Raw genomic sequence first — 57,671 nt, 5'->3', positions numbered from 1 at the left:
CCCTGGTTAGTTTGGGATCGGTAGCGCGCTTGTACGAATTGAAGGAGTTCTTTCCGCTGAGACTGCCGGAGCAGGTGAACGAGTTCATATTGAGTTACGTCCCGTTCATCTTAGGGACTTTCATGACAACTGTGGCTGCATTGGCAGGCCTGATCGTGGGAATAAACTGGCTTCTCGGCGGCTTGAGAGAAATGGCGCGCCTTCGCGTATCACTTCGCTGGGCAGGCGATTTCTATCGGCCGGAGAGCGTTTCCTTGGGATTGAAAGAGGGAAAGCTTCGATCTTACGAGAAAGCCCCGTCTCTGATCTTCCTGTTGCTTGGAAAGGTATGGTCCAATGCACGGTTCATTTCGGATATTCCCGGCGAAATAGTGCGATGGAACATACGCTTCGTTTGGAAGGCCATAGCCATCGCAATCGTGATTCATTTCCTGTTCAAACTGCTGGAGTACCTGCCGCCGTATCTGGCCGGTATGGGGCTCGGCGCGGGGTACGTGATTCCGTCACCTTTGCCTTTTTACAACCTTCTGCTTGTAGTCTGTCTTCTTCGCTTTGGGATTGCCTTAAGTCTCGTGCCCCTGAAGAAACCCAGAATGGGGCGGGAGATGGATTCCATGATCGTGGAAGGCAAAGGCCATCCGTCCGTATTTTTCGCCATATTGGAAGAGGGGTCGAAGATTTTTGCCCACAAAGGTTTTGCCAACCGGATATCTCGGTCCCGTCCGGTGGTGTGTGAGGACGGAGAAACGTTGATTGGCACGCTCATAGAAGGTTTCCCCGAGCATGTAAGAACCTCGTCTCGACTGGCAGCAATTCTCAGTCTGGCACTGGGCTCAGTGATGGTGTTAGTCGGTTTCCTTCAGATCATACTGATGCAGTATCCCAGTTTTTCGGTGGGGTACGAGGATTTCTTTCGGCTTTACCTGCTCAGCCTGATCGTAGACATCTTGTTGAACGTCTCCATAATTCTGCTTGGCAAGAGCTTCCTGGATCAAGCCCGTTCGTTAATGGCGGTGTACAGGTTCAGGTCGAGCCTTGTTTATGTTGAAGCCAAGGGAGACTTCGAGCGCAAGTTAATTCCGGACCTCAAAGGGATTGTGTCCGCCGAAAGGATGTTCAATCCGTTGAGCCAGAGTGCGTTTAATGTGCGCTATTTTTCTGCGGAGGCCATCTCGGAATCTATCACCCCTGAAGGGGTGCGGGAGTTGGTGGGGCTGGAAACGTCGGGACGCCTGGCCAAGGATGTGGGAAGGCTCAAGTATCTGCCGTTCCAGGTGAATTTTGTAGAAAGGTATCCTTCTTCATGGAAAACCGATGAGGAGGAAGGGTCGGAGGCAGACGAACAGGTGGTGCAGGTGGCGGGTGATCCAGCCGTACACATTGAGGAGACCGACCCTCCAAGCGCGATGGTTTCTTCAGGTAACTTTAGATGATCCTGGAGGGCATGCTCTGTTTATCGCTTGCTGGGTTGATTCCCAGCGCCTTTAACGAGGGGAACTCGCGGTCTGGGACTGTAAGCAGCACGGCCGAAAAGATCGCCTTGGTCTCCGTACAGCGATGCTCCTCGCCATGTCCGAGTCCAAGGGCCCGGCAAGAGTTGCGCAAGGTGGCAACGATGGTCCGTTGCCTGGGTGGGAACCCCGATTATGCCGGCATACTTGTTTCGGCCGGGAAAGAGTTCGACATCGACCCCATTTTGCTGACCGCGGTAACTCATGTGGAATCAAGCTTCAGGCCGAAGGCTGCTTCCGGCAAAGGCGCTCGGGGCCTGATGCAACTTCGTCCCGTGGTGCTCAATGTTTTAGGGGTTACTGATCCATGGGACCCGCACCAAAATATAATGGCCGGCGCGTCCTATTTGCGCACCTGTTTCGAACGATACTCATCGGAGCCCGAGAGCACCTTTTTGGCGCTCGCCGCGTACAACATAGGCCCAGGGCCCGTGCAAAAGCTGACTCGTTCGGATGCTGCTGAAAGGTTTGTAAAAAAGGTACTGTCCGTATACAATCGTTTCACTGACAGCCCTATTCCGGTCCGGCAAAAGGGCTCAAAAACGGCTGAAGCCAAGAAAGGGTTAGCCAGGTCTGAAAAGCAGCAATAGGCGAGTTGAATCGGACGCGGAACCGCCTCGGCCGAATAGATCTTTGGAAGAAGGGGTCGCCGGCCAGTTTTGTCGCGGTATGAATAGAGGAGAACGAGAAACGACATCCGGATGCGTTAATGTAGGCCGGTTAAACATGCCAGCCGATCAAGCAGGCTCCGGGATGAGGTGAGCAGATGAAATCATTGGTCTTGAAGATCACCCTGGTTGTGATCGGCATTTTCATCTTTGCTACAGCAATCCCTATATTCGGTGAGGACTATCTTGTCATCAAGAAGAAAGGCGGTCCAACCCAAAAGGTGCCGCTGAAGTTCTCGCCCGACCAGATAGAATCTTTCCAAGTGGAATCAGGAGAACCGTCCCCTCGGGAGAAAGCCAGGCCGTCGGCGCCTGCTGCGGAAGAGGAGGTCGACGAAGCGGCCGAGGATGAAGGGAAGCCTCTGGAGATAAGTCCCGGCAAGCCTTCCACCGGCCCTATGATCCTCAAGAAAGGGCCTGAGACCGCTCCACCGACGCCTCCCCGGCCAGGGCCCAGACAGCCTATTTCCGAAGCTGTGCCGAGCCAGGAACGAGGGCCGGTCTCCAGAGAAAGGGTCGCTCCAGCTCCCAGTAGACCCGCGCCCGGTTTGATAGCCGCCGAAATCCCCGGCGGCAAAGGTACCTTCTCTGTCAATGTATACAAACTCCCGGAAAATATCCAAGCGCTGCCGGATTACACCGCGTTTCGACCGAAGCAGGCCGTCACAGCGGACCGGATCAACTTAGATGCGGCCACCGGGGACAACGAACCGGCAAACCTCCCTGAGAATACTGAGGGCCTGGGGATGCGTTTTATGGGCATGTTCCTGGTCTCCGGGGAAGGCATATTCAAGTGGCGCCTTGATTCCAAAGACGGCGCCAGAATGCATATCGACGACAAGACGCTTATTGAAAACGATGGAGTCCACGCTCCTTCTTCCAAGACCGCGTTTACCCATCTGGCAGAAGGTGTCCACACAATCATCGTGGACAGTTTCAATTCCAAGGGACCCCCTGTGCTGAAGCTCTTCGTGACTCAGCCCCTTGGCAAGGAGCAGGTCTTTTCAATAGGAAGCGGACTGGCCGGATGGCAAGAGCCGGCCAAACCTTATGACGTATTGTGGGGACAGGTTTACTTCGTGCCCAAGGGTAACTACCCGGAAGGACCTGATTTTAGCAAACTCAGCCCCGTGGGGAGGCTGATCGCTTCAGAGTTGAACATACGCGGAGGGGAAGGCTTCCCCGGCCTACCCGACCGAAAGGACATGGTAGGATTGCATTACCAGGGCTTCTTCAATGTGGAGGGCGCGGGAATTTTCGCTTTCAGGCTGCTCGCCGATCACTATGCCAAGTTGACGATAGGGAAATCCACTGTTGCGGAGGTTACCGGGGGGACCAAGGCCGATCCGCAAGGGAAGCTTGGTTGGGCTTTTCTTCAGCAAGGGAGCTTCCCCATTACCGTGGACTATTTCCACCCGAGCGGCGAGCCGCTCCTGGAACTTTACGTAACCCAACCCGAAAAAGAGGAGCAGTTCTTTTCTCCCTCTACACCTATTGCCGGCGTCACCGCGGAGACCGGTAAAATGGCCCTTATCCCCGCTTTTGTGTACTTTATGAAGCCGGGAACAAAGAAAATCCCTAATTACAACAAGCTCTCCCCATCGGGCATGTTTTTCACCAAGGCCGTTGATTATCCGCTGGACCGGGGATCGAAGGAGTTCCCCGGCGTCCCCAAACGAGAGGACTGGCTGGGGTTGAGATTCTACGTGAAATTCTCCCTGAACCAGCAAGAGGCCGGAGCGTACAAATTCCGTGTGGTTTGCAAGGACGCGGCACGTCTCATAATAGGAAAGAAGATCGTAGTCAACGCTGAGGGGCCGGCCAAGGTTCAGGATCAGTCAGGAACCATAGACCTCCAAGCAGGCAGCCACGAGTTGTTCCTGGATTATCTGCAAACCACGGGACAAAACGGAGTGCAGCTTTATATAACTCCCCCAGGCGGACAGGAGAAGATATTCGCATTTCAGTAAGAAGCTGAACCCGACCGTCAGAGGACAGTCGATCGGTTGCCGAAGGGCAGGCCATAGCGCCTGTCCTTTGCTGTTTCAGATCACACGGTGTTTGGACGCTGTTGGAGGTCTCTTGTGTGATGGAGCAACGGAGTCTATAATTGAGAGAAGTTGTTGGCGTCCCAGGTGGAGCCCTGTCCGGGCGATACAGGCATGATTTGAAGCAGTGAGCGCCAGTTGGGCCCGGGATGTCAAGAAGCATTCGGTTACGCAAGGGAGTTTGGGAGCGCCGGGCAGGGAGGGACTGTGGGACCGGCAATCAGTGCCGGTTCGTGCTCACGTCATCCGCGTCACCGACCGATTACGCTGTCGGTATTATCCTGCTTGCCAAGATGATAGGTTCATGATATTATTAGCCTAATTCTTCAGTGGGCTAATTAGGAGAGTTCAAGCCAGTGAAATTCCGCGACCACGTTACTATGTGCTGGCAACTGGTTTTGCGAAACCGCAGACGTTACAAGGCGGTACTGGCCGCCATTGCCTTCGGCACTGCGGGGTTCATAATCGTCCGAACGATGGGCGATTCAGTAGAAAGAAGAGTTGCGGAGAACCTCGAGCTTCTTGGCGAGGCCACGGTAATGAGGGCCCATTGGGATAACAACGACAACTACCATCCCGGCAAGTACTATATGCGGGACGTGGCCAAGCTCAGAAGAATACCCAATGTCATGGCTGTAGCGCCGGTTGTGTCTTTGTCCCAGGTGGAGGCCTACGTCCATTCGAACCAGTGGATGCCGGGCCTATTTGGTGTCGATCACTCCTATTGGCGCACTCAATCCGCGACCCTGGACAGCGGTCGTCTAATTGGTCCTTCGGACGTGGTGGGCCGAAAAACGGTTTGCGTGCTGGGTCGGGATGTCGTCAAGTATCTATTTGATTCCAAGGATCCCGTGGGGCACGCGGTTAAGGTGGGCAGCGCCAGCTTTGAGGTCGTGGGCGTACTTGGCGGAATACAGCACACAGAGGTCGGCCGTTCCGTTTTTGTTCCGATCACGACAGCGCAGAGTCTTTTTGAGGGTCTCGACTGGATACCCGAAATCTATGTCAGGGCTGACGACTGGAACACTGTGGAAGCGGTCCAGTCGCAGGTCGTGGATGTGCTCCAAGGGTCCCATAGGGGATACGAAAAAGGAGTTCGGGTAGAGCATTACCCGGAACGCATCAAGAAGGTCACCACCTCGATACTCCTCGTAAAATTCTTTATTTATGCAGCGCTTGGGGTTGCCTTCCTTTTGGGAAAAGTCGGTCTCACAAGTGTCATGCTGGCCGCGGTTCAGGACAGAACCCGAGAAATAGGCCTGAGGAAAGCGCTGGGCGCGAGGGAAGAAATAGTTATGCTCCAATTTCTCACCGAGTCGGTCTTTATTAGCGGGCTGGCGGGTGTGATCGGCGTGGGGATAGGGTTAATTTCAGTCGAGTTGCTTAGGGGATATCTGGACGTGGAAGTTTCCCTTTACGTAATGTCGAGCAGTATATTGCTGGATCTTGCGGTCACTGTGGCAATTGGAATTATCGCCGGCCTATATCCATCCATTCAGGCCAGCCGCCTCGATGTAGTCACAGCCATGCGGTTCGAATAACACCAATTCGCTTTTAGGGAAGCGGGCATGGCGGGCATCCCGCGTGCCGCGTGCCGCGGGACCGGTATCATATTATTGTAGGGCCGGCGTCCCTGCCGGCCCCCGTCGACATTACCGTTTGATCGCTGGTTGGTATCAGTCACGACTGTTCGGGCGAGAAAAAATGCGATTCACTTCCCGATATTGACGACCCATCGGTACGGATCAGGCTTCGTGCCGGTTTGCATTCCGGTAATTTCTTCAAACAGTCTCGCTGCAACTTCCCCGGTTTTCCCGTCCGCCACCTTGTAATCCGTGCCCTGGAACATGAAATGGCTTACGGGCGAGACCACGGCCGCGGTGCCGGAACCGAAGATCTCTTTCAGGCTGCCATTCTCAGCGGCACGAACCACTTCTTCTATGGACACAGCGCGTTCGGTTACCTTCAGGCCCCAGTCTCCCGCCAATCGTATGACGGAATCCCTGGTAACGCCCGGAAGGATAGTGCCTTCCAGCGCGGGCGTCAGAATTTCGCCGTTGATACGGAAGAAGATGTTCATGGTTCCGACCTCCTCTATAGAGGTCTTGTCCTGGCCGTTCAGCCAGAGAACCTGCGTGAAGCCGGCCTTGTGGGCCTCTTCGGCAGCCAGCAGAGAGGCCGCGTAGTTGCCCGCGGTCTTAGCTTCGCCTATTCCGCCCTTGCACGCCCTGACATACTTGTCGGTCACCATGATTTTTACAGGCGCAAACCCTTCAGGATAGTACGCCCCGACCGGTGACATGATTATGTAGAAAAGATACCGGTTGGAAGGCCTTACTCCCAGGTAGGGGTCCGTGGCGATTATAGTAGGTCTGATATAAAGAGAAGTCCCCGGCGATCTCGGGATCCAGTCGCGGTCCAGACGGACGAGCTGAGACATCTGATCCATAAAGAGCTTCGGGTTCACCGTGGGAATACACAGACGTTCGCAGGACCTGTTGAATCGGGCTATGTTCATGTCCGGCCTAAAAAGAAAGATGTCTTCCGCGCTCGGGCCGGCGAAAGCCTTAAGTCCCTCGAAAACCTGCTGCCCGTAATGGAGCATCATGGTTGCCGGGTGCAGGACCAAGTCCTCAAACGGCTTCATCTCTGGCTCTTTCCAGCCTCCCGATTCGGCGGAAAACTGCATGCACAGCATGTGGTCCGTAAAGATCTGTCCAAATCCAAGCTTGTCCTCGTCATAGGTTTGCGAAGCTGTTCGACTGCGCGGTACCGTTCCCATAGACCCTCCATTTATATTTGTGGGTAAACGTACTGTGGTCGGGAGTTTCGGAGCCAGATTCGCCCCGCGCTCGCGATGGGCCCGGAGGTCAGGATCGGGCTGAGATAATCCGATTAGAAACGAATACCAAAGCGAAGGAATTCCGTCAAGTTTGAGGCTCAATGTGTGGGAGATTCATGCAAGAAGACAAGACTGCCGACGGTGTTCGTTGTCGACATGTGATGCATGAGCGAGAAGGTCACGGGCATGGAAGCGACTCAGATTGCCCGGTCTTGGAGCCGGCGTTGGCGGAAAAGCAGGAGCACGAATCCCCCGGCGGCGATGAGAAATCCGGTAAAGAAAAGTTTCCAGTTGAAAGAATCAGGCGCCCCCCCGTTCATGATGTTTCGATAATCCTCGCAGAATGAGACTATGACCGTAATTCCCCCAAGAACGAGAACGACCCAATCTCGCCAGAAGGTTACCAGCGGGCCTCGGCGCGCCTCAAACCAAAGAACAGTCAACCCACTGGCAATCAGGGCCATTGAAATAATCACCGGCGCCAGCACGGGTGCCACCCACGGAACAGGGATCAAGAAAAGCAAGTCCCAGGTCATCAATCCCGGCGGCCAGTCAATGAAGACTTTCAGCCAGACGTAATAAAATATGTCCCAGACCCCGAATGCTATCATGAAATGGGCCCAGGCTTCTCGGCGATTCGATCCTGCAGTGAGGCCGATTGCCGCAAGCATGACCAGCGTCGCGAACTCTCGCCCGACCTCGATGGCCAAGCGCCCCACATGTTCGGGACCCATAGATTGGATTTGCTCGAAGGTCAAGATGGGAAAACGAAAACCCCCTTGATACAAGGGGTAATAGATGGCGCGTAAGTACTCAACCACGGCCGATTCAACAAAGGCGAACGCCACGGCCCACAAAATGACCGACGGAGCCTTTCTCACTTCCCGACCTACCAATTAAGAAAACGGCTTACCAATAATCATCCAGGCCGGTGGCCTGCTCAATAAATCTTGTTCTCGTGTATGCCGCGCATTCGGTGCACGAGAAGTCGGACCAGCGACTCTTCAGAGCCATATCAAGACAATTGCCGTAGTGGTCGCAGTCCACTTTTCTGTAAGGTCTGTCGGATTCACGATTTCCCTTCACCACGATAGGACAAGGTTCCATCTCCTAACACAACCTCCCGCATGTCTTCAAGGATTCAGATGCATCAGAGTTCAACGCAGCCTTATCTGAAGATCTTCCATCCGCGTTCCGGTAATAACCCCCGGAATGCTCCCGACTCTCTCAAGGATGGGAAGATGCCTTGAAAAAGGCTCAGGGACGCCAGACTGTGATTATCCATGCAGCAGCTTCGAGTCGGCGACTGCAAGGGTTCCGGCAACACCTAACGCCCACGTAGAATCCCAAATCCTTTGAAACCCAGGCGACATACCAATCCCCTCCCCTTGGAATACGTTTGTTTAAACCAGTCCCATTCCTTTGTCAAGTCCTTCGCCCTGCCCAACTCTCTACAGTGGCTGCGAAACGCTTGGGCAGACAGTCCGCGCTGGACACGCCGACCGGCGATTGCTAGAATACATCTTTCCGAATGATCGCTGAAAGCTGGTTTTGTGGCGATGCGCGATCATATGGGTAACCTCCAGAGCAGGTCTATTCGCAAAAACCTCATACCTCTTTAGGAAATGGGGTAAGCGTGGCGACCTTATCCTCTTTCTTGGAGGGCAACGGGAGGGGAAGCTTGATTACCGGCTCTGTTTCCGCCGACTCCTAAATGACCTCTTTCGGTGCGAACCGGTATGACGGGTAGGGTACCGCAATGATCATCGTGGCATATATATCTCGTGGGGGGGTCCCTGTCGCTGATATCACTTACAGGGCGGGCCTTCACGTAGAAGTTCGGGTGGCTAAAGAATTTCAGAAGGAAAACGTCCGCTTTGAACTCAAACACTCTGAAAACAACGAATTGAAAGGAACTTGGGAAGAGGCTCTCGATTGGTACTTCAATGAAGGAACCTTCAATTCCAAAGACAACTTGTTTCCCGGCGAAATGCGCCGTGTGGGAAGCGCGAGGGAACACAAGACCCTTTTCAGGCACGCGGTGCACTGCTTGCTGAAGGATCTTGAACCCCACGGATATGACGTGAGCGTGGAATTCCCGTGAATGGTACGGCCGTTGCCGGAAATTTGGTTGGTGGCTCGATCCGGTAATCACCCCGAAGCGGCACCCTAAAAAGCCAGCCTTTGGTAATGGTAAAAGAGGTGAGGCAGGGCAGGCATTACAGCTGGTTGCAAAACCTCGATGGGACAAGACGATGTTGTGTTATTTAGTAGGGGCGGTTCGTGAACCGCCCTGATAGGGCGCTTCTCGAAGCGCCCCTACCGCATCAGAACGGCCTACGGAGGGTTTGCAGCCAGTTGTAGGCAATTGCTCTATGCCGGTGCGCTGTCAAACAATGAATAATCTGTTGAACCAGACACGGACCTGGCAAAGCCCATGTACCTGGCACCCCTGGGCCGATATTGATTGACGGTTGGGTGCCACTAACCTGGGTACCAGGTCAGTGCTGCTTTCCTGCGAAGTCATCTTCACCGTTTGAAAGCGGCGCACTATTAGGCCTGAAAAGAATAAGGGGGAAACCCTTTGAAGAATTTCCCCCGAGAAGTGGTCTGACAGATCTTAATTCGCTAGCCTGCAAATCGCCCTCTAATGGGTCTGCGGCGCGCTCGGCGTCTCACCCCAATGGGCCCGCCAGAAAGAGATTCCCCTGGCCTCTCTGAACTTTCAGGCGAATGAGCTTGCTCTTTTTTGATTCTTTTACGGCCTTATTGAAGGCTTCGATGTCGGAAACCGTCTTTCCGTCAATCTCAAGGATCACATCGCCGCTTTTTAGCCCCATCTGGCTACCAGCGCCGTCGGCCTCCAGGTCCTTGACTCGAACGCCCTGGCCTTCCTTGATGCCCAGCTTTTCAGCCATTGCGGCAGGCACTTTCTCGATCTCGATGCCGAGTTCGTTGGACGTCTCTCCACCTGTAGAAGGACCTGTTGCCGACGCAACGGCTTTTTCCGTGCGTTCAGCTATCTTGACATTCACATCCAAAGTTTTCTTGTCGCGAAAGATGGTTAGCTTGGCAGCGGAGCCCGGCTTTTCTTTGCCCACGAGGTTTTTCAGATTGGCCGCGCCTGTGACCGGCTCACCGTTAAACTTGATGATAATGTCGCCGTCTTTTATTCCTGCCTTCTCGGCTGGGCTACCCGGCACTACCTGGGATACGAGGGCCCCCTCGGCGTCGGTTCTCCCAAAGGACTTGGCCAGGGTTTCCGTAACGTCTTGGATGTTAACCCCCAGAAGGCCGCGCCGAACTTTGCCGGTCTTCATCAAGTCATCCATAATAAGCTTCGCAGCGTTCGAGGGGATCGCGAACCCGATTCCCTGATAGCCTCCGCTGCGGGTCGCTATGGCCGTGTTAATTCCTATTACGTCTCCTTCGATGTTGACCAATGGGCCGCCGGAGTTGCCGGGGTTAATGGCCGCGTCGGTCTGAATGAAATCCTCGTACCCTATAATCCCTACATTGGAGCGCCCGGTCGCGCTGATAATCCCTGATGTAACCGTGCGGTTAAGCCCAAAGGGATTTCCAACCGCCATAACGATCTCGCCGACGCGCAGTTTCGAGGAATCACCCATTTTCGCGATAGGGAGCCCGTTGGCCTCGATCTTGATGACGGCAATGTCGCTCTCCGGATCTGTTCCGATGACCTTTGCCTTGAACGAACGCTTGTCCGAAAGATTCACAGTGATTTCATCGGCATCCTTCACCACATGGGAGTTGGTGAGTATGTGTCCGTCAGCAGATACGATGACCCCCGAACCCATTCCTTGAGGCGGTCGGCCGCCCCCGTCAAACCTGGGGTCCTTCTTGAAGCGCTTGAAGAATTCTTCGAACATATCTCTGGAAGGGTGGTTTTTGAAGAAGGGTTCCAGGTCTCCGCCTGCCGGTCCGCTGGCAAGCTTCTTACTCGAGGTTATATTGACAACCGCTGGGGTGACTTTTTCAGCGACCTGGACGAACGCTTCATCAAGCTGTTTGAGAGCTGCCGGAGCCGCGGCCCTGGCCGAAATGGGTGACATCGCTGCAATCAGAATGATTGCGAGAAACGCTGCCGCCGATATTGTCATTGCCCTGGAATGGCCGTTGATCATGTATGTTTCTCCTTCTAGACAAAAGAAATGTTACTCCATATGACCCGCATCCCGAAATTTGGTTCTCGGAAGGTTTTGACATCACTCGAACCGGTTGATACGCTGGACCCCCTACAAGCAATGGGAGTTCGCTCCAGTAAGACCCGCAGCATACCCCTGAAACGAAGTCGGGCTTGCCGTGCACAGTGAACGTGGTATACCGACGGCCGCGACAAAGTCACTTTTTCGTCGGCCCCTGGGTATAACACACCCCGTGGACGAAGTGAAGCATCACTTACAGACCTGGCAATAACTATCTGCAAATACATGGATGAGGATGGATTATGGACTCTACCCTCGAGTACTTCGACTATCAAGCCCCCCTGTATGACGTGTATCAAAGCCGCTGCGTCCCAAAGTACGAGGAGATGGTCACGGTGGCTACCGAGTTCCTGACCTACGCGCATGCTCAATCCCCGGCCGTCAAGATACTGGATGTCGGATGTGGGACGGGAAACACTACTCGCGCGCTTGCAAAACTCTTCCCCAAGGCCCGTTTCGCATGCGTGGACGGGTCGAAAAAGATGATCGGCATTTCCCGAGAAAAACTCGCAGATCTGCCTGTGGAATTCCACCATTTCGATATTGAAACGGGCGGTTGGGACCGAACGTGGAGCGCTCAGACCTTTGACGCGGTAATATCAGTGCTGGTGCTGGAGCATCTTCCGTTCCAGGCCTATCGCCGATTCCTTGACGATGTTCAAAAGGTGATGAAACCTGGAGCCTGGTTGGTAGCTGTAGAAGGTTACGGGGGCGCGATTAATCAGCGAGTGTATTTTGAGAAGATGGCGCGGCTGGAACAGGAAGCGGTCGCCGCCGGCGTGCTCACCAGGGACCAGCTCGACGAAATGAAGCAGATAAGCGCTGAAAAAGAATCCCACTTCTACTCAGAGCCGGAAGAGAAAAGAATCTGGTGGCTCGAATCGGGCCTCACGGAGGTCTGCATCATATGGCAATACTACTGTGTTGCTGCGATGGTAGGGCGCAAGCCGACCTAGTGACCGTAACAAACTGAAGCCGGCCAAAAACGAAGACACGGAGCTAGAAGCGTCGTTTTGCGCAACTAATCGGTTTTTGGCGGGCTTCACCCGCTAAGCCAGGGTTCTTTCACCGCGGAGGGAGGAGAGAACGCAGAGAAGAGCTACTGCGCGAACGGCCGTTCGCTCCGTACCTCTTCTCTGCGGGAAAATATAGTGATTCTCAAAAGTTTTTTCCGAATAGAGTCGCACTGCTGGACAAGCCAGCAGTGGCACCCACGAGTCAGTTCGCCATAACTTTCGAGAAGTGCTATAGAATCGAGGTCCTCTCCACACGAAGTTACGGTTAGTAGATTATCAGCTTCTTGGGGCACACCCACCGGATACCATTCCACCAGCAATTGTACGGTCTGTATGTGTAGGAGCGGTATGAATAGGGATAAGACCTATACAGGTAGGGCTTAGCATAAAAGCCGCTATGGAATCTGGCCCCATAAAATCGTCCGCCACGAAAGCCTCTCCAGTGCACATTCGTCACCGGCGCCTGAATGGCTGAGCCGTGAGGATTGACTACGGTATCTGTCTGTAACACTGCTGAGGTTGCCGCGGAAGGTGAATTTCCGGATGTCTGCTGGGCGTAAACAGAGCTGAAGAGCAATGCCACTGCTGCCACTGTGATGAAGCCGACGACTGCAAACATTCTCGTATATCTCATGCTAGGTCTCCTTCCGGCCAACGATCTGGTTTGAATCAAATCTGCCTTGTACGCCTCCTGATAGTTAGACGCAAAATATTGGGGTCTTGTTAAATAATTTAATGCCTCTTCCCGGGAATCTGCTCTACCTGGGATGGCCAAACTCGGGTGGCAGTCTTATGTATAAATTAAAAGGGGACCTGGCGCGGTCACTTCTGCCGGTGCATAGGGCGATCGATTTAGCCGATAGCCAGGCTATTGGGATTTCTTAATTAGTGACAAAGCGGAATTGGAAAGGAGACCGAAATGTCAGCAGAAGACAACAAGAAGCTGGTTCACAGTTTCTTTGAGAAGGCCTATATTCAGCACGACTTGGACGCAGCCGCGGAACTGATTACCCGTGATTACTGTTTGCATGATCCCACGCGACCGGATTTTGCCGGAGGGGTTGACGCGTTCAAGCGCGCTCAAAAACTCTACCTGGATGCAATAAGTGCCCACGACCTCAAGATCAACGAACAGATTGCCGAGGGTGACAGGGTGGTTACTCGTTGGACAGTCACAGGGACTCAACGGGCAGATCTGCCGGGAATCCCGAATAGAGGGTGCAGCTTCAAGGTGGGTGGGATCACCATAAGCCGCGTCTCCGACGGCCACATCGCCGAAGAGTGGCAAGACTGGGACGATGCGGGCTTGAGACGGCAACTGTGCGCGTGTTAGGCACAAACGCGGCGCCGGCGGGTTAGACGCGGGGCGCATTGTTCTGAATACGGCTTCACAAGGAGATTTTAATTGGCGGAACGATGGTCTGGCCATGTTCGAGCCGCCAGAGGGTGTGGTGTTGCCTGATCCTCGAGCGGCGGCCGATCTCAAAGAATCATCGCGTAGGTATGGAAGATGGCGGGAGATCGTCGGGTGTGTTCCACAGCGGTGCGACCGGCACCGGCACCATCGGATACGACATATTGTACAACGGCATTGGGTAATGATACGCGCCGAAGGGCGTCGCTCCCATGTACACATAGTGGGGTGAAGGGACCACATAATGGAGTGCTCCATTCGCTGCGATTATCCCTTCAGGACCGACCACGATCTGCGCCATGGCCGATGACGTCAATAATCCGGTCAGTATAAGAGCGACCAACACCTTTTTCATAACGAGTTCCTTCATTTCAATTGCCCGCTGCCATCTGTCTTCGACACGATAGTAGCATCTCCTTGAATGTCCTTGCAATCTTATTCTCACGTCTTCCGGAAGGCCGCGGGTCTCAGAAAAAATCCTGGCCAACTGAGGCACATTTTTTCGCTTGACTAGAATTATATTCTAAAATATGATTCTAATATGAAGACAAGAAATTCCAGGCATGCAAAGACGCCCTCCCGGCGCCAGGAGATTATCCGGGGTGCTCTTGCCTGCTTCACCGAACTGGGGTTCGCACGAACCAGCATGGCGGAAATTCAACGCCGCTCCAACGCGAGCACTGGCAGCATCTACCACCATTTCAAAAGCAAGGAACAATTGGCTGCTGAGGTCTACCTCGAAGGGATTAGGGACTACCAGGAAGGTTTCCTGGCTGTGCTGGAAAAGCAGCCCAGTGCCCGAAACGGGATTTTTGCCGTGATCCGCTATCATCTGCAATGGGTTAGCGAGCATCCGGATTGGACGCGCTACCTGTTCCAGAAGGCCCACGCGACGTTCATGGCCTCCGCCACGGACGTGTTTGCAGCGTTGAATGCTGAATTCATGAGGCGCTGTGCAAGGTGGCTTGGTGCGCAAGTGTTGGCAGGAACGGTCCGCCGATTGCCGCCCGACATGTACGTGGCGATACTCCTGGGGCCGCTCATGGAGTATACCCGGCTGTACCTGGCCGGCCAAACGTGCACACCGCTGGATCATGCCATGCAAGAGCTGGCTTCAGCCGCCTGGAAGTGTCTGGAAGTTGAACCGGACAAGAAATGAATCTGCCGTACGCAACGGCAACAAACCATTTGTTTCTTTGGAAAGGAGGAAACCATGCATGCTGTAAGCCTTAAGTATACGAATCGTCCGCGACTGCTCCCCTTATATGGACGGGCGCTGTTTGCGCGACGTGGCAGTCTATCGCCAGAACAGGCATTGCCCGCGATGCATTCGGAGTTGCGGAGCTTCAAGATAGACAGACGGCATCTGAAACGGTTCACGGACGCGTGCGGTCTGGCTCCAGCCGATACTATGCCTCTTGTCTACCCGCTTGTGTTCGTGTTCCCCCTGCACGTGAGCATTGTTTGTCACGGCCAATTCCCGTTGCTCTATGTTCGCATGATGCAGGTTCGCAATCACGTCATCCAGCATCGACCGATCAATCTACAGGAGACTATGGACGTCTCATGCATGATAGTCGGTCAGCGGGTTGTGGCGAAGGGGCTGGAAATGGATATGTACAGCGGTTTAGAGGCGGGCGGAGACCATGTGTGGGAGAGCATTCACACTTATTTCTTCCCCGGCGACTTCGGTGAGCCGGATCCGCCGTCACCACTCGCTCAGTTGCCTCCTTTGTCGGAAGACAACGTTGACAAGACATGGACCATGCCCAATGGAGGCGGCTTCTGTTTCGGACTCATGGCGGGCGACTACAACCCTATCCACTATTTTTCACCTTATGCCCGACGGATGGGGTTTCGCCGGGATTTCGCTCACGCTCAGTTGAGCGTGGCTCTTTGCCTCCGACATCTACCCCCAGTCCAGGCAGACGAACCTGTTCGCCTCGATGTGGCCTTCAAGGGACCGGTATATTATGGGAGCAAAGTGACCATGAAGTACTCCGATTGTGAAAAGGGCCATCGCTTCGATCTGTACTGCGAAGATAACGCGAGGCCGCCCATTAGCGGTTCCCTCAGTTCAGCGAAACCGGATTTCGGTTTGATATTTCATGATTTCTATTCATGGGTCTGTAAATAGTTCACGCTGGAATTCTGTGAATGCTGGGGACACCGGGGGCATAGGCGTTAACTTAAGGTTCTAATCTCTTTCGTCCCAGAGGGACGAGACGAGAGTAGCCCGGCGATTCATCGCCGGGAAAGCCGACGAAAGCAACCCTTAGTCCCGGCAGGGACGACCGATCACCAAGGTTCGCTGCCATTGGCTCAGCCGTCCCTCCGGGACTGAGAAATCCTTTGATTTGCCGAGTAACCGGCGATAAATCGCCGGCCTACTATCGTGTGTTCCTCTGGAACACTGGTGAAGACCAGCCCTTAAGTTAAGTGAGGGGAGTGAGGGGTCAAGTCGGCTCTTGGCTCATGTTACGTGTCCATTCATCAGTCGATCAGGATAGTCTCGAAGTCCGTGACCTGCGGAGTGCATTGCGGCCTCAGCATTTCTCGCTGGAAGGACTTCGAGGCCTTTCAACTGTCTAAAATAACTAGTCATCTTGATTGCGATTGGTCAAGTACGCAAATGCCGGATGAGCCCATGTTACCCTGCCTTTCTATGCGGTGAGTCTCTGAGATAAGCCAATGGGTGACCCCACGATGAACTCATCAACCCCACAGGAACAAAATGCCCAGGATTCCAACCCAAGCAACCAAAACGAGTCCGGTAGCGACAACGGAAGCAATCGCAACGGACCGACCGAGGGCGCGTCCGCGCCACCAAAGCACGACGTAGCATATGAGGAACGCAAGCGACCAGACCAGTAACGGAATCGCGACAAAGATGTCCTTGCAACCACCGCCCAAATTGAGATGACCTTCCATGACCAGCCACGCAAACAAAAGCGTGAACAGCAAGGGCGAGACAGCCACCAGAAATCTTTGGATGAAACGCATAAGCGGCTTATGGCTCCGTAGAATTATCCTTTGGTTTAGGGGAGTTGGTCACCGACCCTATTTCGGTCGTTGGACCGATAAATCAACAGGCCTTTTCCTTGTACCTCCTTAACAATATAACCCCAAAAACGGATGTAATTGCAATGGTCCTTGTTGTCGCCCAGGGCAAACACGGCGCCTTTCGCGGGAAAAATCGAACAGCACTCCTATTTACCTCCCCTAAGTGGCTAAAAGGTTACGGAGATCCGGGAATTCTCCTTGACATGCTTTTCTGATTCGGCAATGCTTTGTAGAGTAAGAGGAACTATTCCATTAATTTTTTTCTGAAAATATGCGGTTGAGTTCGGCGTCCTTGCGGGGGGCATGAGTCAGGGGCCTATGTTCCAGCGGCATGGAGGACATACCACAGGTGCTGGTGCGCTTGCTGAAAGATCCCTCTCACACTCGGACACTCACTTCCGGAATTGCAGTTCTGCAAAGGCATAGCATTGGTGAGACACGTTGCCTTAGGTCAAGTTTTCGTAGGTGCAGCTGAAGCCGGATAGCCTTCGGTCTAGTTGCACATAAAAATCAATTGAATCACGACCAGCAGAATAGGGGGGAATGTCATGAGCAACGTCGATAAACTGTTCCCTGAGAATTTTCACGCTCTATACGACGCAGGTTATCGGGTTTCAAAGGGTACCCGGCCGGCAGCGGTGGCCCCCGCGACCACTGCGGGCCATGAACGCCTATCCACTGATGTCCCGGACCTGCAAGTGGATTACGATGAGGCAACGCAGCTTCCCGTACGAATCGTGCGTCGAGAACCTGCCGGGCGTTTGTCGACGCAGCCTGCCGATACCGCAGAAGAGGCGGTTACCGAGTTCGTCAAAAACCGCGGAGATCTATGGGAACTGACACCTGAGGATACCGCGACGGTCGAGGTGGTCTCGGTCAGCCGGCAAGGTCTGAGCACCGTCCGTTTGATTCAACGTATTGAGGGGAAAGAAGTTTTTAGCTCGGAACTGAGTGCTGTCGTCAGCCCGTCCAATGAAGTGATTTCGTTGACCGGAAGACTCTTTCCCGGAACCGCCGCGGCGCGGACGAGTGCCCGGGCATCCGTCGCGACAAGCGAAGGAGAAGCGATTGCAAAGGCTGCGTTGGATATTACAGGCGTAGTCTATGAACCGACTGATTTCTCACGTGCTGATGCTCAGGCAGATTCCGGTCCTTATCGCTTCTACGGCTTTATGCCTAAAGAGAATGAAACTCGACCACAATTCGACCGGCTGGTGCGGCTCAAGGAAGTTATGTTTCCACTCGGGCAAGCGGTTTTTGTTCCCGGGTATTACATGGAAATTTGGATTAAGGGCTGCCCTGCCTTCAGTTATGTCATTGATTCGGTGGACACGCCGGATGTCCTTTTCCGGAAGAGATTGACTTCCGATATTGCATTCAAATATCGCGTTCACAATACCGGCGACGCTGTTTTTCGACCCGAAGACGGCCCAGCCCCTGGGACTCCTCATCCAACGGGCGTTCCGGACGGTTTTCAGGCCCCACCCGTCCCGGAAAAACTTGTCGAAATCGAAAGCTTGCTCTCGGGCCGTCCCTGGCTACCCCCGGACGCAGACATCACAAGGGGCAATAATTGCGTGGTATATGCAGACCTGAAAGCGCCCAATCATTTCGGCGCGGGCGATGTATTTGCACAGGCCAACGGACCCAGGACTTTCGATTACTCATATGATCACACTAAGCCGGCCGGCGACCCCAACAATCTCCAAAGCAGCCTGGTTGGAATGTTTTTCCACGTGAACTGGCTTCATGACCGTTGGTACGAGGCCGGTTTTGACGAGGCTTCGGGTAACGCGCAGCAGGACAAGTTTGGACTCGGAATCGGCGGTGATCCCATTCTGGCCGAAGGGAACGACTATAGCGGCCACGACAATGCGAATATGGCAACTCCTGCAGAAGGGTCCAGTCCCTTGATGCAGATGTTTGAGTTTCGGAACTGCGCCCCTGAATTTCCTAGTCGCACAAGCAACCATGAAGCACTCATCACATTTCACGAGATGGGGCATTACATCACTGGTCGTCTCGTAGGCAATGCAAACGGACTGTGGAACCCACAGGGTAGGGCTATGGGGGAAGGTTGGGGCGATTTCTTTGCAATCTGCATGACATCCCAGGCTACCGACAACTTCGCGACGGGCGTTTTCGCAGCCGGAGGCTGGACCGATGTGAGACCGAATTTTAGAGAGAACTACTATTTCTCCATTAGACGTTATCCCTATTCGGTAGATATGACAAAGAATCCTCTGACATTTAAGCATATTAGCAACAACGTCATTCTCCCGAGTGGACCGCCACGAAATCCTCGCGTTCCGAATGTAAACAGCGAGGCGCACAACGCTGGTGAGGTCTGGTGCTCGGTCCTCTGGGAGGTGTTCGTCAATCTGGTTGCCAAGCATGGGCACGCAGAAGCCGAAAAGCGCATGCTCAAATATGTAGTTGGAGGCCTGAAGCAGACGCCATCCATGCCTACGTTCACCCAGGCGCGTGATGGAATTATCACCGCGGTTTCCGCCCTTCAACCCGAGGAGTTACCAGAGGTATGGGCAGGTTTTGCGAAACGTGGTATGGGCGTCAATGCCGTTTCACCTCCTTCTTCGTCCACGAGTCTCGTAGGAGTGGTTGAAAGCTTCGATACCCCGTAAGCCGTTCTGACCGGCCATAGGATTATGTCTTTGCGGAGGCAGGGCCGCCAAGAATGGTTTTTTCATCCCAGCGGCCGGCATGACCACGTGTCAACAGGACCGGGAGGACCCCAATCCCAGCCTCCCCCGTTTGCTAACCACAATCGCAATTCATTTTTTTCTTGACATGAGATTGGTCGTCAATCTATAAGATAACCATGCAACTTTATACCGCCAAAGACGTTGAACGATGCTATCCTTGGATTTCGGCTGGAACCACTAACTACCGAGTGAAGAGTGGGGCTATCCCCTTGACTCACCCTTCGACCGGGACGGGTATCCCGAACATGTTCACTTTGCCGGAGCTTGTTCATTGCGCTGTGATTGACGAACTGGCAAGTCTCGGAGTCTTCGGGAATCTGCATACAACCGTGATTCACTATCGAGAGCCCAAAGGAACAAACGAAAAGGGCGAACCGATTACCATGGCATGGGACGGGAGCAAAAATCCTCACTACGTGGACATGAACTTTTACGAACGATTAGATTACCGCGTCATAGTGGAGGTCGAGCTTAGGCACGATGGACTTTACGGGAGCAACCTTCCCAGAGAACTGATTCTCTACCGCACAGATGAGCATGGAATGCTTCAGCACAAAGAAGGACATGGGCGATTCTATAACGTCACCTATTCCTCTGAAGTGGTGCATGAAAAGACATATATTGACATGCGGCTTGAATACTGGCTCGCTCCAAGGAAGGCAAAGTTCAACCGGTTGCACATGGCCAAGGCGTTCATCCGCGTCAGGCAGCTTTACGATCTAGCCGCCGAGACACTTGGATTCCCTAAGTAGGCTTTTTTTTTACGTCCCAAAGATCGACAGTCGATGTAATGATTGACCATCAATGAACGAGAACGGAGCGAAAGAAAGTCTGAAACTTCGTGAGGTTATCAACGAAATAAGTGACAGGTCGTCAAGAACAGACTCGGCCTTCTCGTTCGGCGTGGAACAGCCATGCCGGTCAGGAAGGACAGCCTCAAACAGCCGAGGGAACACATGCCTGGAGCAGTGATCACGCCATGTGAATATGCCCGCCGACGACATCAGAAACTCGCGAAGTGGCGCAACCGGTGGACAGTTCTGATTTTCGCAGTCGGATCAACTGTCGTTCTGTTTCTAATTCAGGCAATTCTACTGTTCCTCCGCGAGGCTTGGCTGCCGGGGTCAATCTGGACCTTGGCCACTGTCGTTAGCGGCGTCGGCACCTCGTGGGTCCTTGCCCGCCGGTCTGAGGCTGTCAAGGAAGAGGAAGAAGCGTACAGGGATGTTAGCGAGAAGTGTCAAGACGAGAAGACTGCCCACGAAGTTCACTCAAAGCTGATGTTACCCTGGGGGATTCGTTAGGAAGAGCCCCGGTGCAATCCTGCACCAACCTGACCCCGAGCCTACGGTGGCTTCTCCCACTACCGAAACACCCACTCCTGATCTCTGAATAGCTGGAGCATGTTGACGCATCGGATGCCCAGAGCAATGCAGACGTCGGGTATGTTGGGTTTTTCTATCTTGGAGGTGCTTCTTTCACCGGTCAGAACTGAACACTTGCGGACCCTTGCCAAGGCAATGACCCAGGGATCTCCACTGGAGCGATCGCGTCGCGTATCGACGAGTCGGGGATAATCTCGTAGGATTTCGGATATGGATACCTGGATGTCATCATCGATGGGAACGAACATATGCTTACGGTCCAATGCCCAGGCAGTGAGGTCGTCTTCCTGTTTTTCAAGTTCTTTCAGGACCTCTGAGGAGGCTATCAGGATTTCTTGGCTGATCAATTCATCTATCGATTCCCAGATTCGCGGGAACACGTCTTTTGGATAGTGCCTTACCCAGCCGTCCATGAGAGCGCTCGTATCGACGCTGTACGTCACGCAACTGCCTCGAATTCTACGTTGGTTCCCATGACTTCTCGCTCGATTCGGCCTAGATGCCGAAGCCTGACGTTAAGGAAGTCAGAAACATCACGAGCCGTGATGTTCTCTTGGTAATAATTGGTGAGGACCAGGCGTACGAAAGTCGTTCCGACAGTGCTGATGACCTTTCGGTACGGCTGTGGCCCCCCAGAGCTAACAGGCCGTTTGTATTGCCGCCACTCGGCTCGTTTCTGCTGGTAGAAGTCATCAGTAGTGAGGCCGCAAATGAGCAAGCGACGAACAAGGACTTCTTGGCTCACGCGGAACGCGTGAGCGAGTTCGACGATTTCTTCGTTAGGCCAGAAATCACTAAATCCTCTCCGCGTAACGATCTGCTCTTTGAGCAGATCCTCCCGCGGGACAAGAATTTCTCCGGCGACTCGATTGCTAAACACTTCGCCATCTTGAGTGCGTGGATGGCCTCGGGACTCCTCCAAATCACATAGGCCCCCCTCTAGTTGAACTATATGGACAAGTTCGTGAAGCATTGTGAAAATCCGTGCAACAGGGGAGTCCTTGACGTTCACAACAATCACAGGAAAGGGCCGCTCGCTGATCGAGAATCCCCGCATTTCTGAGAGGTCAACTCCCGAAGCCTGAAATACAAGAAGTCCGAGGCGCTCCAGGGCAGATCGCCACCAGTTGTACGCTTCGTAATCGTGGGGGAACCCACTTTGGAGTTCACGAGTCACGCCCAGTATGGAGCGGATTCTATTAGCAAGATGCTCTGGGCCTTCAGATGCATCAACTTCCAATGAAAACGAAGGCGGCTCCCCCTCCAAAGACTGATAGAGATCCAGAGCAATGTCTCGCCGGCTCCAGGCTCTCCGTATCTCCAATTTAAGTTCAGGAGACTCGGTCTCTCGCGTTCGCCCCCAAATGCTCCTGTAATCTCTGAGTGGATCAAAGTCCAGAGGAGGTGCTGATAAATAGAAGACCGCAAGAGGTCGTTTATAGATCTGGGCCAGTTGGCGGAGCTGATTGATGGTCGGGTGCTTTGCACCGCTTTCCCATTCCTCCAATCGCTCAGGTCTGACGGAAAGTTTCTTTGCGACCTGCTCTACTGTGAAACCAGCTCTATTTCTTGCCCAGACCAACAATTCCGGTGCTATGAGGGCTTGGACACTCTTGGGCATCAAATAGTCTCTCGTGGCGTTCGCTTGGCCTTGGTACTGAATGGTCGGGTTCGCAGTCGGCAGGCTGCTCTCAGGCCATCCAATCTCTCGACACTAGAATGCAAGGCTTGAACGATGATGTCAACACTTTTGCACAGGCTGCCATATTGATTTGCGATCAGATTACGTCTCATCGGAGCCAAAAAGAAAAGGACGATTCAAACAGAGGCGAATCGTCCCTTTTTCAGCGCGATCTGATCTAACTAATGGCTGGCTTCGCCGATTTCCTGTTCCCTGACTGACAGAGCAACTTTGTAAAGGATGGTCAGTATGAAGAAGCCCAGCGCCCAAACACCCAGAGTGATCCCCATTTCCGGTATGGTGGGATGGTACTCGGTGATAGTCTCCAGCGGGGAGGGGATATACCCGGTTACGACCAGCATAATACCCTTTTCCATCCACAGGGAGAAAAACACCGCGGCGCAACCGATAGCCAGAGTGGTCGGATTGTTCCGGGTGTTCGGCGGTATCAGAATGACAAGGGAAAGCACCGCAAGCGCCACGCATAACCACCATAACGGAACCAGGCCCGTATGGCCGTGCAATCCCGTGAACAGATAGTCGAAATGATACATGTGGTCGGGAATTTGGCTGTAGTACACTGTGAAAAGCTCGCACAACACGAAGAATACGCTGGCAACCATGGCGTAAGTGACTATCTTGGCCAATGCTCGGATCGCTTCCAAGCCTGCGTCGAACTTCGTGTATTTTCTCAAGAAGAGGCAAATGAGAATCAACAGGGCCGGGCCGGCCGCAAAGGCAGATCCCAGGAACCGCGGGGCCATGATCGCGGTCAACCAAAAGCCCCTGCCAGGCAAACCCGCGAAAAGGAACGCCGTCACGGTGTGGATGCTGATGGCCCAAGGGATCGAGAGATATATAAACGGCTTTATCCACTTGGGCGGCGGGGCACCTCTTTTCTCTACACCGAGCACCGTCCATCCGATGAGTATGTTAAGAAACAGATACCCGCTGAGGACCATTATGTCCCAGAACAGGATCGAATTAGGCGTGGGATAAAGCATCACGTTGAACACCCTGGAAGGTTGCCCGAGATCTACGGTGACGAATGTGATACACATAATTACCGCTGCCACTGCGAGGAATTCTCCCAGAATGGTGATCTTTCCGAACACCTTATAGTTGTGCAGATAATAAGGCAGCACCAGCATTACCGCGGACGCGGCCACACCGACCAGATAGGTGAACTGGCCTATGTAAAGACCCCATGACACGTCCCTGCTCATGCCGGTTATACCTAACCCCAAAGCCAACTGTCGGAGATAGAACTGAAAGCCCATCCCGATCAGTATCAACAGTATGGCTACCCACAAAAAGTAGCTCTTGCTTCCAGTGAAAGCCTTTTCAAGCATGACTACCTCACAAGATGTAATAAACCTGAGGGCGTGTCCCAAGGTGCGGTTTTCGTTGAATGGACGGATTCTTGCGAAGGATTTCGCTGACTTCCGACTTAGGATCTTCCAGGTCACCGAATATCAAGCATTTTTCTTTGCAGGCTTCCACACAGGCCGGCTTAAGGCCTTTGGAAAGCCTTTCAAAGCAGAAGGTGCATTTTTCAACGACACCTCGGGTCCTCGTCGGATACTCCAGATTCATGGTCTCGGTCTTGATGAACGGCCTGGGATCTCGCCAGTTCAAGCTCCTGGCGCCGTACGGGCACGCTGCCATACAGAACCGGCAGCCGATGCACCGGTGGTAGTCCATCATGACAATGCCGTCAGGACGCCGAAACGTCGCCTGGACCGGACACACTCTGACGCACGGCGGATTGTCGCAGTGATTGCAGAGCACTATAAGCGGCCGGTTCTTCAGACTGTCCTTGATATATCCTTCCAGAACCGGGTTTTGCGAATCCGGGAAAGCGTGCTCGAGCGTGGTTTGCCAGATCCACTTGACGTCATCTTTTGCATTACCGATATTCGGCACGTTGTGGGTCAGATGGCATGCATCCACGCACTTCTTGCAACCTTCTTCTTCTTTGATGCACTTCTTTTGATCCACAACCATGGCCCATCTTTTCCCAACAAGGGCTTCCGGCCCAGCCGAAACCTTGGGCTCCGCGGCCATTGCATCGCAGGCCGGCTTGACCCCGAGCCCTAACACGGAGAGGCCGGCTATCTGTAAGAATCTTCTTCGTGTGCTCATTACTTGTCACTCCTTGCGGCCTGTTTCCCGGTTGCCTGAGGCTCGACCGGCGCTATGTGGCAATCCCAACACTTTGGAGCGGCGTCCACATAGGTATGGCATCGGTCGCAAAACTGCGACTTCTTGGCGTGGCACTTGGTGCAAGTGTTTTGAAGGCTCATGTCGTAGGTCTTCCCGGTGGAGCTGGTATATACCCGCTTTCCGTTACGCACCACTTCGTCTCTCCATTCATTCAGCAGCTGCATGTGGGAGGACTTCATGAACGGCGTCGGCTCGACACACTGCTTTTCCAGTGTCCCTACTTCCAGTTTCGGCGGCGGGGAGGCTTTCCCCCTGTTGTACCAGAAGGGGGCTGTGACCAGACCGAGAAAGATAATCAGTCCTATGATGATTTTGCCTGCATTATACATCCTCGCTTTCCTCCTCCTCCTTGAAAGGTTCGCCGCGCAGATCCAAGGTCCTCTCGTTCTCGCCTTCCATGATCAGGGCGTTAGCGAGCAGCTCGTGTATGCCTCCGACTTCCACGTCCGGCGCCCAGTAGTGCATCATTGCCGTCAAGGTTGCCCTGTCAATGGCGCACATGCAAAGGAGCCGGTTCACGTCGTGTTTGTCGCGGACATGCCGGACTGCATTGGCCCTGGGCAAGCCGCCTCGCATCCTCATCTCCATGTTTTCGTCATTTCCTAGACCTGCTCCGCCGGCGCAACAGAAGGTCTGCTCCCTGATGGTGTTCTCAGGCATCTCGAAGAAGTTGTTGCACACGTTCTCGATGACGTATCGCGGCTCGTCGAGAAGCCCCGCGGCCCTGGCCGGGTTGCACGAATCATGGTAAGTGACCCGGAACTTGTCGTTCCTGCTGGGGTCCAGTTTCAGCTTTCCGTTCTTGATGAGGTCGGACGTGAATTCCGTTATATGAACCATCTTAGTCTGTTTGGCGTTTTCAAACTTGGTCCCTGTTATGGGAGAGACCGGCTCTTCCAGGAAATCGGCCGGACCGTTCATGGTCTCCATGTACTGATGGATTACCCTCCACATGTGGCCGCACTCCCCGCCGATGATCCACTTCACACCCAATCGTTTGGCTTCAGCGTATATTTTGGCGTTGAGCCTTTTGATCATCTCATGGGATGTGAACAGGCCGAAGTTGCCTCCCTCGGACGCGTAGGTGCTCCAGGTGTAATCCAGTCCCAGCTCATGGAAGAGCATCATGTAGCCCATGCAGGTATACGTCCCGGGGTCCGCGAAGTAGTCGCCCGAGGGTGTGACAAATAGGATCTCGGCACCCTTTTTATTGACGGGCAGGTCAATCTTGACGCCTGTGAGGTCTTCGATGTCGTCCACCATGAACTCCCACATGTCCGTGAGACCGTGGGGTGGAATACCCAGGTGGTTTCCTGTCCGGAAGCAGTTGGCCGCAGGTTCGATGACCCAGTTGATGTTCAATCCGACCAGGTTCAGCAGTTCCCGCCCAATCATGGTCACTTCGGCCGTGTCAATGCCGTAGGGACAGAAGACCGAGCAGCGTCGGCATTCAGTGCACTGAAAGAAGTAGTAGAACCATTCTTTGAGAACATCGATAGTGAGTTCTCTCGCGCCTCCCAATCTTCCGAGGAGCCGCCCCATGGTGGTGAAATCATTCCGGTACACGGACCGCATCAATTCCGCTCTCAGTACCGGCATATTCTTCGGGTCTCCGGATCCGATGAAAAAGTGGCACTTGTCCATGCACGCGCCGCATCTGACACATATGTCCATGAACAGCCTGAAGGAGCGATACTTTTCAAGGCGTTCCTTGAACCCCTTCAAAATTATTTCCTGCCAATTGTCCGGGAGCTTCCAGTCTTCGTCGGTCGGGGACCACTCCCTCGGATTCGCAAGACCAAGGTATTTCAAGTTCTTGGGCGCCCCAGGGAAGCTGTAGGTGCCATCCCTGAAATTGGCCCGAGTTTCCATCCACGGTTTTGCGGGCATGGTCCGCAAATCTGTGTCAATGAGCAAGTCTTCCGGTTTGGGCATTTTATCTAGGGACATGTTTACTCCTTCTCCACCGGGATTCCGGCCTCTTTCATCTTTTCCCTGAAGTCGTCCTCATACTCTTCGTAAGTATGGACTTTGACCGGATAATTCCACGGATTGACATATCTTTCCATGCGATTGACATTCGCCATGTTTCTCGTCGGGCTGAGGAAGACTCCGCCAAAGTGCATGATCTTGCTGAACGGCAGGTACACCAGCAGCACACTAACGAGAAAGAGGTGAACGAAGAAGATCGGACCTATTGCCGCCTCCGGCATCGCGGGGTGAAAAGTGACCAGCCCCAAAGCCAACTGCTTGACCGCGAGGAGGTCCACCTTCCAGACGTTGCGCATCAGCACGCCTGAAATGGCTATGCCCAGGAGCAGGAAGAGGGGGAAGTAATCCGCGGGAAGCGAAATATATCGCAACTGGGGGATCTTCACTCTTCTGAGGAACAAATAGGTTGCTCCGATCAAGAATATCGCATCGCTGATAAAAACGGTCGGCAAAAGGATCTGGAAGAATCCATCAACGCTGGAAATGGCTTCCACAAAGGACGGCACCGGTTCGATGAAGAAACGAAGGTGCCGGAGCACTATGATGAGAAAACCGTAATGGAACAGCATTCCAGCCAGCCAGAGCCACTTTGCCGAGGCATAGGTCACATTTGGTCCAGGCCAAAGTTCCGCCCTGGTGTTTCTGAAGAGCGAGCGGAACAAGAGCACTTCAAGGGCCATTCGACCGATCACGCCCCACGTGTTGTAAGGACTCTCAAGGTTGTCGGCCTTGATCCAGGGAAGCGATTTACCTTGCCCGCAGGTCGTGGGAATACGGAAAGGCACGGGCACTCGCGCCCATTGCACTATCCGGGCCACAACCCCCAGCAAGAAGATGGCAATCGCTATGTACGGGATGACAATCCCGAACAGGGAAGTACCCGCCACCCCCACTCCCAACCAGGAGATCAAGACAAGCGCTATGACTATGAACAGCGCTGAGAATAGGGAAGTCCAAGCATTCATCTGCCACCACCTCTAGTTATGTTAAGCTATCCGGTCTGTCGTCTTTGGGATCCAGCCACTCGCTCGGATTCCCATACTTCTGACAGGCTCTTTCCAAAATCCTTGAAACGCGGTTTCGGATCTCTGTAGCTCGCATTTCAAAAATTGTTTCACGGCATTGCATATAAATGTTAAAGGCCAACAGGGCCACGCCGTCGATTCTTGATTCAAACTCCAACAACTCCTGAAACAATTTGGGATCGTGGATCCCCTTTGCCAGGCTTTCCCGTACGGCCGTCTTGAGAAAAAAGGCAAAACCCACAGCCTTGGCCGGCGAAAACTCTTGAACTGCCCTTATTCGCACAATCTTGTCCAAAAAATCCGAAAACGAGTCCGACTCGGGGTCTGTCCCGTGCACGAGGCTGTCGAAGAGTCCTTCGAGTCCTTCCGACAGATTGGCTCCAACCGGATTTGCAAAACGGTTTTGCTGAGTAGCAAAGAACTTTCTTGAATCGGGCGGGTAGGTTTCAAGTATCAGGTCGAGCCACCGTTTGAGAATGGCCGTTTTGTTCGTCGAGAGAAAATCTTCCAACATCTTATTCTTAGGTATCCTTCTGACCTTTCTAATTCCGGGCCTATTAGACCTGGGAAACAACCTCCGTCATGGCGGGAACGCGTCAAATTCCCTGGGGCCCGCAGGGATTGTCCACTGCCTGAGGCAGTTTCGGCTTTTATCCCGGCAGGTTAAACCCTGAAACCCAGGCAAAAAAACCACCCTCTGTCAAGCGAGTGTTTATCGCTGATAATCCGGGGCACAGGCCCTACCCACGTCGTCGCCGGAGGCCCCAAAAGTCTTGTCAGTTATCTGTCGTCCCTGATTGAAGCCGATTCAGTCCGAATCGGCAGTCGTGACGGATAGCGTCTTAAAGCCTGGAAATTAGCACTGGTACAGCGGGAATGTCAAGAGTTTTGAAAAAAAATTGTGTTGTGCCGCGTGTGCTGTTTCCAGCCGCTAATGAGCGAGGCTATGTGCGCTATGGCATTTCTCCAAAGTTCTGTCGGAACGGTAGACTTCCGTCGTTCCGGGGGAAGTCGGGACCCATCCCGCGTTCCTCGCGGGACTGGATTCCGGCTTACGCCGACATGACTGCAATAGGCGATCGGAAATTGTACAGGGATTCTCAAAACCTTTGCCTTAATGGAGTCGCACTGCCGGACAAGCCGGCCCCGCGTTGGCGGGACACCCACACGTCAATCCGTCATTACTTTCCAGAGCTGTTATAATATAGAGGTGTGTAAAGAATCCGGCCGCGTCATGGCGAGGGGTGAAATTCCGCGTTCCGGGTTGCGGAGCAAAAGCGGACCGTCCGGCCAACCTGGTCTGAGAAACAAGGCGGACTTCGGCCATTCAAGTGCCGCTTCCAGCGAGGAGTGTGATGGTAAAGTTTAATGGAATAAATCACTTGGCAATGGTCACCGGAGACATGGACGCAACGATACGTTTTTGGCGAGACCTGCTAGGTATGAGGCTGGTGGCCGGTTTTGGCCGACCAGGGTACAGGCACTACTTTTTCGAGATCTCCAGTACAGACACGATTGCATTTTTCGAGTGGCCCGGTGTGGAACCTGGAATTGACAAGGACCATGGAGCGCCCCTGGCGGGCCGCGTTGTCTTTGACCACGTTTCCTTCGGAGTCGATGATCTTGAAAGCCTTTGGGAGCTAAAGGACAAACTCTCAGCCGCGGATTTCTGGGTATCGGAAGTGGTAGACCACGGGTTCATCTATTCCATATATGCGTTTGACCCGAACAACATCCCCGTGGAATTCAGCTACACCGTGAGGGGCGCGAGAATTCGTGAAAATCCCGTCATGGCCGATTCGGCCCCATCCCCCATCGCCAAGGAAGGCCCCGAACCCCAATCGCACAAGTGGCCTGCGGTGGAAAGTCCGACTCCTGTGGAAGAACGCAGAATTTACCCAGGGCAAGGAAGTGAGCTGTTCCACGGTATCATGAACCGAGAATAGCGGCCCGAGCGCCGGGTTCCCGCGTTCGCCGAAATGGCGGAAAAACGCCCCGGCAAATCGGACAAATATTCCGGCAATGGCTGTAATCGGTCGGATCGAGCACTGACCCCAGGGGTCGGGTCAGTGCCGATTTTGTCTCTCCCCGATTCTCATTTTTTGAAGGCGAACGGGCCTTACATGAACAGCCAGAATCCGTTGGCAAAGTATACCGCGCCCACCGCGCCGAGAACCAAACCGAGATACCAGACCGGCTTTTTCTTCATCAAAGCTGCAATAGACGATAGGAGTATGGAGAGTTGCAGCAAAATAACAGCTAACCCGAAGGCCTGCGAATGTAACACGGCTACATCTCTCTGACCCTCCAAGGACCTGGCCTCCCGTTGTATTTCCGCCTTTTCCTCTTCGTAAGTCTTTAGTTTCTTGTCGTACGATTGAATTTTCTTCTCATATTCCTGGAGCAGATCTGAGGGAGCTGTCGCGCGCATCTGCTTGAGGTCTATCTCAAGCTTTTCCTTCTGCAGCTCGTACAAGTAGCTTTTGATGCTTTTGGCCTGATAATAGGCCCACTGATTGGAGGCTTGGGTTTGTCTGAGTATGGATCGGTTCGAGTAGCTGCCCACCCTCAATGTGGATAAAGTGGCTCCCAGAGCAAACAACACCGTTGCTGTGGCAAGATAATTAAGCCATTTGTCCTTGTTTTCTTCCATGGCGCCATCCTCCGAACTGTTTGTTGTTCGATTACTGGCGCTTCTAATCTGAGAAAGCGGGGACTGTCAAGGGGTTTTACGCGTTCCTTTGACGAGTCCGGGGCAGGCGGTTGTTCTGAAGGGTCTGGCTCCGAGAACGCCGGTCAATGACAGGTTCAAGGAGCTAGAAGCCTTCGGCCTGGACATGTATCTTAGCGGAGTCAGGATGTTTCTCGGGCGCGTACCCGCGTGGGTCCAAACCCTGATAGGGCCGAGTTGGAATCGCTTTGGGGATAGGCCCTCTATCCAGTCCAAGCTGATTGGCGACGCCGTCGAAAAAGTAACGGAGGAGGCCGAAGCCGTGGGCTGACGCGGGGTAGGCCATGGTTACCATCACGATAACGACCAGAATGGTTCTTTTCATTTCGGGGCACCTGTTTGCATTAGCCAGCGTTGTTTTATTTTTCGTACACCATGCGCCCTGTTTCTGCTGTGGCGCTGCCTTAGGAACTGTTGCGGGACGCACATTGCCGGGATCTCTCTTCACCGAACCTTTGGGGGCGGCATAGGCGGTCCACACGGTATCGGACAATAGGGAGGCGGCGGTGGACCGTAAGTCGCGAAATGAGGCGGGATACGGTACGGATAAGCAGGGGCTGAACAAAGGAAATACCATATCCCGTGTTCCTTGAACCCCATCAAACTAGTGTCCAAAGGGGGTAATTGTCTACCCATGGGCGCACCGGCATGGGAGGGCGCGGAAAGCAAAAAAATAGCTGATATAATTAAAATTAGTAAACACGCCTTGTTAGTTCTCACTTTAGAACTCCTGAATAGCTTTAATAGTTAACGCTATGATATCAAAAAATCATTTGTCAGGCAAGTGTATTCGGACAGGACCACAGGCACCCGCAAACCGCGGAAATCCGGTATTTGGGCCAAAAAAGGCCCAACTGGGCTTGCGCACCGTGGCATATTGTCGTAAGGGGCTAGTGGAAGAGATCGGAGTAAAGGCGAGGAGGAGGCATGGAACTGCTTCTTTTTCTGGCTAAAAAAGCCATCAGCACGATTATCTACCCTGTCGGAAGCTCACTTGCGCTATGGATCGCGGGATTGGTCCTACTGAGAGTGAGGCCGCGAAGTCGAGCAGGCTTCTTGCTGGTTTTGGCGGGAGGGCTCTGGCTGCTGGTGGCCGCTCTTCCTGTAACCGGAGTCCTACTTCTGAAGCCCCTGGAAAGCAAGGCTGGTTCCTATGCAAACCCCCAACAATTGAGCCGCGCCGGGGTAAAGTACATCGTTGTGCTGGGAGGAGACATTCGGGGAGGTGAGCTTACCACGGTGGATCGAATTGCATGTTCCTCTCTGGTCCGGGTGATGGAGGGGATACGATTGTGGCGAGGCGTTCCCGGCAGCCGTCTTGTACTCTCAGGGGGAACTTACTCCTCTGAAACAATGCCCTCAGCGGAAGGGATGGCCGCGCTGGCCCTGGAATTGGGTGTTCCTCCGGAGGCGATAGTGAAGGAGATCTCTTCTCTCGATACCGATGACGAGGCCAGGCTATTGTCACCCGTTTTAGGTAAAGGGCCTTTTGCGCTGGTCACCTCTGCTTGCCACATGCGACGATCGCTGCTGATTTTTAGGAGCATGGGACTCGATGCGATTCCGGCGCCGGCGGATTTTGAGGTCAAGAAAGTAGCTTTAGACTTGCGTTACTTTCTTCCCAGCGCCATGGGCCTGGAAAAGACACATAAAGCTATCCACGAGTATATCGGGACCTTAGTGGTGTTGATGAAAGGCTCTCGGGCTGGGTCCAGGCCTTGAAATTTAGGCGGTTATAAGGTGGGGTTCCCTAAATCGCGAGGGTTCATTCCGTCCCAAACGCAGGGAAACGGGCTGGAAATACCTACACTCATGCGGTCTTGCGATGGTAGTGATACTTATGATTGTAGTAGTAGTAACCGTGGTGTTTGCGTTCCGTCATGTTCAGCACTATTCCCAGCAGTCGCCCCTGACCCTGAAATACCGCTTCTTTGGCCTGGCGAAGCATTTCAATGGAAGTGTGGCCGGCCTTGGTCACCAGAATCAGCCCGTCGCAGTAGCTTGATAGGATCCTTGCGTCCACCAGACCCAGCACAGGCGGGGCGTCAAGCACGACTACATCGAAAACCTTCTTGCAGGCTTCCAGAATTTGCTGCATTCTCATAGTCTTGAGCAAAGCCACAGGATTTTCCGGAATCGTACCTGACGTCATGTAGTACATGCCCGGCACGTGGGACTGGCGAACAGCTTCCTTCAACTCCGTACACTTGCCGGTTATCAGGTCGCTAAGGCCCGTCTCGCCACCTCTCACGTTGAATACGCTGTGGATGCGGGGCCTTCGCAGATCTCCATCTATGACGAGCACGTTTTTGTGCTCTGAGGCTATAACGGTTCCCATCACGATCGAAAGCAGCGTTTTGCCTTCAAGAGGCAGCGCGCTCGAAATGCATACGCTGCACGAGGCATCACCGGGCATGAACGCGGAGGCTGTATTCTGAACTATTCTCACCGCGTCGGTGAACGGGGAAGAAGGATTTCGATAGGCCAGGAACTCATGACGGTCTCCGGGCTCCATTTCTTCAAATTCTTCACTTTGGGGCGCTATTCTGGGTACAGCTCCCAGTATTGGCAGGTTCAGATGCTTTCTGATTTCCTCGGGCGTCTGGACTGTGCGGTCGATTTGTGCAAGGGCCAGGGCCAGCCCAACGCCCCCCAGCAACCCTAAAATCGCTCCCATTAGGAGTATCTTGCTCTTATTGGGGAGTATCGGCGAAAGGGGTAGTGTCGGAGCGCTGCTGATCACAATGTTGTGCCCCAAGGTGCCGTGGTCCAGCTCAGCCTGCTTTGCCCTTTGCAGGAGCATTACATACATCTGGCCATTTGCTTCGACGATCTTCTTGAGGATTTCGTACTGGACCGAAACGGAGCTGGCTTGTAATGCGTCTTGTTTCAGCTTGTCATAGGCCTGCTCCGACATGGTTTCTTTTTGTTTGGCTTGCGACAAGGCCGAAGAGAGCGAATTTTTTTCGACCTCTTCGATGGCTTTTTCCATATTCTGGATCTTATTTCTCAGCAAAGCCAATTTGAAGTAATCGGGGTGGTAAATAGCTGCCATTCCTGTGTATTCGGAACGGAGTTGCGCAAGCTGCGACCTCAGACTCTGAAGGTACTCGTTGTTTACCTGGGACGGCAAGACCTTCTCTTTGGCATTATCCATGGCCTCCAGGCTTAGCCTGGTAGCCTTGGACTCCACCAGGTTCTCTGTGGCTTTTCCGAAGAAGCCGAGGACCTGGTTAGGGACCCTTTCGGACGGAACTATGTCGTGCTTAGCAGTAAAGGCCATCAGGTCCGCTTCGGATTTCCTGAGCTGTTTCTCAGCCTCTGACAACTCGTTTCTCAGCCACCCCCTGACCTTGTCCGTCAAATCACTGCGTTTTCTCTGGGTTTCTTCGATAAATGCCGCGAGATAGACCTGCAACATCCGCTGCGCAAGCCCCGGATCATTCGCGTCCAGGGTCACCTGTATCATCTGGGTGCCTTTGACGGGATTCACGGAAATCCTCGACAACACTGAGCTTAAGCTTCCCGCTTTCTTTACCTCGGCATTCTCATTCGCGCCCGGGACCTGTTGAGTGCCGTCGGGTCGAGGAGTGTCTGCCGAACTACCTTTGTCCTCTGCGGAGGTCGCCGGCTTTGAGGCTTCGAAACGTTTAAGGAATGACTCGGCCACAGACCTGCTCTTCATGGATTCCATTTGAGTCTGATAGAACAGGTCGAATTGGCCGAAAAAGGCAAACAGGTCCGTCATATTTGAAGAAGCGGGGTATACTTTCTCCACCTCGATGGTTGCTTCGGCTCTATATACCGGCACACGGGTGTACGCATATGCAGCGGCCAGCGAGAGAACCAACACGAATACCCCGGCCACGGTCCACTTCCGGTAGAGGATGGTGCGGAGGTAGTCAATCAAGGACTTGCTGTCTTCGAAAGAAACATCTAAGACGTTGGTCGAAGGGTAAGAATCACGATAGAAATCTCCCCACGGGGGGCGACTCCTTTCGATGGAGTCTGAGCTAGCTCCGTTGAGTGGATTCAACATTACGGGGTCGTCTTGGTTGCGATTCATATTCGCTGCCTCTCGCATTTAGCCAAAAAAGATTTCTACCTCCGGGTTACTGCATTCCCTATCGCTCGAATCAAGCCGGTGTATCGAGAGCCTCGACTTCAACGGCAAAGTGCAGGTCTTGCCCAGCACAGGAGAAAGAGCGCACAGCCAAAAAAGAATACACTTCTCGCCTCAGGACTTTGTCCCTGGTTGCGGAAGCGCCGATCCCCCCACGCGGGTCCTATGTGCGATCTGGCACCTCAAAGAAAGTGCCATTACGACACGTTAATGTCATTATCGCAGGTTGCTTCAACCGGACCTTGGGGGTGACTACTAAATGTTAACCGTAATACGTTTATCTTTCAACCCCTTTCTTGCAAATGGCAGGGTTTGTGGCAACTTTGCACGTAAGGCCATTCAGGCGGAGAGAGCGATGCTGAGGCCTCCCGGGAATAGTACAACCTCAATCCAAACATGGGCTCATTACCCCTTCTTGAGGGTACCTCGTCCACGAATTATCTAATATCTACAATTCCGAGGGGTGAAATCCCGCGTTCCGCGGGAAACCAATCCCAGCACTTATAGCGGTTGCCATAATTTTTGTCCGATTGGCAAGCACTCCATGCGGTCATTCCTGCGGAGGCAGGAACCGTAGGGCCGGCGTCCCTGCCGGCCAAAATGTGCACCGGCACGGAGGCCGGTGCCTACAAGGTTCCCGCCTTCGCGGGAACGACGGGCGTTATAAGGCTTTTGAAAAGTAGGCCCCGTAAATACGATCTGAAGATCAAATTGATTATCCTCTGGCAAAACGGACATTACTTTTGGCAACCGGTATAAAGGCCGAGATTGCTTCGCTCCGCTCGCAATGACAGTCTTTCTCCGCCAGTAACTAAAGGCTTATGGCAGTTCGCGAAATTAATCGCGTATTAACTTATGGGGTGCCACTGCTGGCTTGCCCAGCAGTGCGACTCCATTCGGAAAAAACTTCTGGGAATCACTATAGCTTTGTTGACTACCTCTGTTTGAGTTTTTTCCGAAAAGCTGGTAACATTTGTGCCCCATTGGGAAGGAACAATTGTAAATAAGAATGTTGAACAAAGGTCCCGCTGGGGACCTTCCGGTGCGGTAATTTGGCGAGTACCGAGATGCCTGAACAAGAATTGAGTACCCGCAAGAATTGCGAAACATGCTTTTGTGAAGATCTGGGAATTGTTGATGTGCCTGCAACCGAGGCAATGATGTCTGAGGCACGGACTTTGCGGCTGCAAGGGCGGGCTCCGGACCTCCTGTTGTTTCTGGCTCATCCAAAGACAGTTGCCGTGGGACTTCGTGATTACTCTGTGGATCGTCCTGAAGACCTTTTGGTCAGCCCTCGCAAACTTGAGGAGGAAGGCATAGCACTGACGCGCTCAGTTCGAGGGGGAGGAATAACGTATCACTGGGCGGGCCAGATAGCCTGCTATCCAGTTGTCAAGTTACGTCCCTCGGAAAGAGATATACCCGGCTACATGCACAAGCTCGAGCAGGTGGCCATCGAGGCCCTGAAATGCTTCGGCGTGAATGTTACCCGACGCGAGGGTCGAGCGGCTTACGTCGGACTGTGGCATGAAGGCGCGAAAGTTGTGTCCATGGGGGTGCGCGTATCCAACTGGGTCACCAGTTTCGGGTTCGCGATCAATCTCGAAGGGGACCATGCTCCGTCGAAGTACGTGAGGCCATGTGGTCTGGAGGGTGTGGAACTGCTCACCGTCGAAGAGATACTGGGGAAAGCTCCTCCAAGGGCCTGGGTTATTGAGGCCGTAAAAGAGCGCTTCGCGGCGGTTTTCAGCCGCAAGCTCGATGCAATGCCCGATGACTTCGCCAGATGCCTGTGTGCGCTCCCGGAAAAAACGGGAGAGGCGCGGAATAAGTTGACTTAAAACCCGAAGAGGAAAGTACCTGATTCCGGGACGAAAGCGAATGGAGAGGCCCGGGAAAGGGGCCTCGCGGGCATAGTAGGGTGTATGGGCAGGGGCCGGTGTCACTGCCGGCCCATCCGGCGTTCCACAATGTTCATACGTTATTGCCGATGGGGTGACGAAGAACGGCCTTCGGCCGAAGAATTGGAGACAAACAGGCTCTCCCGTGTAATCGGGCGATGCAAAATTAATGAGATCAGGATTGTTCACATGAGCGACAAGGACCTTTTCCAGGTGATGGACCCCGACGGGAAGGTGGACGAATCAGCCGTAAAGGGGATTTCTGAGGAGGAGATGCACAAGATGTATCGCCTCATGGTATTCACGAGACTTTGGAATTCCAAGGCACTGAGCCTTCAGCGCCAGGGAAGGCTTGGGACGCTCGCGTCCGTGCGCGGTCAGGAGGCATCCAATATCGGCATGGGAATGGCCCTTGGACCGGATGATTGGTTCGTCCCCGCGTTTCGCGAATATGGGGCGATGTTCGCCCGCGGAGTTGTTCCCGGCGTGCTGCTCCAATACTGGGGCGGAGACGAACGCGGGGCACGTGTACCCGATGACAGTCGCGTCTTGCCGATTTGCATAACGGTGGGCTCGCATCTGTGTCATGCAGCCGGTATGGCTTGGGGAGCTAAGATCCGGGGAGACAAAATCGCTGTATTGTCCAGCTCCGGAGACGGGTCAACTTCTCAAGGCGATTTTCATGAGAGTCTAAACTTTGCCGGGGTTTTCCAGCTTCCCGTGGTCTTTGCGATACAGAACAACCACTGGGCCATTTCGGTACCTGTACAGCGTCAGACGGCCACAGAGACCCTTGCCGAGAAAGCGTGCGCGTACAATATCAACAGTGAAAGGGTGGACGGCAACGACGTTTTCGCCGTCTATTTGGCCGTAAAACGCCTTCTCGACATGGCCAGATCGGAGTGCAAGCCCTCGTTGGTGGAACTGGTAACCTACCGAATGGACGATCACACCACCGCGGACGACGCAACCCGCTATCGGAAAAAAGAAATCCTTGAGCCCTGGGCCGCCAAAGACCCTATCGACAGGCTGCGAAAGTATCTGACGGCCAAGCATGGCTGGAACGAGAAGCAGGATGAAGAATTGGTCGAGGCATGCACCGCTGAGGTCGAGCAGTCGGTGCAGGACTACGAGAAGGCTGAACCTGGCAAACCGACGATCATTTTCGACCACTTGTATGCCGAAATGCCCTGGCACCTGAGGGAAGAGAAGGAAGAGATGCTCGGGTACCTGGGACAGACGGAGAGGTGAAAACATGGCACGCTTGTCAATGGTTGAGGCGATAAACGCCACTCTGCGTGAGCAGATGGAGAAGGACGATCGAGTCGTGGTTTTGGGTGAGGACGTAGGTGTGGATGGCGGCGTTTTCAGGGCTACTGTAGGTCTTATCGAGAAATTCGGTCCTGAGCGCGTCATCGATACCCCTCTAGCTGAAAGCACCATTGTCGGGGCCGCAATTGGGATGGCCATTTACGGCCTGCGCCCCGTTGCCGAGATACAGTTCGAAGGCTTCATGTTCAAGGCGTACGACCACATTTACAGCCATGCGTCTCGTTACCGTAAACGTTCGCAAGGGCGCTATAATGTTCCACTGGTTATTCGCGCGCCGTACGGAGCGGGCGTGAGGGCCCTTGAACATCACTCCGACGCTCCTGAAGTACTTTTCACGCATCTTCCGGGCTTGACGGTGGTGATACCCTCCACGCCTTCGGATGCCAAAGGGCTGTTGACTTCCGCTCTGGAGTTTCCCGATCCGGTCATATACCTCGAACCCAAGAGGCTGTACCGCCTCTTCAAGGAGGAGGTGCCCGACGGCGATTACAGGGTGCCCTTGGGCAAGGCTCGAACCGTCCGTGAAGGAAAAGATGTGACGATCATTACCTATGGGGGGATGGTCCAGGTCTGTGAGAAAGCAGCAAAGCATGTGGAAGACGAAGGAGTCGATGTTGAGGTTGTCGACCTGAGGACTGTCTGGCCCTTTGACGTGGAAGCAATCACCACATCCGTCAACAAAACCGGGAGGCTGGTAATCGTTCATGAGGCCCCCCGGTCCTTTGGTGTAGGGGCTGAAATTGCCGCCACGGTGGGGGAGAAGTGTTTGCTGTCCCTGCTGGCTCCAATTAAAAGGGTCACAGGTTACGACGTGCTCCCACCTCTGGCGAAATTGGAGGAATACAATTATCCGGACTCGGACCGCGTTGTTAAGGCAATCCATGACACCATGCAGTTCTAGTGAATTGATATAGGAGGATCATCTTCCATGAGACATGTATTCAGACTACCGGATGTGGGTGAAGGAATTGCGGAAGCTGAAATTGTAGAATACCTGGTCAAAGAGGGAGATAAGGTTAAGGAAGACCAGCCGGTGATCAGAGTGGAAACGGACAAAGCAGTGGTGGAGCTGCCGTGTCCTGTCACAGGTGTTGTGGCGGAGATCTCGCTGAAACCGGGAGACACCGCACGCGTCGGGGATTCGCTGCTTGTAATCGAGACCGAAGCGGAGAAAGCTGAGGAAAAGAAAGAGAAGAAGGCGGAAGAAAGGCCAAGGGAAGAACCAAAGGAAGAGAAACCGGAACCAAAAAGGAAACCGCCCAGCGAGGAGCCCGAAGCTGAAAAACCGGCCGCCAAGGAGGCCCCCTCGAAGGTGATGGCCACGCCCCACACGCGAAAACTGGCGAGGGAACTAAAGGTGGACATCGCCACGGTGAAAGGCACGGGGCCTCATGGCCGAATCACCGACGAGGACGTGCAGAACGCTGCCTCCAAGCCGGCCGCGGCAGCTCCTAAAGCTCCAACCGCGGCTGCGGTGACGGTGCCGACCACCGAGGGATGGGACTTCGAAAAGTATGGTGAGACAAGACGGGAACCGCTCAAGGGGGTTCGCAAGAGGACTGCGGAGGTCATGGTCCGGTCAGTCTCCGCGATTCCGCATGTGACTCATTTCGATGAAGCTGACGTAACGGAATTACTCAAAGTTCGGGAGCAGCAACATGCCCTTGCCGAAGAACGGAAGGTGCACCTCACCATTCTGGCTTTCTTGACCAAGGCCGTCGCGGACGCGCTCAAGCATTTTCCGGCGTTTAACGCGTCGCTTGATGAATCCACAGGCGAGATAGTCTACAAGCATTACTACAACGTCGGTTTTGCGACGGACACCGAAGCCGGCCTGATGGTACCCGTAGTTCGCGACGTGGACAAGAAATCCATATTGCAGATCGCCGCGGACTTGCAGGAACTCTCCAAAAAAGCGCGGGATCGTTCCATAACCCTGGATGACATGCGGGGCGGAACGTTCACCATAACCAACGTGGGAGCGCTCGGCGGCATGTGGGCCACTCCCATCATCGTGCATCCGCAGGTTGCAATCCTGTGTTCCCTTCGTGCTGTCAAAAAGCCGGTTGTGCGTGACGATCAAGTGGTTATTCGCACCATGATGCCGCTGACCGTCGCCTTCGATCATCGCCTGCTCGACGGCGCGGACTCAGCCCGGTTCATGTCCCACATAATCAAATTGCTGGAAGACCCCATGAGAATGCTCGTGGACGTAGTATAGTAGGCAGCGCGTATTCACGCTGAGGGAAAATTGAGGGATTAAAGCCAGCCAAGACGACATTATTGAGGCTTCAATTTGGCCGCCGGCCTCCGGCCCTGGAGGAAGAAAGATGGTAGTAGGCGATTTCGCACAGGGGACTCAGGTCGCGGTCATAGGCGCAGGGCCCGGGGGATACGTTGCCGCAATCCGTGCCGCTCAACTGGGTCTCGAAGTTATTCTTGTGGAACGAGACTTGCTGGGTGGGGTTTGCCTCAATTGGGGATGCATCCCGTCCAAGGCCCTGATTCATGTCGCTGACCTGAAAAACCAGCTGGAGCATGCCGACCAACTCGGCCTTGTCGCGAAAGATATAGCAGTAGATCCGGTCAAAGTGGTTCAATGGAAGAACAGCGTAGTGGAAAAGCTGCGAAACGGAATAGCTTCGCTAATGAAGCAGCACAAAGTAGAGGTGGTGGCTGGCACGGCTCACCTGACAGGGGACAGGTCCTTCACGGTGGAAAGTTCCGACGGCGTTCATCGCTTCGAGTTCGAACACGCGATCCTGGCTACCGGATCTTCCCCGGCCCAACTCCCAGGCATTCCACGGGATGGAGAAGTGGTCATCGATTCCACCGACGCTCTGGAACTGCCTTCTATCCCGGAGCGAATGGTCGTGGTAGGCGCGGGCGCGGTGGGCCTGGAGCTGGGAATAGCGTATGCAAAATTTGGGAGCAAAGTGACAATGCTGGATGCCGGCGAACGACTGCTCGCCATGCTCGACGCGGATATATCGAGGGCCATGGAAAAAGCGCTAAAGGGGTTTAACATAGACCTGGTGCTCAGCGCCCGTGTCCAGGAGTTCAAGCGCAAGGATTCCACCGCGGAGCTAAAGTTTTCAACACCGGACGGCGAGCAGACTATCACTGCGGAGCGCGTCCTGGTCGGAATAGGCCGGTGGCCCAACACCCGCGACATTGGATTGGAAAAGGCCGGTGTGAAGGTTGACAAGAGAGGTTTCGTCGAGGTTGATTCCCGCATGGAAACATCGGTGAAAGGCATCTTCGCCATAGGAGACATGGTCGGGGGCGCTATGCTTGCCCACAAAGCCATGTATCAGGGCAAGGTGGCCGCTGAAGTCATTGCGGGACAACCGGCCGCGTTCGAGGGGGTAGAGGTCCCGGGTGTGATCTTTAGCGACCCGGAGATAGCCACTGTAGGCCTGACGGAGCAACAAGCCAAGGACCAGGGCATTAAAGTCAAAGTCGGCGTGTTTCCATTCAAAGCGCTGGGTAGAGCTATGACTCTGGGTGAAGCCGGAATAGGTTTTTCCAAGATAATATCGGATGCGGAGACCGGTGCGGTGTTGGGCGTTCACATCATCGGCCCGCACGCTTCGGACCTGATTTCAGAAGGGGCCTTGGCCGTCGCGTCCGCGTCCCATATCGACGACCTTACGCTCACCATTCACCCGCATCCGACCCTTCCCGAAAGCATCGAAGAGGCCGCGGAACAAGTGGAGCACCGGGCAATACACATCTTCAATCCACCGGAAAAGAAGAAGTGAATCTCTCACATCAGGAGCATGCTAAATGCGCTGGGGCGTTCTGGCCAATCTGGCTGTGATCCTTGCTGTGAGCGGGGTTTTGTTGTTCTTCGTGTTCAGCGCCTCACTGGAGCGCGCTGCACTAGACGTCAAGATTCAGCAAGCTGACATTCTGGCGGGCTTGGTGGAGCAACAAATCCGTCTGGCGGAAACTCCGGACAAACTGTGGGCCCAAATGAAAGCGATCTGCCTGGGCATGACCGGGGTCAAGCTTGTCCTTTATGACTCCGGCGGCAAGAGGATCGGCGGGTGCGGCGGACAAACACTCTCAGATAAGCCTATTCTGGACAAGGAAGGCCGCAGCATAACGACAACCGGGCCGCCGTGGCCTACAGGTGTGCTGAACGGAAGGTCCGTAATTATGGACATTACCGGAACCTTCCCTCATGGAATCCGGGCCGTAAGGGCCATCCTGGAAATTCCACCGTCGGCCTTCCTGCCCGCGTGGAAGTTTTTCGGGGCTTATTTGGTTCTCACGCAGTCCGCACTTTTCTTCCTCGGCTATTTGTTGTTTCACCGTACAGTGATTGGTCCTGTGGGCGAGATCGCTCGGCTCGCAGGCAAGGCTTCGGGAATCGCGGATTTTCCGGATCGTTCCGAACCCTTAAAATTGAAGGGTGATATTCAGCAAATCTCCTCGAGCCTTAGAGGGATGTTGCTGAAAATTATGGAAGACCGCGAGAAAATGAAAGATCTCATCGAGCGCCTGCAGGCCATTAACAGGGACCTGGAAGCTGCGCAGCAAGGCCTGATCCGATCCGAGAAATTGGCCGGCGTGGGTAGGCTGGCAGCAGGACTGGCCCATGAAGTGGGTAATCCATTGCAGATAGTCATGGGGTACGCGGAACTCCTGAAGAAGCAGCCCGATCAGGAGTCCCTTAACGAGATACTTCCAAGGATGGACCAGGAGTTGAGACGAATACACGATATCCTTCAACGGCTGCTGGAATTTGCTCGGCCCATCCGCAAAGACATCGTCATCTGTGATGTCAACGCTTTGTTGACGGATTGCGCTGCCTCGATAAGCGTCAGAGAGGGATTCCGAAACATCGAATTTGAATACGACCTTGATCCGGCACTCGAACCTATAGAAACCGAACCGGACAAAATCCGGCAGATACTGGTCAATTTGATCTTTAATGCTGCCGACGCCATGTCTGACCCGCCGTGCAGAATCATATTGCGTACCGGAAAAGCTGAGCAAGGAGTTGGAATCGAAGTGGAAGACAACGGCACGGGCATACTCGAAGAGCATCTGGAGAAGGTCTTTGACCCGTTCTTCACCACCAAAGAACCGGGAAAGGGCACGGGATTAGGCTTGGCCGTGTGCCTGGGTCTGGTAGAGTCGTTGGGAGGCTCGATGCAGATCAAATCCGCCGAGAACCACGGAACATTGGTAAAAATAGAGCTGCCCCAGCGGTCTATTTCTTAACGAAGTTGACCGTAAATGCCAGCCAACTGCCAAACTCGGCCTCCCTCCTGAAACCTGCCGCCTCGCCCCGTATCGCCAGGTGAAGGTGACGACCACCAGGACCACGAAGAAGATAAAGATGATTGAGGCAGTTGCCATCATTTTTGTCCGATTTGCAGGCGCTCCATTCCGTCATTCCTGCGGAAGCAGGAATCCAGTCCCGCGTCTCGCGGGATTTCCTGGGTTCCCGCTTTCGCGGGAACGACGGGGGTTATGGCGCTCTGGAAGGTCGGTCCCGTCTGAAAGCCAGACTGATCATCCCGTGGCCAAATGGACATTACTTTTGGTAACCGGCATAAGGCTATAGCAATCGTCTCCTGGTCACTCCTCCAGCCTGTTACGGCCCTGTTTCTCTTCAGCGCAAGCCGTCTTCCTTTTTGGCTTCTTCCTTCTTGAGACCACCAACGCGGGGAAGCGGTCGGCCGGAATCGGTTACAACAAGGGCCACGACAATTTCATCTCCTCTAGGAGCGTCCTGAACGCGGATGGGCATTGCGTCGAAATGGGACCGGACGAAAGCCGCGTCCTTGTAGTGAACGGGCACATCGATTTCGGTTCCCGGGCCGCCTATCTTCTTTGCCGAAGGAATAATAGCTTTGCCTCCTCCTAACGCCTCCCTGAAGGGTGTTCCTAGTTTTGGGTGAAGGATGGCCGCTGCGTGCTCCAGTTCACCCATCGGACCGACAATCGCGGCCTTGCCGTAGCTTTCAGCTTTCTGGGGAGAGATGTTCAAGGCTTCCAGCGCCATTTTGCCCAAAAGTTCTCCCAGTTCCAAACCTATATTTACCAGGTCATCAAGATTCTCTTGGTATCGGCCCGCGAAAGGATTCTTGATAACAGCCACAGCCGCTGCTCTGCGCGTAGGGGGATTGACATCTTTTCCCATTTCCATTCTGGTCTCTTCCACAATTTTCAATATCTTACGGATTTCCATATCACGCCTCCTTTAAAGCATATTTTCTTGTAGATCGGTTTTGGACCCATAGAGATGAAACCTGTTGCCCATTCCGTTGCATCCTCAAGAAACGTTCTTCACAAGCGGTGAACCAAGCCCGCGATATACTCGGTGCACTGCATGCGCCCTTGGACGGTAATGCAGGCGCCTGCGATCAGGCTCACTTTCACCAGGGCCTCAGCCCGATTCATTCCCTGCGAGAGCGCTGTAAGCATCTCATCTTCTGCCAGATATCCCAGCGACGCAGTAATCTCTACGCCTTTCAGATCAGTGTCGGGGTAAATGGACTCTGCTGCGCATCTCTCGACCGCAGGGCTGGATATGTAAGTGGCATTTGCCACGGCTGTGGCCGCCGCGTCTGCGATTGCGGCGCGGGCCGCGAAAACCGTTGCGGCGGAAGCTACACCCCTGGTAAAACTGCGTCCGCCCAGGCCGCTGGTGCAGATGCCTCCGATGTTCATCTCCGGAGTTATGAGCACACGGTGCGTGACCTCTTCAGCGCCCAAATCAGGCCTGATGCCCACATTTAAGGTCTCACTCTCGGCCAGGCGGATGGCCACATCGCCGCCATTATTTACCACCACTCGGGTTAGTCCCCGGCGTGCGATAAAGTCGGCAGTCGCGTCGGCAATGGTGCCGGCCACCGCGGCCATGGGGGTCAGGTCAGGATCGCCCACCGCGGTCACAGCGGACCACATGCGATGAATCAGCAGATGTCGCGGTGGTTCGGGGATTGCGCGGGCCGGGCCCCGCATCTTATCCATGTGGGCCGCGATTTCTTCCAGAAAAACTATCGCTTCATTGGCTGCTCTGACGCAAACGTCGTCCTGGGGCTCTCCATGAATCGACCCCTCGATGAACATTCGCATCGGTCCGCATTCCACAAAGACTGTGTCATCTCCCAGCTTAAGAATACGGCTTTCCCATGAACTCATAATTTGGCGCTTTTGGGCAACGGTCCGGTACCTCTGAAGTCCTCATCCAAAAGGCTTTATGGCTTCCTCGTGGCCGCCCATTTCCAGGTAGTCCTCCAAGGTCATAGTGTATTCGATGGGGCAGACCGTGGCCGGAGTCGGGACCCACGTGAACGCGCCCTGCATTACCTTTTCCACGTCCACCATGAAGTTGATGCCGCCACCCGGCAACACAAAGGTCGGCGCTCCACCAATGGTCAAGCGGGCTTTCATTGCGTGGACAGCCCGGGTGAGCTTGATGGGGTAGCGGGCCACGCCTGCTCGGGCGCTCCCTCCGGAGCCGCCGCAATATACGGCCGATACCCTGGATTCCTGACAAGTGTCGGCGAGGTCGGCCACGGCCCTGGAAGCGTCAGAAGGCATGGGTATCTCTTTGAGGTCCCCGCGCTTGCCGACCTTCATCATCACGGCCTTGCGGCCCGTGGTTTCGGTAATGAGAATTTTCATTCCGGCTCGGGCTACGTTCATGTCCACGGATTCGATGACATCGCGGGGTTCAATGATTGAGGTCCCGCCCCATCCTTTGCCGTGATCGCCGAAATACCGTCCCGGCGTGCTCTGTTTGAAACGAAGCCTAACACCGCTTGGACGCGCCCCTACATATAGACCCGAGGAGTGCTCGCTCATTAAGCCTGTCAAGTGGGAATCCAGGACGATGACTTCGTCCGCCACCTCGTTGAAGAGGCCGGCGAAAAGGCCTAGTGTAGCGCTCCCGCAGCCTACTCGCATGACATCATCTATTTTGCCGTCGATTACGGGCCGATGCCCGACTTGAACCTCAATCCTGCTCCCATGGTCGATTCGGAGCTTGGCACGTTTGCGGTTGGCTATGTCTGAGATAAGCCTTGCCAGAGACAAACCGCCATCACCGGTCAGGAGATTTACGCCGCCAAGGGAGAGGATTTTCGACCCGTATTCTTCGGTCGTGAGATGTCCCACCTGCTTGCGGCGAAAGAAAACGGGCGCGCCTTCCTTTCCGATAGTTACGTCCGTGTCTATCTTGAGCTTTATGCCCGAGTAGCTCAGCGGGGCCTCTGTGACTACGGTGACTACGTCAACGCCGTCAACTTTTGATTGAACGATGTGTGGAGCAGGTTTGCAGTCGGGGTACGTAGTGCCTGCGCCTATACCTGTAATGAGAGGTTGGCGGATCGCGGGCTTCCAGTCTGGCCCGGTCAGGTGTTTGACCTCTTCGTAGGTCTTTAACGCGATCGTCCGTTCGAGCGTCCCCCCGCGGTTCATGAACCGCTGGCAGGCTCCGGTGTAACCTTCTTTGATCCGGCATTGAATAGGGCAAGCCTCGCAAGTCACCGCTCCGGGAACAGGAGCGTCTTCGGAGAATAGAGCCTCTTCGGGGCAGACTTTCAAGCACGCGCCGCATTCCGAGCACGCGGGGCCTATGACGGCTTTCCTTTTGACCAGGCGGATGGCATCCTGCGGGCAATCCAGCACGCACGCTCCGCAGCCTTTGCATTTTTCAATGATAATTTGCATTAAGGCACCTGATCACTTCAGCTGACAACATCGGACTCGCCCCTGACATGATAGAAAGTTTTTTGAAGGGGGGTGCGGGGGGAAACTTTTGTTCACAAAAGTTTCACCCCGCAGGCCGTTTCTCTTTGCCTTCTTGCCTTCTTTACTCACGCCACTTTTACCTTTCGCTTGGCAGGCGGGGTGTTGCGGCTCACTTTCACTTCGATTTTGCCGTCGATCATAACCATGGAGATTCCAGGGATGTCGCCAGCTTCAATGGCCCCGAGAGCATCTTTCCCGACCGAGCCCATCGGCGCGTCCATGGCGATCAGGTCCGCGGGCAAGCCTTCACGGACAAAACCCGTATCGAGCCCGAAAACCTTGGCGGTGTTTCCCGTTGCCATGCAAAGTGCTTGCTCGGCTTTCACATCCGTGAGCGAAGCGGCCATACAGATTACGCGTAGGATGCCCAGCGGAATTACTCCGGTGCCCGACGGAGCATCGTTGCCGATGATGAATCTATCAAGGGTGTTCTTTTTCAGGCCCAGGTTCAGCGCCTCGATCATGGTCCTGGGATTACCGCAATGGACCAGCTCTAAAGCATAGGACGTCTCTTCGACCAGTTTCTTGATCTCCTGCGGCGACACGGAAGTCGGACCCCCATTGACGTGGCAGGCTATATGAGGGTCAACAGCTATCACCTGGTCCGCGGTGACCGTGTCGCTCCCTGGAATGGACGTTCCGCCGGTGTGCATCAGAACGATCATGCCGTTCTTTTTCGCCCACTGGACCATTGGAGCCGCGTCTTCAGGGAATTTTACGGAACCGAGACCTATCTCGCCCACGATTCTAACGCCCTCACGGGCCATCTCCTCGAAGTCTTTTTCAATGAGACCCTTTTCCAGGATTACTGCCCCGCCCAAAACTTTGGCTCCGCACGGGCGAAAGTTGGCAAAAGCCTTTGCTGCGAGGATAGCCAGAGCTTTGGTTCCGGCAGGATCTTTCGGTCTTCCGGGAAGATGGACTTCTCCCGCCGATATAATTGTGGTGACGCCTCCGTGAACCTCGCTTTCCAGGAAGCCTATCTGGTTTTGCCGGGGCGTGTAATCCCCCAGCACAACGTGGCAATGCGAGTCTATAAGTCCGGGAGAAATGGTACTCCCTGCCGCGTCGACAGTGATGTCCGCGGCCGGGGATTGAAGATCCACGGTTCTTCCGATTTTTTCTATCCGACCGTCTGCAACCAATATTGCATCGGAATTGATAATGGGGCTGTCAATGTTACCACTCACCAGGGTGCCGATGTTCTTGATCAAGGTCCGGGGCATTATTCCTCCTCACTGCGACGATTCTTGGCTGTCGAACACGCCTTAAGAACTCTCTCCAGGTTTGCAGGCAAATCGTATATCCGCACGCCCAACGCGTCCGCAATTGCATTTGCCACGGCCGGGGCAGTCGGTATGAGGGCCGGTTCCCCGACTCCCTTCGCGCCGTACGGCCCAGTGGGTTCCGGGTCTTCTATGATGATGGGGACTGTCGCGGGCATGTCCGCACATGACGGTATGTGATAGTCTTTCATGGATTCCGTCTTTCCGGGAACAAATTCCTCCATAAGGGCAAACCCAATGCCCATTGCCACTCCGCTGTAAATCTGACCTTCAACGCTCGCGGGATTGATGGCCTTCCCGACATCGTGGGCAGCGACCACTCTTAGTACGTGGACCTCGCCGGTCAGGGTGTCGACTTCGACCTTAGCGCAATGTGTCGCAAATGCGTACGTGGCGTACGGGACCCCTTGCCCGGTCTCCGGATCCAATGACGTGGTAGCAGGGTCAAAGTAACCCTGCCACTTTAATGGTATGCCGGTTCGATGGGCTCGGTCGGCGATCTTCTTGAAGGAAACGGTTTTCTCGGACTCAGCCACAGACCGGATCTCACTGCGCTGGACAATGAGCTTCTCTCGATCGGCCTTCAAGATCATTGCGGCTTCCGTCAAAAGCACTTCTTTGAGTTTTTTCGCTGCGTCCAAGACTGCATTGCCGGAGATGTAAGTTTGACGACTGGCCGAAGTCGCGCCGGCCGAAGTGGTCCGGAGCGTGTCCGCCACCACAAGGCGAATTTCGTCAGGTCTGATGCCAAGTTCTTGGGCGGCAATCTGAGCGAGCGCGGTGCAGGACCCCTGTCCTACGTCGGCCGCGCCTGTAAAGAGCTGGATTTTGCCCTCAAGGGTCAATTCTATCTGAGCGGTGGATGGATTCTGAACCCCTGTGTTACCGATCCCATAAAACATGGACGCGATGCCCACGCCTTGGCGGCGATATCGATCTGAGGTCTCCTTTTCTTCCAGTGCCTGGAGATAGTGTGGAGCTACTGCTTTCAGGGTCGCGGTGATCCCCACACTGGCCTTGAGTTCTTGTCCCGTAGAAGTCAAGGAGCCCACTCGGTAAGCATTCCGCAGCCGCATTTCCAGCGGATCGATCCCCAACTCCTCGGCGAGCAAGTCCATTTGAGCTTCGTGAGCAAAGGCCATCTGGGGAACGCCGAAGCCTCTCATTGCACCGGCCATGGGGTTGTTCGTATACGCGAACAAAGATTCGATCCGCACATTGGGGACTTCGTACGGCCCTACCGCATGGACCGCGGACCTAGTAACCACGGCCAAGCCGTACGAAGCGTACGCGCCCGTGTCACCAATAATCTTCACGTCCGCGGCAAGCAGCCTGCCCTCGCGAGTCGCTGCGGTCTTATAGTAGATTTTCAGCGGATGCCGTTTTGCAGTACACAGGAACGCCTCTTCACGGGTGTAAACCATGCGGACCGGCCGGTTAAGCAGATAAGCCGCCAGCCCCACGAAACCTTGTACGTTGAGGTCCAGCTTGGAGCCGAATCCGCCTCCGGTAGCAGCCTGAATGATTCTTACCCTGCTTTCGTCCAAAGCCAGCAAGTCCGCGACATCTTTCTGATCGTAGTGGGGGTTCTGAGTCGACGCGTAAATCACCAGAAGGCCGTCCTGGTCCACGAATCCGGCTCCGGCGTCAGGCTCCAGATATGTGTGTTCAAGGTGGGGGGTAGTGTAAATCCTCTCGACGATGACGTCCGCTTCCTGGAATGCCTTGTCCGGGCTGCCTCTTTTGACGACTCGTCTGCCCAGGAGATTGCCGGTTTTATGGATTAGCTCCGCGCCGGGCCGTAGAGCTTCTTCGGGATCCAGGATCGCGGGCAGGTCCCGGTAAGTAACGCGAATGGCTCGGACAGCCTGTTCAGCCGCCTCAGGAGTCTCAGCAGCGACCAGCGCGATGGGATCGCCAATGCATCTGACCTTATCTTCCGCCAGGAGCGGCTGGTCCTTGTTGATGATGCCAAGCCGATTTCGGCCTGGAATATCTTTGGATGTGAAGACCTTCACGCAACCAGATACAGCCTGCGCTTTGCTTATGTCGACATCGAGCACCAAAGCATGCGGCCTGTCACTCCGCAACGCCATGAGGGTCAACGCGCCTGGCAGATCAATGTCCGCGGCAAAGCGAGCGCGGCCGAGGAGCCTGGAGCGCGCCCCAATCCTGGGAACACTTTCGCCAATATTTCCGGTGAGGTCACTGGTCATTGCAACGTATTCAAATGAGTATTCGTGTCAGGGCTTTTGTAACGAGCCCCTCCACGGCAGGTTTTTTATATTCGGTGGACGATCTGATGCCGCTCCTGCGAATCATCTCCCGGGTTACTTTTTCCGCGGCTTCTCGTATTGCAGCCATATTGGGCCGCCGTCCGATCAGGTGATTCTCTGCAGCCGTCATCCTTGCGGGCTGGGGAGTGATAGAGCCCACGGAAAGCCTCAAGTCCTCCACCACACCGGCCGAATCCAACCGAGCCAGTGCCGCTGCGTTGATTCGGGCCACTGCAAGGGCTTTCCGCCTGGCGATTCTTTCGAAACTGTAACGGTACGTTCCGTCGATGGCTTCCAGGAGGAACCCCGTGATCAATTCCTCGGGCTTGAGGTTCGTGCGATAGGGCCCGACAATAAGGTCCTGCAAGGGCTCAATACGCTCCGAAAACGCGCTCCGGATTATGACCCGTCCATTGTGAACCAGAATCGGAGGGACACTGTCCGCAGCCGGTGAAGCGTTGGCCGCGTTGCCACCTGGGGTGCCTACGTTGCGAATTTGGACGCTTCCTACTTGTCCAGCGGCTTCCACCAGCGCTGGAGCGAATTCCTTTACAATCTTATCATTTACGATCTCCGTGTAAGTGACCGCGGCACCGAGGGAAATTACATTGTCGATTTTCCCCACGCCTCGTAGTTCGTCCAGCCGGGATATGTCCATGACGAACTTGCCGGCAACGTCTCCTCTGCGGATCAAAATCATCAAATCAGTACCGCCGGCCATCACCGACGTCCGGGGCCCGTGAGCGGCCAGAAACCCCAGGGCTTCATCCAGCGATCGCGGCCGGAAATATTCGAAACGGGATCTCATCCGTCAGCCCTTGTGCGGTTTCGTTTCACGGAGATCTTTTGCAGCTTGCTCAACGGCATCGAGAATCTGAATGTACCCGGTGCAACGACACAGATTGCCTGAAAGAGTTTGAATGATTTCTTCACGGCCGGGGCTCGGGTTTTGATCCAACAGAGCCTTGGCGGACATCAGAACGCCGGGAGTGCAGAATCCGCATTGCACGGCCCCGTGAGAGATGAAGGCCTCCTGAAGAGGATGCAATACTCCTTCGGACTCAGCGGTGGCACTGCCGAGTCCTTCCACGGTCTGCACATCGCGCCCGTCCAATTGTGGGGCCAACAGGAGGCAGGAATCCACAGCCCGACCATCCACAAGGATCGTGCAAGCCCCGCATTCGCCGATGCCGCAACCTTCTTTGGTACCGGTCAGGCCCAGTTGCTCCCGCAACACGGTCAGGGCCGTCTCCCAGGGCTTGACCTTGATTTCCGTCTGCTTGCCATTGAGCACAAAAGAAACCTTGACCAGAGTGGCATCCGATTCTTCATTGTTACTGTTCATTGGAGAATCCCAACCATCACAAGGCCAGGTACGACTTTCGCACATGGTCGTTTTTCATCAACTCGCTGCCGGCACCTTCCATGACCATTCGGCCGTTCTCAAGAACGTAAGCCCGGTCGCTTATCTCCAAGGAAAAATGCACATTCTGCTCTACCAGCAGGACGGTGAGTCCGGTGGATGCGATTTCGCTGATCGCCCTGAAAACCCTGGTTACCAGCAGCGGAGCAAGGCCCAGGGAAGGCTCGTCCAGAAGCAGCAGAGAAGGCTTGGACATCAGGGCCCTGCCTATGGCAAGCATCTGCCGCTCCCCGCCGCTGAGCGTTCCGCCTTTCTGGTGCATGCGTTCGTGGAGCCGCGGGAAAAACGCGAAGACCTGCTCCAGGCTTTCGTCCCTTTTACCGCGGGCCGATTTCATGTACGACCCCATTTTGAGGTTGTCCAGAACGCTCATTTCCGAAAAGACTCGCGCTCCTTCAGGCACTATGGTCAAGCCTAACTGGACTATCTTTTCAGGGGGTAAGCGGTCTATGGCAGGGCCTTCAAAGGTGATGGCCCCCTTCGCGGGGTGTTGAAACCCCACTATAGTGTTCAGTAAGGTGCTCTTCCCCGCGCCGTTGGGACCGATAACCGTGACTATCTCACCTTTGTTTACTTCAAGACTGACTTCACGCAGTACTTGAACATCTCTGTAAAAGACGTCTATCTGGTCCACACTTAACAAGGTTTCGCTCATTCAAAAGCACCCGCTGGATAAAAAACCGGGAATTTTCACAGTTGACAGAATTCAACTCGCTCCGACATCCGTCGGATGAGGGCCAAAATGGACTTTGGTGCTCCCCAGGTACGCCTCGATGACCTGCCTGTCCTTGACCACTTCCTCAGGGCGGCCTTCAGCGATTTTGGAGCCGTAGTTGAGCACAATAATCCTGTCCGATATGCCCATTACCGCACGCATGATGTGTTCCACCACGATCAAAGAGCGCCCGGAATTGCGAATATCCCTCAACAATTCAAGGGCTTCGTCAATTTCATGGGGGTTGAGCCCAGCCATGTTTTCGTCCAGGAGCAGGACCTTCGCGCGTGAAGCTAAGGCCCTTGCCAACTCCAAACGCCTGCGAGCGGGGACCGAAATGGAATGGGACGGTTTTTCACTCTGGGCCGAAAGCCCAACCCAGTCGAGAACCCTCTCGGCTTCTCGCCTTGCATCTGCCATGCTCATTTGGCCGCCGTGGAGAGCCCCTACGAGGACGTTTTCGAACACGGTCATGGCCCGAAAAGGTTCCATAATCTGAGAGGTTTTCGCCATTCCCAGACGACAAACGCGATGTGGCTTAAGACCGGTTATGTCCGCGCCCTCCAAAACAATTCGGCCTTTGGTGGGGCGATACAGCCCGATCATGCAGTTGAACAGCGTTGTCTTGCCGGCACCATTGGGGCCGATCATCCCAAGAATCTCGCCGTTTTGGAGGCTGAACCCCACTCGGTGCACAGCGGGCAGCGCGCCGAAATGCATGCTGACCTCTTCGCATTCAAGTACCGGGGCCGGTGTATTTTCGAGTTGATTGGCCAAACTCTAGACGCCTTTCAGATCTCAGATGAAACGAATGCCTTTCCAGTCTTTGATCGTACCCACTATTCCGCTGGGCATGATCAGAATGATCACGATTATGATTCCGCCGACCATGATCAGGTAATACTCGACAAAAGTCGTGCCCAGGATTTCGTACAGGATTTTCAGCACCGAGGCCCCGATGACCGGGCCGAGAAACGTTCCCATCCCTCCCAGCAAAGTCATGATGACCATATCCACGGTCTTATGGACATTGAAGACATCGGCAGGCGTTATGTAGGTTATCCAATAAGCCTCGATTCCTCCGAACATTCCCAGGAAGAATGCGCTGGTTACGTACGCCCTCAGCTTTATTGCCGTCGTGTCGACCCCTGCAATCTCCGCGGCCGCTTCGGCCTCGTGGATGGCTTTCAAGCCGTACCCGAACTTGGAATGCTCGATCCCATAATGAACCAACATGATTGCGAAGGTAACTGCAAAGACGCAGTAAAAGAAAAACGTGTTGTCATGGCCACCGATAGGCAACGTAATGCCGTGGCTACCTTGAAAAAAAGAAACCCCGAACGTGCGGTCGAATTCCAGTGTCACCTGTTTCATTGCTTCTGCAAAAGCAAACGTTGCAATGGCGAAATAAGCGCCTCTCAAACGCAGGGTAGGGACCCCGATCGGGAAGGCGATCAGTGCGGATATGCCGCCCGCAAGAATTACAGCGGGAAAAAAAGGGGATGCGAACTTGGTCATGGCAATGGCCGTGACGTAAGAACCCAGGCCGAAATAAACCACGGGTCCAAAGTCGATATAGCCCGTGTATCCGCTCATCATGTTCCAGCAACCGGCCATGCCGATCCACAGGATAACCACGCTCATCAGGCGCAGCACATATTCGGACGGGCCGAACAGAGGAACCGCGCCGACAGCCGCCGAAGCCGCGATAAAACAGACCCAGAATATCAAACTGCCCTTGCGATCACTCATGTCCTGCCGCCGTGCCTCGAGAAATCATGCGACCTGACCCTTTCCAACAATTCCCGCGGGACGCACAATGAGAACGAAGAAAAGCATTATAAAAGTCAGTGCGACCGAAATCCCGCCGCTCAAGTAAGTCGCGGCCAAGGACTGAGCCACACCGAGGATGATGCCACCCCACAGAGCGCCGGGCATATAGCCCATTCCGCCAAGAACAACCACGCAAAAGGCTGTTATCGTGTATCCCAGGCCCATTTCCGGGAATATGATCACGAACGGACTTATCGACGCGCCTGCGAGACCTGTGATCGCGGCCCCAATTCCAAAGGTAATCGCATAAATCTCCCTTATGTTTACGCCCATGAGACGCGCGACTTCCTTGTCCATTGCCGTGGCACGGATCGCCCGCCCGGTCTCGGTTCGGGTGAGGAAAAACCACAACAGCCAGATGATCAACAAGGCGATGCAAAAAGTTATCAGGCGGGAGTACGGGATGTTAAGACCCCAGACTGCCGCGTTGGCTCCCGAATATGAGGTTGTGATGGATCGGAAGTCGTGAGTCCATATCTTGAGGGCCAGATTGGCAACCATCAGGTGTATCCCGAAGGTGAGAATGTAGCTCATAATATGTGGTTGCTCGATGACCCGGTTGATGATGTACTTCTGGATCACGTACCCGAAAATAAAAAGGAACACCATTGCAAAAGGAACCGTGAAATAGGGGTCCATATGAAAGCCGACAAACATCCAGTACGAGGTGAACGCTCCCAACATTACCAGCTCTCCGTGAGCCAGATTCACCACGCCCATCACCCCGAATATAAGGGAAAAGCCCGCGGAATACGCCGCGTATACTCCTCCCAGAAGGAGACCATTTATCAGGGCTTGGATGAATATGGTGTCCATGTTTTAGAAAACCACGGAAGTCGGTTCAGCCTTCTTGGATGACTTTGTTACCTCGGTTGCTCCGGAGCCGGCATTCCAGCGGGTTACAACCACTTTTTTGTCCGTGTAGAAATCGACCGCATCGTTTGCTCGGCCGCGATGCGACCCATAGAAGGAGATCTTTCGACCGCCCACAGGATAGAACGCGATGGGTGCGGGAGTACCGATGTTTATCCCCACCTGGCCGGTTTCGACCTCGCGGATGAAGCGCCGTGCCCATCCGCCGCTTTCGGTGTAAATGACCGCGGTGTGCCCAAAGAGGCTTCGGTTGACTATGTCAATTGCTTCGGTCAGGCTCTGGACCCGCTTCATGCATCGCACCGGCCCGAAGATCTCTTCGCTGAAAACGAACGAATCAGGCTCTGCTTCCAGCACCGTCGGCCCCAAAAAAAATCCTTTCGGATATTTGTCAACGCGCTGGTTGCGCCCGTCCAGTAGCAGGGTCGCTCCGTGTTTGAGGCCGTGTTCTATGGCAATGTGCATGCGGTCCAGGGCAGCGCTGCTTACGAGCGGCCCCATATCTACGCCCGGATCCATCCCGCCTCCCAGCTTCAAGGCTCTGCAAGCCTCCAGGAACCTATCGCGAAACATGTCGTAAATGTCCTGGTGCACCAGCACATTCGACACCGCGAAGCAACGCTGGCTGGTATGCCCGAAACAGGAATTCACAAGATTGGGTATCACCTCGTCCAGGACCGCATCAGGCATGACGACAACATGGTTCTTGGCGCCTCCCTGGCACTGGGCCCGCTTGCCGACGGAAGTTGCAGACTTGTACACCATTTCGGCAACCCTCGACGACCCCACAAAGGTAACGCCCGCCACGTCCGGGTGGGTGCAAAGCCGATCTCCCACCTGGGGTCCACCGTTGACAACGTTCAAGACGCCCTGCGGAAAGCCTGATGCCTCTGCTATCTCGGTTATTCGCAACATGGTCATTGGGCATAATTCGCTCGGTTTGACCACAACCGTGTTCCCGCACGCCACTGGCCAGGTGAAATAAAGGGCTATCATTGCCGGAAAATTAAATGGAGGGAGGATCGCGAAAACACCCAAGGGTTCCCGGATGAAATACTCGTCTACGCCGGTGCCCACGTCCTCGCTTATACTCCCTTTGAGAAGCTCCGATATCCCGCACGGGTGCTCCACGTATTGAATAGCCCTCATTAGCTCTCCCTTGGCGTCGGAGAGCGTCTTTCCGTGTTCCAGGACTATGATTTCCGCGAGTTCGTCCCTGGCCGCCAACAGGTTGTCCCTTAGAGCGTAGAGGCAATCAGCGCGACGGGTTGGGATGGTGTTTCGCCATGCAGGAAATGCGCTCTTTGCGGATTCAACCGCGGCATCCACTTCATCCATGGTTGAATCCGGGCATAAGGCAACGACCGCGGCATTGGTCGAGTCCACGATTTCCAAATACCGGGTTGTGGACGATTCGACCCACTTCCCATGAATGTAATTCTTCAGCTTCTTTTCGGCCATGAGTATTCCTTGACAGTCAGAAGACATTGCCGGAGAGGAACCTTTTCTATAAACGGAATTCTACCGTTGACAAGGAATCACCGAGGCACATCGGTGTCTTTGCGAGGAGTGAAACGACGAAGCAATCTCATCTTCGGTGGGACGGGCATCTTGCTGGTGGGACCGGCATCCTGCCTGTCATTCAGATAGACAGGCTGGAAGCCTGTCCCACCTGGCATGTCTGCCACCAATGGAGATTGCTTCGGGCTTGCGCCCTCGCAATGACAGTTGCACTGTTTCCCAGGTGAACAATTCGGTTTACAAAAAAGCCTCTCCGCGTATCGTCCTTTATCTCTCCTTCCAGGGCTTGAACGGGTACCAGATCTTGGCTTCGGCGAATTCCAGCGGGAAGACGTTCATCAGTTTGCCCTTCTGGATTTGGACCGCGACCGGCGGATGGGCCGCGTTGGCTCCATCCTTATCGAACTGAATCTTGCCGTAGAAGGTCTCGAAGGTCTGCGCGTGGAGTTTCTCCATAATCTTCGCACGATCTTCCTTTTTCTCGATAGGCGGCTTCAGGCCTAATTCCTGCACGACCAGTTGTTGCGCTATGGCCCCACCCGCGGAGGCTGCCTCCACGTAATCGGGGTAACGCTGGAACTTCGCAAAATATGCCTTATTGAAATCAGCAGCGGAGCCGAAGATCGGACCTTTGTGCGGCATATTGGGTGTCCATTCAGAAGCCGCGATGACATACTCCGCGTCCCCTTTCAGGTCCTCCACGAATTTCGGAACGGTCGGCCCATAGCTGAAGGCCACTGCTTTGGGGCTGAAGTCGATCTCCTTGAGGGCTTTGATCGTCTTCATTGCGACAAGAAGGTGGGACCCAACCAGCAGTATGTCCGGGTTCTTGTTTTTGACCTTGAGAAATAGAGAGTTGTAATCCTCCAACGACATAGGGAAAAGCTCAAAATGGACAACTTCGATGCCGTTGGATGCACAGTATTTCTTGTACCCCTCGCATGCGAGAGCAGTGAATAGAATGTCGGCTCCGACGATCGCGGCGGTCTTGGGCTTTGGCTGAACAGCCTGAAAAATATCCACACAGCCTCGAACTTCCTCAGTGGCTTTGCCCAGAGT

The 57,671-nt window shown here is 54.3% G+C and carries 51 protein-coding genes (2 of these 51 cut by a window edge); 20 read left to right on the top strand and 31 right to left on the bottom strand.

Annotated elements, in window-relative coordinates:
* The 4 genes from HY913_15630 to HY913_15615 all read left to right on the top strand — a co-directional run.
* Positions 1 to 1,433, top strand: the 3' portion of a protein-coding gene (locus HY913_15630) for a hypothetical protein (protein ID MBI4964710.1). Its footprint begins 91 nt before the window's first position; the window shows 1,433 of its 1,524 coding nt (coding positions 92-1,524); its start codon lies beyond the left edge, outside the window; it ends in the stop codon at positions 1,431 to 1,433.
* A 182-nt stretch (positions 1,434 to 1,615) separates the two neighbouring features.
* Entirely contained in the window at positions 1,616 to 2,101 is a 486-nt protein-coding gene (locus HY913_15625; GenBank protein ID MBI4964709.1) for a lytic transglycosylase domain-containing protein, read from the top strand.
* Between the two features lie 176 nt (positions 2,102 to 2,277).
* Positions 2,278 to 4,149, top strand: a complete 1,872-nt coding sequence (locus HY913_15620; GenBank protein MBI4964708.1) for a hypothetical protein — start codon at positions 2,278 to 2,280, stop codon at positions 4,147 to 4,149.
* A 434-nt stretch (positions 4,150 to 4,583) separates the two neighbouring features.
* Entirely contained in the window at positions 4,584 to 5,768 is a 1,185-nt protein-coding gene (locus HY913_15615) for an ABC transporter permease (protein ID MBI4964707.1), read from the top strand.
* 170 nt (positions 5,769 to 5,938) lie between these two features.
* Here the strand turns inward: HY913_15615 and HY913_15610 are convergent, their stop codons facing one another.
* The 3 genes from HY913_15610 to HY913_15600 form a co-directional block, all read right to left on the bottom strand.
* A complete protein-coding gene (locus HY913_15610) occupies positions 5,939 to 7,009 on the bottom strand; it encodes a branched-chain amino acid aminotransferase (protein ID MBI4964706.1) in 1,071 nt (356 codons plus the stop codon).
* A gap of 257 nt (positions 7,010 to 7,266) precedes the next feature.
* On the bottom strand, positions 7,267 to 7,950 hold the full coding sequence (locus HY913_15605) for a hypothetical protein (protein ID MBI4964705.1): 684 nt from the start codon (positions 7,948 to 7,950) through the stop codon (positions 7,267 to 7,269).
* Positions 7,951 to 7,978: 28 nt separating this feature from the next.
* Complete coding sequence (locus HY913_15600; protein MBI4964704.1) at positions 7,979 to 8,176, bottom strand: hypothetical protein; 198 nt, start codon at positions 8,174 to 8,176, stop codon at positions 7,979 to 7,981.
* A gap of 652 nt (positions 8,177 to 8,828) precedes the next feature.
* On the opposite strand from HY913_15600, the gene HY913_15595 reads away from it, so the two are divergent.
* Positions 8,829 to 9,173 carry a hypothetical protein gene (locus tag HY913_15595; GenBank protein MBI4964703.1) on the top strand — a complete coding sequence of 115 codons (345 nt, stop codon included), beginning with the start codon at positions 8,829 to 8,831 and terminating at the stop codon, positions 9,171 to 9,173.
* A 571-nt stretch (positions 9,174 to 9,744) separates the two neighbouring features.
* Here HY913_15595 and HY913_15590 read toward each other — a convergent pair.
* Positions 9,745 to 11,214 carry a DegQ family serine endoprotease gene (locus HY913_15590; protein MBI4964702.1) on the bottom strand — a complete coding sequence of 490 codons (1,470 nt, stop codon included), beginning with the start codon at positions 11,212 to 11,214 and terminating at the stop codon, positions 9,745 to 9,747.
* A 323-nt stretch (positions 11,215 to 11,537) separates the two neighbouring features.
* Between HY913_15590 and HY913_15585 the strand changes: the two genes are divergently transcribed.
* Positions 11,538 to 12,251, top strand: a complete 714-nt coding sequence (locus HY913_15585; protein MBI4964701.1) for a class I SAM-dependent methyltransferase — start codon at positions 11,538 to 11,540, stop codon at positions 12,249 to 12,251.
* Between the two features lie 325 nt (positions 12,252 to 12,576).
* Here HY913_15585 and HY913_15580 read toward each other — a convergent pair whose 3' ends face one another.
* Entirely contained in the window at positions 12,577 to 12,945 is a 369-nt protein-coding gene (locus HY913_15580) for a hypothetical protein (protein MBI4964700.1), read from the bottom strand.
* Between the two features lie 285 nt (positions 12,946 to 13,230).
* Here HY913_15580 and HY913_15575 point away from each other — a divergent pair, with 285 nt between their 5' ends.
* Positions 13,231 to 13,644: an ester cyclase gene (locus HY913_15575; protein MBI4964699.1), complete on the top strand. Its 414-nt coding sequence runs from the start codon at positions 13,231 to 13,233 to the stop codon at positions 13,642 to 13,644.
* A 157-nt stretch (positions 13,645 to 13,801) separates the two neighbouring features.
* Here the strand turns inward: HY913_15575 and HY913_15570 are convergent, their stop codons facing one another.
* Positions 13,802 to 14,080, bottom strand: a complete 279-nt coding sequence (locus tag HY913_15570) for a hypothetical protein (protein MBI4964698.1) — start codon at positions 14,078 to 14,080, stop codon at positions 13,802 to 13,804.
* 186 nt (positions 14,081 to 14,266) lie between these two features.
* Between HY913_15570 and HY913_15565 the strand changes: the two genes are divergently transcribed.
* Complete coding sequence (locus tag HY913_15565) at positions 14,267 to 14,884, top strand: TetR/AcrR family transcriptional regulator (protein ID MBI4964697.1); 618 nt, start codon at positions 14,267 to 14,269, stop codon at positions 14,882 to 14,884.
* Positions 14,885 to 14,938: 54 nt separating this feature from the next.
* The gene (locus tag HY913_15560; GenBank protein MBI4964696.1) at positions 14,939 to 15,862 is read left to right on the top strand and encodes a hypothetical protein; all 924 of its coding nucleotides are present in this window, start codon (positions 14,939 to 14,941) and stop codon (positions 15,860 to 15,862) included.
* A gap of 578 nt (positions 15,863 to 16,440) precedes the next feature.
* Here HY913_15560 and HY913_15555 read toward each other — a convergent pair.
* Positions 16,441 to 16,728, bottom strand: a complete 288-nt coding sequence (locus tag HY913_15555) for a hypothetical protein (GenBank protein ID MBI4964695.1) — start codon at positions 16,726 to 16,728, stop codon at positions 16,441 to 16,443.
* A gap of 608 nt (positions 16,729 to 17,336) precedes the next feature.
* Between HY913_15555 and HY913_15550 the strand changes: the two genes are divergently transcribed.
* From HY913_15550 to HY913_15540, 3 genes are all read left to right on the top strand, one after another.
* Positions 17,337 to 19,430, top strand: coding sequence for a M36 family metallopeptidase (locus HY913_15550; protein ID MBI4964694.1), 2,094 nt, complete (start codon positions 17,337 to 17,339; stop codon positions 19,428 to 19,430).
* 197 nt (positions 19,431 to 19,627) lie between these two features.
* On the top strand, positions 19,628 to 20,263 hold the full coding sequence (locus HY913_15545) for a hypothetical protein (protein MBI4964693.1): 636 nt from the start codon (positions 19,628 to 19,630) through the stop codon (positions 20,261 to 20,263).
* A 162-nt stretch (positions 20,264 to 20,425) separates the two neighbouring features.
* On the top strand, positions 20,426 to 20,815 hold the full coding sequence (locus HY913_15540; GenBank protein ID MBI4964692.1) for a hypothetical protein: 390 nt from the start codon (positions 20,426 to 20,428) through the stop codon (positions 20,813 to 20,815).
* A gap of 59 nt (positions 20,816 to 20,874) precedes the next feature.
* Here the strand turns inward: HY913_15540 and HY913_15535 are convergent, their stop codons facing one another.
* The 8 genes from HY913_15535 to HY913_15500 all read right to left on the bottom strand — a co-directional run bounded on the left by HY913_15535 (position 20,875) and on the right by HY913_15500 (position 28,334).
* Positions 20,875 to 21,339: a DUF4411 family protein gene (locus HY913_15535; protein MBI4964691.1), complete on the bottom strand. Its 465-nt coding sequence runs from the start codon at positions 21,337 to 21,339 to the stop codon at positions 20,875 to 20,877.
* Entirely contained in the window at positions 21,336 to 22,517 is a 1,182-nt protein-coding gene (locus tag HY913_15530) for an ImmA/IrrE family metallo-endopeptidase (protein MBI4964690.1), read from the bottom strand. Before HY913_15530 ends, HY913_15535 begins: the two co-directional genes overlap by 4 nt.
* 242 nt (positions 22,518 to 22,759) lie before the next feature.
* Positions 22,760 to 23,929, bottom strand: coding sequence for a polysulfide reductase NrfD (nrfD, locus tag HY913_15525; protein MBI4964689.1), 1,170 nt, complete (start codon positions 23,927 to 23,929; stop codon positions 22,760 to 22,762).
* A 7-nt stretch (positions 23,930 to 23,936) separates the two neighbouring features.
* The gene (locus HY913_15520; GenBank protein ID MBI4964688.1) at positions 23,937 to 24,722 is read right to left on the bottom strand and encodes a 4Fe-4S dicluster domain-containing protein; all 786 of its coding nucleotides are present in this window, start codon (positions 24,720 to 24,722) and stop codon (positions 23,937 to 23,939) included.
* Positions 24,722 to 25,132: a sulfate reduction electron transfer complex DsrMKJOP subunit DsrJ gene (gene dsrJ, locus HY913_15515; GenBank protein ID MBI4964687.1), complete on the bottom strand. Its 411-nt coding sequence runs from the start codon at positions 25,130 to 25,132 to the stop codon at positions 24,722 to 24,724. The genes HY913_15520 and dsrJ overlap by 1 nt, the downstream gene beginning before the upstream one ends.
* On the bottom strand, positions 25,125 to 26,738 hold the full coding sequence (locus HY913_15510; GenBank protein ID MBI4964686.1) for a (Fe-S)-binding protein: 1,614 nt from the start codon (positions 26,736 to 26,738) through the stop codon (positions 25,125 to 25,127). Before HY913_15510 ends, dsrJ begins: the two co-directional genes overlap by 8 nt.
* Before the next feature lie 17 nt (positions 26,739 to 26,755).
* Positions 26,756 to 27,760, bottom strand: a complete 1,005-nt coding sequence (dsrM, locus tag HY913_15505; protein ID MBI4964685.1) for a sulfate reduction electron transfer complex DsrMKJOP subunit DsrM — start codon at positions 27,758 to 27,760, stop codon at positions 26,756 to 26,758.
* A 16-nt stretch (positions 27,761 to 27,776) separates the two neighbouring features.
* Positions 27,777 to 28,334 carry an RsbRD N-terminal domain-containing protein gene (locus HY913_15500; protein ID MBI4964684.1) on the bottom strand — a complete coding sequence of 186 codons (558 nt, stop codon included), beginning with the start codon at positions 28,332 to 28,334 and terminating at the stop codon, positions 27,777 to 27,779.
* An 841-nt stretch (positions 28,335 to 29,175) separates the two neighbouring features.
* Between HY913_15500 and HY913_15495 the strand changes: the two genes are divergently transcribed.
* The gene (locus HY913_15495; GenBank protein MBI4964683.1) at positions 29,176 to 29,766 is read left to right on the top strand and encodes a VOC family protein; all 591 of its coding nucleotides are present in this window, start codon (positions 29,176 to 29,178) and stop codon (positions 29,764 to 29,766) included.
* 173 nt (positions 29,767 to 29,939) lie between these two features.
* On the opposite strand, the gene HY913_15490 is transcribed toward HY913_15495, so the two are convergent.
* Positions 29,940 to 30,473 (bottom strand): DUF4337 domain-containing protein, encoded by a 534-nt coding sequence (locus tag HY913_15490; protein ID MBI4964682.1) that lies wholly within the window; start codon positions 30,471 to 30,473, stop codon positions 29,940 to 29,942.
* 163 nt (positions 30,474 to 30,636) lie between these two features.
* On the bottom strand, positions 30,637 to 30,876 hold the full coding sequence (locus tag HY913_15485; GenBank protein MBI4964681.1) for a hypothetical protein: 240 nt from the start codon (positions 30,874 to 30,876) through the stop codon (positions 30,637 to 30,639).
* Positions 30,877 to 31,478: 602 nt separating this feature from the next.
* On the opposite strand from HY913_15485, the gene HY913_15480 reads away from it, so the two are divergent.
* A complete protein-coding gene (locus tag HY913_15480) occupies positions 31,479 to 32,273 on the top strand; it encodes a YdcF family protein (protein ID MBI4964680.1) in 795 nt (264 codons plus the stop codon).
* Positions 32,274 to 32,361: 88 nt separating this feature from the next.
* Here HY913_15480 and HY913_15475 read toward each other — a convergent pair whose 3' ends face one another.
* Positions 32,362 to 34,617 (bottom strand): polysaccharide biosynthesis tyrosine autokinase, encoded by a 2,256-nt coding sequence (locus HY913_15475; GenBank protein MBI4964679.1) that lies wholly within the window; start codon positions 34,615 to 34,617, stop codon positions 32,362 to 32,364.
* 1,124 nt (positions 34,618 to 35,741) lie between these two features.
* Between HY913_15475 and lipB the strand changes: the two genes are divergently transcribed.
* The 6 genes from lipB (at position 35,742) to HY913_15445 (ending at position 43,142) form a co-directional block, all read left to right on the top strand.
* A complete protein-coding gene (gene lipB / locus HY913_15470) occupies positions 35,742 to 36,515 on the top strand; it encodes a lipoyl(octanoyl) transferase LipB (GenBank protein ID MBI4964678.1) in 774 nt (257 codons plus the stop codon).
* A gap of 129 nt (positions 36,516 to 36,644) precedes the next feature.
* Positions 36,645 to 37,826 carry a pyruvate dehydrogenase (acetyl-transferring) E1 component subunit alpha gene (pdhA, locus tag HY913_15465; protein ID MBI4964677.1) on the top strand — a complete coding sequence of 394 codons (1,182 nt, stop codon included), beginning with the start codon at positions 36,645 to 36,647 and terminating at the stop codon, positions 37,824 to 37,826.
* 4 nt (positions 37,827 to 37,830) lie between these two features.
* Positions 37,831 to 38,808, top strand: coding sequence for an alpha-ketoacid dehydrogenase subunit beta (locus HY913_15460; protein ID MBI4964676.1), 978 nt, complete (start codon positions 37,831 to 37,833; stop codon positions 38,806 to 38,808).
* Positions 38,809 to 38,835: 27 nt separating this feature from the next.
* Positions 38,836 to 40,128 carry a 2-oxo acid dehydrogenase subunit E2 gene (locus tag HY913_15455; protein ID MBI4964675.1) on the top strand — a complete coding sequence of 431 codons (1,293 nt, stop codon included), beginning with the start codon at positions 38,836 to 38,838 and terminating at the stop codon, positions 40,126 to 40,128.
* 109 nt (positions 40,129 to 40,237) lie between these two features.
* Positions 40,238 to 41,671 carry a dihydrolipoyl dehydrogenase gene (gene lpdA / locus HY913_15450; GenBank protein ID MBI4964674.1) on the top strand — a complete coding sequence of 478 codons (1,434 nt, stop codon included), beginning with the start codon at positions 40,238 to 40,240 and terminating at the stop codon, positions 41,669 to 41,671.
* Between the two features lie 25 nt (positions 41,672 to 41,696).
* Positions 41,697 to 43,142: a hypothetical protein gene (locus HY913_15445; GenBank protein ID MBI4964673.1), complete on the top strand. Its 1,446-nt coding sequence runs from the start codon at positions 41,697 to 41,699 to the stop codon at positions 43,140 to 43,142.
* Positions 43,143 to 43,536: 394 nt separating this feature from the next.
* Here HY913_15445 and HY913_15440 read toward each other — a convergent pair whose 3' ends face one another.
* The 13 genes from HY913_15440 to HY913_15380 form a co-directional block, all read right to left on the bottom strand.
* The gene (locus tag HY913_15440) at positions 43,537 to 44,115 is read right to left on the bottom strand and encodes an amino acid synthesis family protein (protein MBI4964672.1); all 579 of its coding nucleotides are present in this window, start codon (positions 44,113 to 44,115) and stop codon (positions 43,537 to 43,539) included.
* Positions 44,116 to 44,213: 98 nt separating this feature from the next.
* The gene (locus HY913_15435; protein ID MBI4964671.1) at positions 44,214 to 45,071 is read right to left on the bottom strand and encodes a hypothetical protein; all 858 of its coding nucleotides are present in this window, start codon (positions 45,069 to 45,071) and stop codon (positions 44,214 to 44,216) included.
* Between the two features lie 42 nt (positions 45,072 to 45,113).
* Positions 45,114 to 46,604 (bottom strand): 4Fe-4S dicluster domain-containing protein, encoded by a 1,491-nt coding sequence (locus HY913_15430; protein MBI4964670.1) that lies wholly within the window; start codon positions 46,602 to 46,604, stop codon positions 45,114 to 45,116.
* A 146-nt stretch (positions 46,605 to 46,750) separates the two neighbouring features.
* Complete coding sequence (locus HY913_15425; GenBank protein MBI4964669.1) at positions 46,751 to 47,911, bottom strand: amidohydrolase family protein; 1,161 nt, start codon at positions 47,909 to 47,911, stop codon at positions 46,751 to 46,753.
* Positions 47,911 to 50,187 carry a xanthine dehydrogenase family protein gene (locus HY913_15420; GenBank protein ID MBI4964668.1) on the bottom strand — a complete coding sequence of 759 codons (2,277 nt, stop codon included), beginning with the start codon at positions 50,185 to 50,187 and terminating at the stop codon, positions 47,911 to 47,913. Before HY913_15420 ends, HY913_15425 begins: the two co-directional genes overlap by 1 nt.
* 10 nt (positions 50,188 to 50,197) lie before the next feature.
* Positions 50,198 to 51,055: an FAD binding domain-containing protein gene (locus tag HY913_15415; GenBank protein ID MBI4964667.1), complete on the bottom strand. Its 858-nt coding sequence runs from the start codon at positions 51,053 to 51,055 to the stop codon at positions 50,198 to 50,200.
* 3 nt (positions 51,056 to 51,058) lie between these two features.
* Positions 51,059 to 51,592, bottom strand: coding sequence for a (2Fe-2S)-binding protein (locus HY913_15410; GenBank protein ID MBI4964666.1), 534 nt, complete (start codon positions 51,590 to 51,592; stop codon positions 51,059 to 51,061).
* A gap of 16 nt (positions 51,593 to 51,608) precedes the next feature.
* Entirely contained in the window at positions 51,609 to 52,313 is a 705-nt protein-coding gene (locus HY913_15405; protein MBI4964665.1) for an ABC transporter ATP-binding protein, read from the bottom strand.
* A gap of 63 nt (positions 52,314 to 52,376) precedes the next feature.
* Entirely contained in the window at positions 52,377 to 53,105 is a 729-nt protein-coding gene (locus HY913_15400; protein ID MBI4964664.1) for an ABC transporter ATP-binding protein, read from the bottom strand.
* A gap of 78 nt (positions 53,106 to 53,183) precedes the next feature.
* Positions 53,184 to 54,137, bottom strand: coding sequence for a branched-chain amino acid ABC transporter permease (locus HY913_15395; GenBank protein ID MBI4964663.1), 954 nt, complete (start codon positions 54,135 to 54,137; stop codon positions 53,184 to 53,186).
* A 24-nt stretch (positions 54,138 to 54,161) separates the two neighbouring features.
* The gene (locus HY913_15390; GenBank protein ID MBI4964662.1) at positions 54,162 to 55,034 is read right to left on the bottom strand and encodes a branched-chain amino acid ABC transporter permease; all 873 of its coding nucleotides are present in this window, start codon (positions 55,032 to 55,034) and stop codon (positions 54,162 to 54,164) included.
* Positions 55,035 to 55,037: 3 nt separating this feature from the next.
* Entirely contained in the window at positions 55,038 to 56,552 is a 1,515-nt protein-coding gene (gene mmsA, locus HY913_15385; protein ID MBI4964661.1) for a CoA-acylating methylmalonate-semialdehyde dehydrogenase, read from the bottom strand.
* Between the two features lie 327 nt (positions 56,553 to 56,879).
* Positions 56,880 to 57,671, bottom strand: the 3' portion of a protein-coding gene (locus HY913_15380) for an amino acid ABC transporter substrate-binding protein (protein MBI4964660.1). The gene runs 435 nt beyond the window's last position; 792 of the gene's 1,227 nt are visible here — the last part of the coding sequence; its start codon lies beyond the right edge, outside the window — the gene reads right to left on this strand; the stop codon is at positions 56,880 to 56,882.

This window comes from Desulfomonile tiedjei (assembly GCA_016212925.1).
Classification (GTDB): domain Bacteria; phylum Desulfobacterota; class Desulfomonilia; order Desulfomonilales; family Desulfomonilaceae; genus JACRDF01.
The sequence above is the reverse complement of the archived record's forward strand: the minus strand, read 5'-3'. Positions and strand labels throughout refer to the sequence as shown.

Coding starts and splice junctions, on each gene's coding strand:
- HY913_15555 (MBI4964695.1), bottom strand. CDS start 16,728: ATGCGTTTCATCCAAAGATTTCTGGTGGCTGTCTCGCCCTTGCTGTTC.
- HY913_15570 (MBI4964698.1), bottom strand. CDS start 14,080: ATGAAAAAGGTGTTGGTCGCTCTTATACTGACCGGATTATTGACGTCA.
- HY913_15600 (MBI4964704.1), bottom strand. CDS start 8,176: ATGGAACCTTGTCCTATCGTGGTGAAGGGAAATCGTGAATCCGACAGA.
- HY913_15420 (MBI4964668.1), bottom strand. CDS start 50,187: ATGACCAGTGACCTCACCGGAAATATTGGCGAAAGTGTTCCCAGGATT.
- HY913_15460 (MBI4964676.1), top strand. CDS start 37,831: ATGGCACGCTTGTCAATGGTTGAGGCGATAAACGCCACTCTGCGTGAG.
- HY913_15520 (MBI4964688.1), bottom strand. CDS start 24,722: ATGAGCACACGAAGAAGATTCTTACAGATAGCCGGCCTCTCCGTGTTA.
- pdhA (MBI4964677.1), top strand. CDS start 36,645: ATGTTCATACGTTATTGCCGATGGGGTGACGAAGAACGGCCTTCGGCC.
- HY913_15495 (MBI4964683.1), top strand. CDS start 29,176: ATGGTAAAGTTTAATGGAATAAATCACTTGGCAATGGTCACCGGAGAC.
- HY913_15435 (MBI4964671.1), bottom strand. CDS start 45,071: ATGAGTTCATGGGAAAGCCGTATTCTTAAGCTGGGAGATGACACAGTC.
- HY913_15575 (MBI4964699.1), top strand. CDS start 13,231: ATGTCAGCAGAAGACAACAAGAAGCTGGTTCACAGTTTCTTTGAGAAG.
- HY913_15490 (MBI4964682.1), bottom strand. CDS start 30,473: ATGGAAGAAAACAAGGACAAATGGCTTAATTATCTTGCCACAGCAACG.
- HY913_15545 (MBI4964693.1), top strand. CDS start 19,628: ATGCAACTTTATACCGCCAAAGACGTTGAACGATGCTATCCTTGGATT.
- nrfD (MBI4964689.1), bottom strand. CDS start 23,929: ATGCTTGAAAAGGCTTTCACTGGAAGCAAGAGCTACTTTTTGTGGGTA.
- dsrM (MBI4964685.1), bottom strand. CDS start 27,760: ATGAATGCTTGGACTTCCCTATTCTCAGCGCTGTTCATAGTCATAGCG.
- HY913_15475 (MBI4964679.1), bottom strand. CDS start 34,617: ATGAATCGCAACCAAGACGACCCCGTAATGTTGAATCCACTCAACGGA.
- HY913_15480 (MBI4964680.1), top strand. CDS start 31,479: ATGGAACTGCTTCTTTTTCTGGCTAAAAAAGCCATCAGCACGATTATC.
- HY913_15485 (MBI4964681.1), bottom strand. CDS start 30,876: ATGAAAAGAACCATTCTGGTCGTTATCGTGATGGTAACCATGGCCTAC.
- HY913_15400 (MBI4964664.1), bottom strand. CDS start 53,105: ATGCATTTCGGCGCGCTGCCCGCTGTGCACCGAGTGGGGTTCAGCCTC.
- HY913_15595 (MBI4964703.1), top strand. CDS start 8,829: ATGATCATCGTGGCATATATATCTCGTGGGGGGGTCCCTGTCGCTGAT.
- HY913_15620 (MBI4964708.1), top strand. CDS start 2,278: ATGAAATCATTGGTCTTGAAGATCACCCTGGTTGTGATCGGCATTTTC.
- HY913_15500 (MBI4964684.1), bottom strand. CDS start 28,334: ATGTTGGAAGATTTTCTCTCGACGAACAAAACGGCCATTCTCAAACGG.
- HY913_15445 (MBI4964673.1), top strand. CDS start 41,697: ATGCGCTGGGGCGTTCTGGCCAATCTGGCTGTGATCCTTGCTGTGAGC.
- HY913_15530 (MBI4964690.1), bottom strand. CDS start 22,517: ATGCCCAAGAGTGTCCAAGCCCTCATAGCACCGGAATTGTTGGTCTGG.
- HY913_15415 (MBI4964667.1), bottom strand. CDS start 51,055: ATGAGATCCCGTTTCGAATATTTCCGGCCGCGATCGCTGGATGAAGCC.
- mmsA (MBI4964661.1), bottom strand. CDS start 56,552: ATGGCCGAAAAGAAGCTGAAGAATTACATTCATGGGAAGTGGGTCGAA.
- HY913_15430 (MBI4964670.1), bottom strand. CDS start 46,604: ATGCAAATTATCATTGAAAAATGCAAAGGCTGCGGAGCGTGCGTGCTG.
- HY913_15440 (MBI4964672.1), bottom strand. CDS start 44,115: ATGGAAATCCGTAAGATATTGAAAATTGTGGAAGAGACCAGAATGGAA.
- HY913_15625 (MBI4964709.1), top strand. CDS start 1,616: ATGGTCCGTTGCCTGGGTGGGAACCCCGATTATGCCGGCATACTTGTT.
- dsrJ (MBI4964687.1), bottom strand. CDS start 25,132: ATGTATAATGCAGGCAAAATCATCATAGGACTGATTATCTTTCTCGGT.
- HY913_15590 (MBI4964702.1), bottom strand. CDS start 11,214: ATGATCAACGGCCATTCCAGGGCAATGACAATATCGGCGGCAGCGTTT.
- HY913_15390 (MBI4964662.1), bottom strand. CDS start 55,034: ATGGACACCATATTCATCCAAGCCCTGATAAATGGTCTCCTTCTGGGA.
- HY913_15410 (MBI4964666.1), bottom strand. CDS start 51,592: ATGAACAGTAACAATGAAGAATCGGATGCCACTCTGGTCAAGGTTTCT.
- HY913_15610 (MBI4964706.1), bottom strand. CDS start 7,009: ATGGGAACGGTACCGCGCAGTCGAACAGCTTCGCAAACCTATGACGAG.
- lipB (MBI4964678.1), top strand. CDS start 35,742: ATGCCTGAACAAGAATTGAGTACCCGCAAGAATTGCGAAACATGCTTT.
- HY913_15455 (MBI4964675.1), top strand. CDS start 38,836: ATGAGACATGTATTCAGACTACCGGATGTGGGTGAAGGAATTGCGGAA.
- HY913_15425 (MBI4964669.1), bottom strand. CDS start 47,911: ATGCCCCGGACCTTGATCAAGAACATCGGCACCCTGGTGAGTGGTAAC.
- HY913_15560 (MBI4964696.1), top strand. CDS start 14,939: ATGCATGCTGTAAGCCTTAAGTATACGAATCGTCCGCGACTGCTCCCC.
- lpdA (MBI4964674.1), top strand. CDS start 40,238: ATGGTAGTAGGCGATTTCGCACAGGGGACTCAGGTCGCGGTCATAGGC.
- HY913_15510 (MBI4964686.1), bottom strand. CDS start 26,738: ATGCCCAAACCGGAAGACTTGCTCATTGACACAGATTTGCGGACCATG.
- HY913_15565 (MBI4964697.1), top strand. CDS start 14,267: ATGAAGACAAGAAATTCCAGGCATGCAAAGACGCCCTCCCGGCGCCAG.
- HY913_15395 (MBI4964663.1), bottom strand. CDS start 54,137: ATGAGTGATCGCAAGGGCAGTTTGATATTCTGGGTCTGTTTTATCGCG.
- HY913_15585 (MBI4964701.1), top strand. CDS start 11,538: ATGGACTCTACCCTCGAGTACTTCGACTATCAAGCCCCCCTGTATGAC.
- HY913_15550 (MBI4964694.1), top strand. CDS start 17,337: ATGAGCAACGTCGATAAACTGTTCCCTGAGAATTTTCACGCTCTATAC.
- HY913_15540 (MBI4964692.1), top strand. CDS start 20,426: ATGCCGGTCAGGAAGGACAGCCTCAAACAGCCGAGGGAACACATGCCT.
- HY913_15580 (MBI4964700.1), bottom strand. CDS start 12,945: ATGAGATATACGAGAATGTTTGCAGTCGTCGGCTTCATCACAGTGGCA.